Annotated in this window: 58 protein-coding genes, 2 tRNA genes, 1 rRNA gene, 2 pseudogenes and 1 riboswitch (1 of these 64 cut by a window edge); of the genes and pseudogenes, 25 read left to right on the top strand and 38 right to left on the bottom strand. The window is 62.4% G+C overall.

The annotated features are described in order from the left end of the window. Positions 1 to 1888 carry the 5' portion of a primosomal protein N' gene (locus H0485_RS14260; RefSeq protein WP_226936605.1) on the bottom strand. It extends 302 nt beyond the left edge of the window, so only the first 1888 of its 2190 coding nucleotides appear in the window; the start codon lies at positions 1886 to 1888; the stop codon falls past the left edge of the window. Positions 1889 to 2062: 174 nt separating this feature from the next. On the opposite strand from H0485_RS14260, the gene fsa reads away from it, so the two are divergent. The 4 genes from fsa to H0485_RS14240 all read left to right on the top strand — a co-directional run bounded on the left by fsa (position 2063) and on the right by H0485_RS14240 (position 5348). Then, positions 2063 to 2716 carry a fructose-6-phosphate aldolase gene (fsa, locus tag H0485_RS14255; RefSeq protein WP_226936604.1) on the top strand — a complete coding sequence of 218 codons (654 nt, stop codon included), beginning with the start codon at positions 2063 to 2065 and terminating at the stop codon, positions 2714 to 2716. Between the two features lie 172 nt (positions 2717 to 2888). Further along, the gene (locus tag H0485_RS14250; RefSeq protein WP_226936603.1) at positions 2889 to 3581 is read left to right on the top strand and encodes a DUF484 family protein; all 693 of its coding nucleotides are present in this window, start codon (positions 2889 to 2891) and stop codon (positions 3579 to 3581) included. Further along, positions 3582 to 4550, top strand: a complete 969-nt coding sequence (locus tag H0485_RS14245) for a tyrosine recombinase XerC (protein ID WP_226936602.1) — start codon at positions 3582 to 3584, stop codon at positions 4548 to 4550. 93 nt (positions 4551 to 4643) lie between these two features. Continuing rightward, positions 4644 to 5348: a CDP-alcohol phosphatidyltransferase family protein gene (locus H0485_RS14240; RefSeq protein ID WP_226936601.1), complete on the top strand. Its 705-nt coding sequence runs from the start codon at positions 4644 to 4646 to the stop codon at positions 5346 to 5348. 55 nt (positions 5349 to 5403) lie between these two features. Here H0485_RS14240 and H0485_RS14235 read toward each other — a convergent pair whose 3' ends face one another. After that, entirely contained in the window at positions 5404 to 6240 is an 837-nt protein-coding gene (locus H0485_RS14235) for an EamA family transporter (protein ID WP_226936599.1), read from the bottom strand. 102 nt (positions 6241 to 6342) lie between these two features. Further along, positions 6343 to 7275, bottom strand: coding sequence for a LysR family transcriptional regulator (locus tag H0485_RS14230; RefSeq protein ID WP_226936598.1), 933 nt, complete (start codon positions 7273 to 7275; stop codon positions 6343 to 6345). Between the two features lie 100 nt (positions 7276 to 7375). Here H0485_RS14230 and H0485_RS14225 point away from each other — a divergent pair, with 100 nt between their 5' ends. Then, the gene (locus tag H0485_RS14225; RefSeq protein WP_226936597.1) at positions 7376 to 7573 is read left to right on the top strand and encodes a hypothetical protein; all 198 of its coding nucleotides are present in this window, start codon (positions 7376 to 7378) and stop codon (positions 7571 to 7573) included. A 134-nt stretch (positions 7574 to 7707) separates the two neighbouring features. Here H0485_RS14225 and ileS read toward each other — a convergent pair whose 3' ends face one another. Next, complete coding sequence (gene ileS, locus H0485_RS14220; RefSeq protein WP_226936596.1) at positions 7708 to 10617, bottom strand: isoleucine--tRNA ligase; 2910 nt, start codon at positions 10615 to 10617, stop codon at positions 7708 to 7710. Between the two features lie 290 nt (positions 10618 to 10907). Here ileS and H0485_RS14215 point away from each other — a divergent pair, with 290 nt between their 5' ends. Next, positions 10908 to 11309, top strand: a complete 402-nt coding sequence (locus H0485_RS14215) for a DUF2237 family protein (RefSeq protein WP_226936595.1) — start codon at positions 10908 to 10910, stop codon at positions 11307 to 11309. Positions 11310 to 11383: 74 nt separating this feature from the next. Here the strand turns inward: H0485_RS14215 and trpB are convergent, their stop codons facing one another. Continuing rightward, complete coding sequence (gene trpB, locus H0485_RS14210) at positions 11384 to 12616, bottom strand: tryptophan synthase subunit beta (protein WP_226936594.1); 1233 nt, start codon at positions 12614 to 12616, stop codon at positions 11384 to 11386. Positions 12617 to 12754: 138 nt separating this feature from the next. On the opposite strand from trpB, the gene H0485_RS14205 reads away from it, so the two are divergent. From H0485_RS14205 to H0485_RS14185, 5 genes are all read left to right on the top strand, one after another. Further along, positions 12755 to 13372, top strand: coding sequence for a (d)CMP kinase (locus H0485_RS14205; protein ID WP_226936593.1), 618 nt, complete (start codon positions 12755 to 12757; stop codon positions 13370 to 13372). Positions 13373 to 13675: 303 nt separating this feature from the next. Beyond that, the gene (gene rpsA / locus H0485_RS14200; RefSeq protein ID WP_226936592.1) at positions 13676 to 15355 is read left to right on the top strand and encodes a 30S ribosomal protein S1; all 1680 of its coding nucleotides are present in this window, start codon (positions 13676 to 13678) and stop codon (positions 15353 to 15355) included. Between the two features lie 166 nt (positions 15356 to 15521). Further along, positions 15522 to 15803 carry an integration host factor subunit beta gene (ihfB, locus tag H0485_RS14195; protein ID WP_226936591.1) on the top strand — a complete coding sequence of 94 codons (282 nt, stop codon included), beginning with the start codon at positions 15522 to 15524 and terminating at the stop codon, positions 15801 to 15803. A gap of 156 nt (positions 15804 to 15959) precedes the next feature. Beyond that, complete coding sequence (locus tag H0485_RS14190) at positions 15960 to 16322, top strand: LapA family protein (RefSeq protein WP_226936590.1); 363 nt, start codon at positions 15960 to 15962, stop codon at positions 16320 to 16322. Then, positions 16319 to 16990 (top strand): phosphoribosylanthranilate isomerase, encoded by a 672-nt coding sequence (locus tag H0485_RS14185; RefSeq protein WP_226936589.1) that lies wholly within the window; start codon positions 16319 to 16321, stop codon positions 16988 to 16990. Before H0485_RS14190 ends, H0485_RS14185 begins: the two co-directional genes overlap by 4 nt. A gap of 77 nt (positions 16991 to 17067) precedes the next feature. Here the strand turns inward: H0485_RS14185 and H0485_RS14180 are convergent, their stop codons facing one another. The 5 genes from H0485_RS14180 to H0485_RS14160 all read right to left on the bottom strand — a co-directional run bounded on the left by H0485_RS14180 (position 17068) and on the right by H0485_RS14160 (position 19682). Beyond that, on the bottom strand, positions 17068 to 17628 hold the full coding sequence (locus H0485_RS14180) for a F0F1 ATP synthase subunit B (protein ID WP_226936588.1): 561 nt from the start codon (positions 17626 to 17628) through the stop codon (positions 17068 to 17070). 4 nt (positions 17629 to 17632) lie between these two features. Continuing rightward, positions 17633 to 18184, bottom strand: coding sequence for a F0F1 ATP synthase subunit B' (locus tag H0485_RS14175; protein WP_226936587.1), 552 nt, complete (start codon positions 18182 to 18184; stop codon positions 17633 to 17635). Positions 18185 to 18271: 87 nt separating this feature from the next. Continuing rightward, positions 18272 to 18508, bottom strand: coding sequence for a F0F1 ATP synthase subunit C (locus tag H0485_RS14170; protein WP_226936586.1), 237 nt, complete (start codon positions 18506 to 18508; stop codon positions 18272 to 18274). A 65-nt stretch (positions 18509 to 18573) separates the two neighbouring features. Next, positions 18574 to 19284, bottom strand: a complete 711-nt coding sequence (locus H0485_RS14165; protein WP_226936689.1) for a F0F1 ATP synthase subunit A — start codon at positions 19282 to 19284, stop codon at positions 18574 to 18576. Positions 19285 to 19325: 41 nt separating this feature from the next. Then, on the bottom strand, positions 19326 to 19682 hold the full coding sequence (locus tag H0485_RS14160) for an AtpZ/AtpI family protein (protein WP_226936585.1): 357 nt from the start codon (positions 19680 to 19682) through the stop codon (positions 19326 to 19328). 252 nt (positions 19683 to 19934) lie between these two features. On the opposite strand from H0485_RS14160, the gene H0485_RS14155 reads away from it, so the two are divergent. Beyond that, the gene (locus H0485_RS14155) at positions 19935 to 20309 is read left to right on the top strand and encodes an ArsR/SmtB family transcription factor (RefSeq protein ID WP_226936584.1); all 375 of its coding nucleotides are present in this window, start codon (positions 19935 to 19937) and stop codon (positions 20307 to 20309) included. A 124-nt stretch (positions 20310 to 20433) separates the two neighbouring features. Next, on the top strand, positions 20434 to 20601 hold the full coding sequence (locus tag H0485_RS14150) for a hypothetical protein (RefSeq protein WP_226936583.1): 168 nt from the start codon (positions 20434 to 20436) through the stop codon (positions 20599 to 20601). Here the strand turns inward: H0485_RS14150 and H0485_RS14145 are convergent. The 10 genes from H0485_RS14145 to H0485_RS14100 form a co-directional block, all read right to left on the bottom strand. After that, positions 20570 to 21373, bottom strand: a complete 804-nt coding sequence (locus H0485_RS14145; protein WP_226936582.1) for a division plane positioning ATPase MipZ — start codon at positions 21371 to 21373, stop codon at positions 20570 to 20572. The two genes, H0485_RS14150 and H0485_RS14145, sit on opposite strands and share 32 nt — an antisense overlap. A 210-nt stretch (positions 21374 to 21583) precedes the next feature. Continuing rightward, the gene (gene rpmE / locus H0485_RS14140) at positions 21584 to 21805 is read right to left on the bottom strand and encodes a 50S ribosomal protein L31 (RefSeq protein ID WP_226936580.1); all 222 of its coding nucleotides are present in this window, start codon (positions 21803 to 21805) and stop codon (positions 21584 to 21586) included. Positions 21806 to 21819: 14 nt separating this feature from the next. Continuing rightward, entirely contained in the window at positions 21820 to 22188 is a 369-nt protein-coding gene (gene rplS, locus H0485_RS14135) for a 50S ribosomal protein L19 (protein WP_226936578.1), read from the bottom strand. Positions 22189 to 22515: 327 nt separating this feature from the next. Next, on the bottom strand, positions 22516 to 23343 hold the full coding sequence (gene trmD / locus H0485_RS14130) for a tRNA (guanosine(37)-N1)-methyltransferase TrmD (RefSeq protein ID WP_226936577.1): 828 nt from the start codon (positions 23341 to 23343) through the stop codon (positions 22516 to 22518). Between the two features lie 60 nt (positions 23344 to 23403). After that, positions 23404 to 23790, bottom strand: a complete 387-nt coding sequence (locus H0485_RS14125) for a hypothetical protein (protein ID WP_226936576.1) — start codon at positions 23788 to 23790, stop codon at positions 23404 to 23406. Between the two features lie 134 nt (positions 23791 to 23924). Next, positions 23925 to 24437 carry a ribosome maturation factor RimM gene (gene rimM, locus H0485_RS14120; RefSeq protein WP_226936575.1) on the bottom strand — a complete coding sequence of 171 codons (513 nt, stop codon included), beginning with the start codon at positions 24435 to 24437 and terminating at the stop codon, positions 23925 to 23927. A 196-nt stretch (positions 24438 to 24633) separates the two neighbouring features. After that, entirely contained in the window at positions 24634 to 24996 is a 363-nt protein-coding gene (rpsP, locus tag H0485_RS14115) for a 30S ribosomal protein S16 (protein WP_226936574.1), read from the bottom strand. Positions 24997 to 25042: 46 nt separating this feature from the next. After that, positions 25043 to 25339 (bottom strand): chorismate mutase, encoded by a 297-nt coding sequence (locus H0485_RS14110; protein WP_226936573.1) that lies wholly within the window; start codon positions 25337 to 25339, stop codon positions 25043 to 25045. Next, positions 25336 to 26868 carry a signal recognition particle protein gene (gene ffh, locus H0485_RS14105; protein ID WP_226936572.1) on the bottom strand — a complete coding sequence of 511 codons (1533 nt, stop codon included), beginning with the start codon at positions 26866 to 26868 and terminating at the stop codon, positions 25336 to 25338. The genes H0485_RS14110 and ffh overlap by 4 nt, the downstream gene beginning before the upstream one ends. A gap of 243 nt (positions 26869 to 27111) precedes the next feature. Continuing rightward, positions 27112 to 28779 carry an alpha/beta hydrolase gene (locus tag H0485_RS14100; RefSeq protein WP_226936571.1) on the bottom strand — a complete coding sequence of 556 codons (1668 nt, stop codon included), beginning with the start codon at positions 28777 to 28779 and terminating at the stop codon, positions 27112 to 27114. 177 nt (positions 28780 to 28956) lie between these two features. Between H0485_RS14100 and H0485_RS14095 the strand changes: the two genes are divergently transcribed. Together H0485_RS14095 and H0485_RS14090 are read left to right on the top strand one after the other, a co-directional pair. After that, positions 28957 to 29841, top strand: a complete 885-nt coding sequence (locus H0485_RS14095; RefSeq protein WP_226936570.1) for a LysR family transcriptional regulator — start codon at positions 28957 to 28959, stop codon at positions 29839 to 29841. A gap of 143 nt (positions 29842 to 29984) precedes the next feature. Continuing rightward, positions 29985 to 30074, top strand: a tRNA-Ser gene (locus H0485_RS14090). A 65-nt stretch (positions 30075 to 30139) separates the two neighbouring features. Here the strand turns inward: H0485_RS14090 and H0485_RS14085 are convergent. The 3 genes and pseudogenes from H0485_RS14085 to H0485_RS14075 all read right to left on the bottom strand — a co-directional run. Then, positions 30140 to 31084: a recombinase family protein gene (locus tag H0485_RS14085; protein WP_255613688.1), complete on the bottom strand. Its 945-nt coding sequence runs from the start codon at positions 31082 to 31084 to the stop codon at positions 30140 to 30142. 99 nt (positions 31085 to 31183) lie between these two features. Then, on the bottom strand, positions 31184 to 31693 hold the full coding sequence (locus H0485_RS14080) for a recombinase family protein (protein WP_226936569.1): 510 nt from the start codon (positions 31691 to 31693) through the stop codon (positions 31184 to 31186). Between the two features lie 167 nt (positions 31694 to 31860). Beyond that, a pseudogene (locus tag H0485_RS14075) lies at positions 31861 to 32115 on the bottom strand (DNA-binding protein); the annotation flags it as partial. Positions 32116 to 32148: 33 nt separating this feature from the next. On the opposite strand from H0485_RS14075, the gene H0485_RS14070 reads away from it, so the two are divergent. Both H0485_RS14070 and H0485_RS22025 read left to right on the top strand, forming a co-directional pair. Continuing rightward, positions 32149 to 32640 (top strand): hypothetical protein, encoded by a 492-nt coding sequence (locus tag H0485_RS14070; RefSeq protein WP_226936568.1) that lies wholly within the window; start codon positions 32149 to 32151, stop codon positions 32638 to 32640. Continuing rightward, the gene (locus H0485_RS22025; RefSeq protein ID WP_435531506.1) at positions 32582 to 33358 is read left to right on the top strand and encodes a glycoside hydrolase family protein; all 777 of its coding nucleotides are present in this window, start codon (positions 32582 to 32584) and stop codon (positions 33356 to 33358) included. The genes H0485_RS14070 and H0485_RS22025 overlap by 59 nt, the downstream gene beginning before the upstream one ends. Here H0485_RS22025 and H0485_RS14060 read toward each other — a convergent pair. From H0485_RS14060 to H0485_RS14050, 3 genes are read right to left on the bottom strand one after another with little or no spacing between them, the layout of a single operon-like run. Continuing rightward, the gene (locus H0485_RS14060) at positions 33250 to 34200 is read right to left on the bottom strand and encodes a plasmid partitioning protein RepB C-terminal domain-containing protein (protein ID WP_226936565.1); all 951 of its coding nucleotides are present in this window, start codon (positions 34198 to 34200) and stop codon (positions 33250 to 33252) included. The genes H0485_RS22025 and H0485_RS14060 overlap by 109 nt on opposite strands. Beyond that, positions 34197 to 35090, bottom strand: coding sequence for a ParB/RepB/Spo0J family partition protein (locus tag H0485_RS14055; RefSeq protein ID WP_226936564.1), 894 nt, complete (start codon positions 35088 to 35090; stop codon positions 34197 to 34199). The genes H0485_RS14060 and H0485_RS14055 overlap by 4 nt, the downstream gene beginning before the upstream one ends. Then, positions 35084 to 36682: a recombinase family protein gene (locus H0485_RS14050; protein WP_226936563.1), complete on the bottom strand. Its 1599-nt coding sequence runs from the start codon at positions 36680 to 36682 to the stop codon at positions 35084 to 35086. The genes H0485_RS14055 and H0485_RS14050 overlap by 7 nt, the downstream gene beginning before the upstream one ends. Before the next feature lie 103 nt (positions 36683 to 36785). Here H0485_RS14050 and H0485_RS14045 point away from each other — a divergent pair, with 103 nt between their 5' ends. The 3 genes from H0485_RS14045 (at position 36786) to H0485_RS14035 (ending at position 37804) form a co-directional block, all read left to right on the top strand. Beyond that, on the top strand, positions 36786 to 37088 hold the full coding sequence (locus H0485_RS14045; protein WP_226936562.1) for a helix-turn-helix domain-containing protein: 303 nt from the start codon (positions 36786 to 36788) through the stop codon (positions 37086 to 37088). A gap of 112 nt (positions 37089 to 37200) precedes the next feature. Further along, on the top strand, positions 37201 to 37464 hold the full coding sequence (locus H0485_RS14040) for a ribbon-helix-helix domain-containing protein (protein ID WP_226936561.1): 264 nt from the start codon (positions 37201 to 37203) through the stop codon (positions 37462 to 37464). A 4-nt stretch (positions 37465 to 37468) separates the two neighbouring features. Beyond that, the gene (locus tag H0485_RS14035) at positions 37469 to 37804 is read left to right on the top strand and encodes a type II toxin-antitoxin system RelE/ParE family toxin (protein ID WP_226936560.1); all 336 of its coding nucleotides are present in this window, start codon (positions 37469 to 37471) and stop codon (positions 37802 to 37804) included. Between the two features lie 213 nt (positions 37805 to 38017). On the opposite strand, the gene H0485_RS14030 is transcribed toward H0485_RS14035, so the two are convergent. From H0485_RS14030 to H0485_RS14010, 5 genes are read right to left on the bottom strand one after another with little or no spacing between them, the layout of a single operon-like run. After that, the gene (locus H0485_RS14030) at positions 38018 to 39436 is read right to left on the bottom strand and encodes a tetratricopeptide repeat protein (protein WP_226936559.1); all 1419 of its coding nucleotides are present in this window, start codon (positions 39434 to 39436) and stop codon (positions 38018 to 38020) included. Next, positions 39433 to 40521 (bottom strand): family 8 glycosyl hydrolase, encoded by a 1089-nt coding sequence (locus tag H0485_RS14025; protein ID WP_226936558.1) that lies wholly within the window; start codon positions 40519 to 40521, stop codon positions 39433 to 39435. The genes H0485_RS14030 and H0485_RS14025 overlap by 4 nt, the downstream gene beginning before the upstream one ends. Next, complete coding sequence (locus tag H0485_RS14020; protein WP_226936557.1) at positions 40518 to 42932, bottom strand: cellulose biosynthesis cyclic di-GMP-binding regulatory protein BcsB; 2415 nt, start codon at positions 42930 to 42932, stop codon at positions 40518 to 40520. Before H0485_RS14020 ends, H0485_RS14025 begins: the two co-directional genes overlap by 4 nt. Next, positions 42929 to 45256 (bottom strand): UDP-forming cellulose synthase catalytic subunit, encoded by a 2328-nt coding sequence (gene bcsA / locus H0485_RS14015; protein WP_226936556.1) that lies wholly within the window; start codon positions 45254 to 45256, stop codon positions 42929 to 42931. Before bcsA ends, H0485_RS14020 begins: the two co-directional genes overlap by 4 nt. A gap of 51 nt (positions 45257 to 45307) precedes the next feature. After that, positions 45308 to 45979 carry a hypothetical protein gene (locus H0485_RS14010; protein ID WP_226936555.1) on the bottom strand — a complete coding sequence of 224 codons (672 nt, stop codon included), beginning with the start codon at positions 45977 to 45979 and terminating at the stop codon, positions 45308 to 45310. Between the two features lie 239 nt (positions 45980 to 46218). On the opposite strand from H0485_RS14010, the gene H0485_RS14005 reads away from it, so the two are divergent. Both H0485_RS14005 and H0485_RS14000 read left to right on the top strand, forming a co-directional pair. Beyond that, positions 46219 to 46449 (top strand): hypothetical protein, encoded by a 231-nt coding sequence (locus H0485_RS14005; protein WP_226936554.1) that lies wholly within the window; start codon positions 46219 to 46221, stop codon positions 46447 to 46449. Beyond that, the gene (locus H0485_RS14000) at positions 46446 to 47414 is read left to right on the top strand and encodes a GGDEF domain-containing protein (protein WP_226936553.1); all 969 of its coding nucleotides are present in this window, start codon (positions 46446 to 46448) and stop codon (positions 47412 to 47414) included. The genes H0485_RS14005 and H0485_RS14000 overlap by 4 nt, the downstream gene beginning before the upstream one ends. 8 nt (positions 47415 to 47422) lie before the next feature. Here the strand turns inward: H0485_RS14000 and H0485_RS13995 are convergent, their stop codons facing one another. The 3 genes from H0485_RS13995 to H0485_RS13985 all read right to left on the bottom strand — a co-directional run bounded on the left by H0485_RS13995 (position 47423) and on the right by H0485_RS13985 (position 50771). After that, entirely contained in the window at positions 47423 to 48475 is a 1053-nt protein-coding gene (locus H0485_RS13995; protein ID WP_226936552.1) for a hypothetical protein, read from the bottom strand. 10 nt (positions 48476 to 48485) lie between these two features. Then, positions 48486 to 49337 carry a hypothetical protein gene (locus H0485_RS13990; protein ID WP_226936551.1) on the bottom strand — a complete coding sequence of 284 codons (852 nt, stop codon included), beginning with the start codon at positions 49335 to 49337 and terminating at the stop codon, positions 48486 to 48488. A 306-nt stretch (positions 49338 to 49643) separates the two neighbouring features. Continuing rightward, complete coding sequence (locus H0485_RS13985; RefSeq protein ID WP_226936550.1) at positions 49644 to 50771, bottom strand: aromatic ring-hydroxylating dioxygenase subunit alpha; 1128 nt, start codon at positions 50769 to 50771, stop codon at positions 49644 to 49646. Between the two features lie 206 nt (positions 50772 to 50977). Beyond that, positions 50978 to 51186: riboswitch (cobalamin riboswitch) on the bottom strand. A 133-nt stretch (positions 51187 to 51319) separates the two neighbouring features. On the opposite strand from H0485_RS13985, the gene H0485_RS13980 reads away from it, so the two are divergent. From H0485_RS13980 to H0485_RS13970, 3 genes are all read left to right on the top strand, one after another. Further along, positions 51320 to 51958 (top strand): DUF6441 family protein, encoded by a 639-nt coding sequence (locus H0485_RS13980; protein WP_226936549.1) that lies wholly within the window; start codon positions 51320 to 51322, stop codon positions 51956 to 51958. A gap of 65 nt (positions 51959 to 52023) precedes the next feature. Next, complete coding sequence (locus H0485_RS13975) at positions 52024 to 52881, top strand: phage minor head protein (RefSeq protein WP_226936548.1); 858 nt, start codon at positions 52024 to 52026, stop codon at positions 52879 to 52881. A 20-nt stretch (positions 52882 to 52901) separates the two neighbouring features. Then, positions 52902 to 53417, top strand: a complete 516-nt coding sequence (locus H0485_RS13970; protein ID WP_226936547.1) for a hypothetical protein — start codon at positions 52902 to 52904, stop codon at positions 53415 to 53417. 412 nt (positions 53418 to 53829) lie between these two features. On the opposite strand, the gene H0485_RS13960 is transcribed toward H0485_RS13970, so the two are convergent. From H0485_RS13960 to rrf, 4 genes and pseudogenes are all read right to left on the bottom strand, one after another. Then, positions 53830 to 54258 (bottom strand): hypothetical protein, encoded by a 429-nt coding sequence (locus H0485_RS13960; protein ID WP_226936546.1) that lies wholly within the window; start codon positions 54256 to 54258, stop codon positions 53830 to 53832. A 24-nt stretch (positions 54259 to 54282) separates the two neighbouring features. Next, positions 54283 to 54459, bottom strand: a pseudogene (locus tag H0485_RS13955) (IS3 family transposase); the annotation flags it as partial. A 204-nt stretch (positions 54460 to 54663) separates the two neighbouring features. Next, positions 54664 to 54740, bottom strand: a tRNA-Met gene (locus H0485_RS13950). A 72-nt stretch (positions 54741 to 54812) separates the two neighbouring features. After that, a 5S ribosomal RNA gene (gene rrf, locus H0485_RS13945) occupies positions 54813 to 54927 on the bottom strand. Positions 54928 to 55096 lie beyond the last annotated feature (169 nt).

The following is a 55096-nucleotide window of genomic DNA, read 5'->3' as shown; positions in this document are numbered from 1 at the left end:
CGGCCTCGGCACGCGATCCCGCCTCGGCGCGCCAGAACCCCTCTTCCGCGCCGCCCAGAATGGCGCGGATCACCGGATGTTCGGGCTGAAAAGTCTGCAGCCAGGCCTCGCCTGGTTTTTCCGCCCGCCCCGCCCGGCCCGCCACCTGGCGCATCAGCTGGAAGGTGCGCTCGGCCGCGCGCAGGTCCGAGCCCTGGAGGCCGAGATCAGCATCGATCACCCCGACCAGGGTCAGCAGCGGGAAGTTATGGCCCTTAGCGACGATCTGGGTGCCGATGATGATATCCGCGCCTCCCTGCGCAATCTCGCCGATCTGCGCCTTCAGCGCCCTCGCCGAGCTGAAGAGGTCAGAAGACAGCACCGCCACCCGCGCCTCCGGGAAACGGGTTGCGACCTCTTCGGCCAGGCGCTCGACCCCCGGGCCGACGGCGGCCATCTTCCCCTCGACCTTGCAGGAGGGGCAGACCTCGGGCACCGGTTTCGAATTGCCGCATTGATGGCAGATCAGTCGCCCGAGGAAGCGGTGCTCGACCATCCGCGCATCACAGTTTTCGCATCCCACCTGGGCGCCGCAGGCGCGGCAGAGCGTGACCGGCGCATAGCCCCGGCGATTGATGAACAAAAGCGACTGCTCGCCCGCCTTCACCCTGCCCTCAACCCCACTGGCCAGCTCATCCGAGATCCAGCGGTCAGCGGGCAGTTTCGTCGCCCGCATATCAATCGCCCGCATCCCCGGCATTTCCGCCGCGCCATAGCGCGCGCCGAGATCCACCCGGGCATAGCGGCCCTGATCGGCATTGACCCAGGTTTCCAGCGAAGGCGTGGCCGAGGCCAGCACCACCGGGCAGCCAAGGATCGAAGCGCGCAGCACCGCCATATCGCGGGCATTATAAAGGACGCCCTCTTCCTGCTTATAGGACGTGTCATGTTCCTCATCGACGACGATCAGGCCAAGATCCTGAAACGGCAGGAAAAGTGCTGAACGCGCGCCGACCACCAGATCAACCTCGCCCGTCGCACACATTTTCCACAGCCGCCGCCTCTCGGTGCCCGTCACCCCCGAATGCCATTCGCCGGGCCGGGAGCCAAAACGGGCCTCGACCCGCGACAGGAAATCGGCGCTGAGTGCGATTTCGGGCAGCAGCACCAGGGCCTGACGACCGCGCCGCAGGGCCTCGGCCACCGCCTCGAGATAGACCTCGGTCTTGCCCGAGCCGGTCACCCCTTTGAGCAAAACGGGCCGGAATTTTTCTTCAGCCACCGCCGCGCGCAAAGCCGCGCCGCCCTCGATCTGATCGCCGGCAAGACGCGAGGGGCGGCTGGTATCAAGGCGCGGATAGGGCAGATCTTTTGGCGCCTCCTCCTCGGACAGCACACCCAGCCTGACGAGGCCCTTGATCACCGAGGCGGAAACCCCGGCCGCCTCGGCCAGCTCACCCGGGCGCAAGGGCGCGCCGCCATAAGAGCGCAAAGCCTCGATCACCTTTGCGCGGGCATCTGTCAGCTGATTGGGCACCGGCCCGCTCAGGCGCAGAACCCGCTGCAGCGCCGGCCCCTCGCTTAACCCCGGGGCGCGGGTGGCGAGGCGCAGCATCGAAGGCAGCCAGGTCATGGTGTAATCGGCCGCTCGGGTCAGGAACTGCCGCAGCTCGGCCCGCATCGGCGGCACATCATGGACCCGCAGGATGCTGCGCAGCTTTGCGCGGTCAAAATTCCCCTCGCCGGGGCCAAATACCACGCCCAGCACCTTGCGCGGCCCCAGCGGCACCTCGACGAAAGCGCCCGCCATGCAGCCGCCTGGCGGCGCGCGGTAATCGAGGAACGGCCCGAGCGGCTCGGTCGTCAGCACGGCAACGGTCGCTCCAGCTTCGAAGAAGCGTTCAGTCATTCAGCCGCCCTCCGTTCCCGGGACCATCTGCCGGGGCCATTTCTGGCTTTGCCGGGCTTCCGTTAGCGCAAACATAAATACGGTGCATGGGTTTCAACCCGCCCCGCTTTGCGGTAATAGCTGCCTCGACCCGCTCACTCCACCCCCTCTTCCGCCGCAAGGGAGCCTGAAGCCATGAAGTTTTTCGTTGATACCGCCGATGTGGATGCAATCCGCGAACTGAACGACCTGGGTATGGTTGATGGTGTGACCACCAACCCCTCGATCATTCTGAAATCCGGCCGCGACATTCTCGAGGTCACCAAAGAGATCTGCTCGATCGTCTCGGGCCCGGTCTCGGCTGAAGTCGTGGCCAAAGATGCCGCTGCGATGATCGCAGAAGGCCGCAAACTGGCTGAGATCGCTGAGAATATCGCCGTCAAAGTGCCGCTGACCTGGGATGGTCTGAAAGCCTGTAAAGTGCTTTCGGGTGAGGGCCGCATGGTCAATGTCACCCTGTGCTTCTCGGCCAACCAGGCGCTGCTGGCCGCCAAAGCCGGCGCGAGCTTCATCTCGCCCTTCATCGGCCGTCTTGATGACATCAACCTTGATGGCCTGGACCTGATCCAGGACATCCGCACCATCTATGACAATTACGGTTTCGACACCGAGATCCTGGCCGCTTCGGTCCGCACCGTGAACCATGCCAAGGATTGCGCGCTGATCGGCGCCGATGTGATGACCGCACCGCCTTCGGTCATCAAAGCCATGGCAAACCATATCCTGACCGACAAAGGTCTTGAGCAGTTCGACAAGGACTGGGCGAAAACCGGTCAGAAAATCCTCTGATCACAGCTACCGGGCCCCGGCCCGGCTGCTGAAAGCGTCCCCCCCTGGGCCCGGGCAGAACTGCCACGGACCAGGGGATGAATTGGCAAAGCGCGCGGAACTGCTTCCGCGCGCTTTCCTTTTTCGGATATACCTGCGGCAGGATCAGCAAGAACAATGCGAGCACCCGCCCATGATCGAACCAGACCTGCGTGATCGCATCCTTGCCGAGCCGGAAAGTCTGCTGGAGGATCCCGATGTCATGAATGCGCTTGTCGCTGCCAATGAACGGGCGATGGGCAGCAATATTGTCGATCTGCGCGGCATTGCCATGCAACGGCTCGAGACCCGGCTCGAGCGGCTGGAAGATACGCATCGCTCGGTCATTGCCGCGGCCTATGAAAATCTGGCGGGCACCAATCAGATCCATCGTGCGCTTTTGCAGATGCTTGACCCGATCAGCTTTGAGGATTTTCTCACCACCCTTGCCGGAACCGTCGCCACCACGCTGCGCGTCGATTCGACCCGGCTCGTGATCGAAAGCCGCCACAGCGGCGAGAGCGCGGCGCTGCGCCGCCTCGGCGATGTGCTTTACGTCGCCGAACCAGGCTTTACCGCCCGCTATGCCTCGGACCACCGCGAGGCGCCCTTGCGCGCGGTGACCCTGCGCCCGGTCACCGCCGCCGGGGAGCAGCTTTACGGCGCGCGCGCGCCGCAGATCCGCTCGGAGGCGCTTTTGCGCCTCGATTTCGGCCAGGGTCGCCTGCCCGGCATGCTGGTATTCGGGGCCGAGGATCCCTATCAGTTCCGCCCCAGCCAGGGCACCGACCTGCTGGCCTTCTTTGCCGGTGTGTTTGAGCGCAGCATGCGCCGCTGGCTGGCCTGAATGGCCAGTGACCTCGCGCTGACGCCGCAGATCCGCCAGGCGCTTTCCGACTGGCTGGCAGGGATGGCCGCGCTGAAAGCGGCGTCAAAACATACTATTGAAGCTTACCGCCATGATGTGCTGGGCTGGCTTTGCTTTCTGGCGCAGCATCAGGGCGGTGCCGGGGGAACGGCGGCGCTGATGCGCACCAGCCAGGCCGAGATGCGGGCCTGGATGGCGCATGAGCGCGACCGCGGCCTTTCGGCGCGCTCGCTGGCCCGCGCGCTTTCCTCGGTCAAAAGCTTTACCCGCTGGCTCGCCGACCGCGAAAACCATGCCGGCGCGGCCGGTGAGGCTTCGGTGATCCTCTCGGCCCGCAGCCCGAAATTCCGCCGCAGCCTGCCCCGGCCCCTGAGCGAGGAACAGGCCGCCGAGGTGATCAGTGATATCGCGAGTGAAGACCGTCCCGACTGGCAGCAGGCCCGTGATATGGCGGTCCTGACCCTGCTTTACGGCTGCGGGCTGCGGATCTCGGAAGCGCTGGCGCTGACCGGGGCCGATTCCCCTTTGCCCGAGGTGCTGCGCATCACCGGCAAGGGCGGGCGCACCCGGCTGGTGCCGGTCCTGCCCGCCGCGCGCGACGCGGTGGCGGCCTATGTCCTGCTCTGCCCCTGGCAGATCACCGCCGAAACCGCGCTGTTTCGTGGCGTACGCGGCGGGGCGCTGAACCCGCGCCTGATCCAGCAGGTGATGGAGCGGGCCCGGGCCAGGCTCGGCCTGCCCCCCGGCGCCACGCCCCATGCCCTGCGCCACAGCTTTGCCACCCATCTGCTGGCGGCGGGCGGCGATCTGCGCGCCATCCAGGAATTGCTCGGCCATGCCTCTCTTTCGACCACCGAAGCCTATACGGCAGTTGACGCGGCACGGCTGATGGAGGTTTATGCCGCAGCCCATCCAAGGGCAGGTGCCCGCTCAGTCCGAAACGGCTGATCCAGGGCCCCGACATCCTGAAGTCAGTCAAAATTTTCCCTGATACCCAATCGCAAGATTGCTTCTGCGCTGCGATTACGCCATGAGTTTGCAATGTCAGATCGTCTCAAGGCCCTCTCGGTCCATCTCTTCACCGCCACCGGCGCCGTTCTGTCGATGCTTGCCATGCTGGCCGCCGTCGATGCTGAATGGAGCCTGATGTTCCTTTGGCTGGTGGTTGCGCTGATCGTTGACGGCATCGATGGCCCCCTCGCCCGCAAATATGATGTCCAGAAAAACTGGCCAACCTATGATGGCGTGGTGATGGATATGATCATTGATTATCTCACCTATGTCTTCATTCCGGCCTTTGCGCTGTTCAAATCCGGCCTGCTCTCGGGCTGGACCGGCTGGCTGGCGATCATTGTGATCACCTATTTCTCGGTGGTCTATTTCGTCGACACCCGGATGAAGACCAAAGACAAGAGCTTTGCCGGTTTCCCGGCCTGCTGGAATATGGTGATTCTGGTGATCTTCGCCATCGAGCCGCCCCAGGCCGTCAGCCTTGCGATTGTGATCCTGCTGACCGTGGCGATGTTTACCAATCTGAAATTCATCCACCCCACCCGCACCAAACGCTGGCGCATGATCTCGCTGCCGGTCTCAGTGGCCTGGATCATCTTTGCCACCTGGGCGGCCTGGATGAACTTTGCCGAGGGCAGCTGGTCGCACTGGGGTCTGATCCTCACCTCGCTCTACCTGACGCTCGCCGGGATTGCGCAGCAGATCATTCCTGAACGCCCGCTTCATGCGCGCTGAGTGCTGAATTAGAACCGGGGGTGCCAGTGGCGCCCCTTTTTCTTTAGCCCCTGTCTCAGAGCCGGGTCAGCACCACCCCTGCCACGATCACCAGCGAGGCCAGAGCTTTTTCGCCGCTCATCCTCTCGCCAAAAGCCAGCCAGCCGATCAGCACTGCAAACAGGATCGAGGTCTCGCGCAGCGCCGCCACCAGGGCAATGGGGGCAAGGGTCATCGCCTTGATCGAAATGGCATAGGCAGCGTAGCTGGCGAGGCTGGCAATCACGCCGAGCCGCCAGGCATGAGCATCACGCGGCAAAACCGCCCGGCCGCGCCAGAGCAGCATGATCGTAGTGAAAAACACCCCATCGGCGATGAACACCCAGCCGACATAGGCAAAAGCGCTGCCGGAAATCCGGGCGCCGCTGCCATCAATCAAAGTATAGGCCGCGGTCGCCAGCGCCGAACCAAGCGCGAAAGGCAGAAGCCTGCGGCTCTCGCCACTGGCAAAGACGCCACGCGCCATCAGCAAAATCCCCGCCGCCAGCACTCCAATCGCCAGGTTCTGCTGGCCGGTGAGACTGTCGGCCAGGAAAAACACCCCGGTCAGCGCCACCAGCATCGGCGCCGCGCCCCGGGCAATCGGATAGACCCGGCTCAGATCGCCATGCTCATAGGCTGAGGTCAGGAAAAATTTATAGCCGAAATGGGTGATCCCGGCGGCAATCACCCAGGGGAAAGCGGCAGGATCAATCGGCGGCGTAACCGCGACCACAATGACCCCCATCCCCGCGCCGAGGATCGACAGAATGACCATACCGCCGATCTTGGAGGTGCCGAATTTGATCAGCGCATTCCAGAGGGCGTGCAGAAAAGCCGCGGCCAGAACCGCAAGGAAGACGCTGAAAGACAAAGCCGAAAACCACCCGAATTCTATCGCCCCGAATATGGCAGATCGGGAGAGGGCAGCGCCTGGCCGTCAGCGCCCCTTACCAGGACGAAATCGACCCCGGGTTCAGCCCTGCCCCTGCGGCGCCGGAGCAAGGCTGAGCGCCTCGCCCTCGCCCGCCGCCTCAGCACCACTGCGCGCCAATGGGCGGAAGGCCTCGCGCAGCACCTCGGCCATGCCGTTGATCGCAGGCGAGCCGCCGCGCGGGTTGCGCCGCAACAGCACCCGGGCGGAATCAATCTCGGGAAAGCCATCCTCGGCACTCAGCGGCCGGCAGCCTGCCGGAATGGTCGAGCGTGACAAAGGCGCGATGGCCATGCCATTCAGCACCGCATTGACCAGAGAGCTGGCCATATCGCTGCGCCAGGCCTCGCGCCAGCGAATGCCCTGATGCGTCAGCGAGGGCTGGGCGAAATCACGGCACCAGCCCGAATCGCGATAGAGCGCCACCGGCACCGGGCTGCGCAGATGCTGATTATGCAGGGTTGAGGTGACCCAGACCGCCGGATCGACCCCCAGAAGCTCACCCTCGAGGAAATAGCTGGTGTCATGGATCACCGCGAGATCGAGCCGGTCTTCTTCCAGCGCCTCCAGCTGGCGTTCGGCATGATCACAGATGACCGAGACCTGCAGCCCTTCATGGCGTTCGTCAAAAGCCGCCAGCGCGCGCGGCAGAATCGAGCTGGAATATTCGTCGGGAATGCCGACCCGGACTGGCCCGATCAGAGGTTTTTCGCGCAAAGCCAGCGCCGCCTCATCGAGCAGCGAGGTCACCCGCAGCGCATAGGGCAGCAGCTGTTCGCCCCGGGGCGTGAGCCGCACCCCCCGCGCCAGACGCTCAAACAAAGGCTGGCCAAGGTTTTCCTCCAGCCGCTTGATCAGCAGGCTGACCGCAGACTGGGTCCGGCCCAGTCGGGCGGCGGCAATGGTGACCGAGCCGGTTTCGGCCACCGCCAGGAAGCCGCGCATCAGGTCTGATTCAAGCGGGATACGGGCCATTGCTCTCATTTAAAAAATCAATGTCACACATGAGATCTACTCGTTTGAGTAATGTCAACGCAGGGGGCAAAAGCGGCTCCGTTGTCAATGGAGTCGTAAAATGTTTGCCCGTCTCAGATCCCTGTTCCAGCTTCGCCGCTCGACCGCGTTTCTGCTTGATCGCAAGGATGATCGTCTTCTCGAGGATATCGGCCTGACCCGGGCCGATCTGATGGATATGCGCGCCGGCCTGCCGCTGCTGAGCCATGCCGCGCCGAAGCCGGTCACCCGCCGTATCGTCCAGGCACAGTCACTCTGATATCTGGATCAGAACGCCGCTTTGCAACGCCGGAGGCTCTGCCGCCGGCGTTTTCATTTTCTGACCCCGGACACTAAAAAAGGCTGCTTTCCTGATGGAAAGCAGCCTTTTTCAGATATTTTTCAGATCCTGGCTCAGCCAAGAACCTCATTGCAGCGCGCGCAGGTCGCCGCATGTTTATGGCTGCCGACATCGGGCAGGATCTGCCAGCAACGCTGACATTTTTCACCCTCGGCCGGGGCGAAGACCACCGACAGGCCCGGCACTTCATTCAGGGCGAAAGCCCCTTGCGGTGCTGCATTCCCGCTGAGGCTGATGCCCGAGGTGATGCACAGATCAGCGAAAGCCACCGAATTCAGCGCGGCCAGCACCGCAGTATCCGCCACATAGACCTGCGGCTTCGCCTCGAGCGAGGCACCGATCACTTTAGCGGTACGCTGCAGTTCCAGCGCGCCGGTCACAACGCGGCGTGCCTCGCGGATCTGGCTCCATTTCGTGGCCAGATCCGGCTGCAGCCAACCGGCCGGGGTCTCGGGGAAATCCTCGAGATGGACCGAAGCCGCGTCATCCTTGTGCCGCGACAGCCAGACATCCTCCATGGTGAAGGGCAGGATCGGGGCCAGCCAGGTGGTCAGCCGGGCGAAGAGCAGATCCATCACCGTCCGCGCCGCCCGGCGCCGCAGGCTGTCGGGCGCGTCGCAATAGAGCGCGTCTTTGCGGATGTCGAAGTAATAGGCCGAGAGGTCGACAGTGCAGAACTGGAACAGAGACTGGAACACACCGGCAAAGTTGAAGGCGCGGTATTCGCGGCGCACTTCCACATCCAGCTCGGCCAGACGGTGCAGAACCCATTGTTCCAGCTCGGGCATTTCAGCCGCAGTCACGGCTTCAGCGGGGGTATATCCCGCCAGCGCGCCCAGCATATAGCGCAAAGTATTGCGCAGACGGCGGTAGCTGTCGGCCGTGCCCTTGATGATCTTCGGACCGATGCGCTGGTCCATCGTGTAATCCGACAAAGCCACCCACAGACGCAGGATATCCGCGCCATATTCCGAGATCACCTCCTGCGGGGCCACGGTATTGCCGATGGATTTGGACATTTTCATGCCCTTTTCATCCAGGGTGAAACCGTGGGTCACCACATTGCGATAGGGCGCACGGCCACGCGTCGCCGAAGCCTGCAGCAGCGAGGAATGGAACCAGCCGCGATGCTGATCGGTGCCTTCCAGATAGACATCCGCAATGCCGTCTTTGCTGCCATCGGCGCGGTCGCGCAGCACGAAGCTATGGGTCGAGCCGGAATCGAACCAGACATCGAGCACATCGAAGATCTGGGTATATTCGGCCGGATCCGCGATGCCTTCGAGAATTTTCTCTTTGAACCCCTCAACATACCAGACATCGGCGCCATCTTTCTCGAAAGCGGCGGTGATACGGGCATTCAGCGCGGGATTTTTCAGCAGGAAATCGGCATCGGTCGGCTTCGCGCCTTTTTTGACGAAGCAGGTCAGCGGCACGCCCCAGGCGCGCTGGCGCGACAACACCCAGTCAGGCCGGTTCTCGATCATCGAGCGCAGACGGTTCTGGCCCGAAACCGGGGTGAAGGCGACCAGCTCATTGATCGATTTCAGCGCCCGTTCCCGGATCGTGGTGCCATGTTCATTCATCTCATCCTGCAAAGTCACATCGATGGCGGCGAACCATTGCGGCGTGTTGCGGAAGATCACCGGCGCTTTCGAGCGCCAGGAATGCGGGTAAGAGTGTTTGACCTTCCCCTTGGCCAGCAGCGCGCCCGCATAGGCCAGCTGCTTGATATTGGACACGTTGGCCGGACCCTCTTTGCCGTTCTGGTCAAAGACAGCCTGGCCACCAAACAGCGGCAGATCGGCGCGATAGCTGCTGTCCTCGGTGACATTATAGGTCATCGGCAGCTTAAACTTCAGGCCGAGGACATAGTCATCCTCACCATGGCTGGGCGCGGTATGGACAAAGCCGGTCCCGGCATCATCGGTGACGTGATCGCCCGGCAGCATGGGAACATCGTAATCCCATTCGCCATTGCCGCCCTCAGCCCCGTGATAGGGGTGTTTCAGGATCACGCCCTCGAATTCCGCAGGATTCACTTCCCGAACACGGGTCCAGCCTTCGATCTTCGCGGCAGCCTTCACGCTTTCAGCCACAGCATCGCCGAGGATCAGCAGCTCATCCACGGCTGCGGTCGATTTCTCCTCAACCGCATCAACACGGTAGAGGCCATAGGCCAGCTCCGGGCCGTAAGCCACGGCACGGTTTTGCGGAATGGTCCAGGGCGTGGTGGTCCAGATGATGACCGAGGCGCCCTCAAGACCTGCAACCGGCTTAAACCGCACCCAGATCGTGTGGCTGGTATGGTCTTTATATTCGACCTCGGCCTCGGCGAGGGCGGTTTTCTCGACCGGCGACCACATGACCGGCTTCGAGCCCTGATAGAGCGAGCCGTTCATCAGCAGTTTCATGAAATCCTCGGCGATCACCGCCTCGGCATGGTAGTTCATGGTCAGATAGGGGTCTTCCCAATTGCCATAAACCCCGAGCCGCTTGAATTCCTCGCGCTGGATATCGATCCAGCCCTCAGCGAATTTGCGGCATTCCTGACGGAAGGCAACGGTATCGACATCATCCTTGTCGAGGCCTTTGGCGCGGTACTGCTCTTCGATTTTCCATTCGATCGGCAGGCCATGGCAATCCCAGCCCGGCACATAACGCGCATCATGGCCCATCATCTGATGGCTGCGGTTGATGATATCCTTGATGGTCTTGTTCAGCGCATGACCGATATGCAGATGGCCATTGGCATAGGGAGGGCCGTCATGCAGCACGAAAGAGGGGCGGCCCTGTTTCGCACGCAGCTGGTTATAAATGCCGAGTTTTTCCCAGCGCGCCAGCCATTCCGGCTCACGCTTCGGCAGATCGCCGCGCATCGGGAAATCGGTCTCGGGCAGGAAAACGGTGTCGCGGTAATCGACGCTGGATTCGGAATTCAGCTCAGGCGTATCGGCGCACATGGATGCGGTCCTCGGATCAGTCATTCTGGGAAGGGGGCGGGCCCGGAAAGGGCCACGCGGCGCGGCTCAAGCGAAATCACCCGGCGGGCTGAAAATTCAGCGCGCCGGGCCGGTAATTCGCCCTGTGAGCCGGGCTATGATCGCAAGGCGATACGGCATTACGGCCTTATAGGCCGGGGCGCGCCGCCGGTCCAGAGGCGGATCAGCCGGAAAGCCGCCTGCTGAGCGCTTGACCGCAGCCCTGCCAGCCCCGAGGGTTAGCCGGTGGAAAGCGGCACAGGGGGCAGCAGATGAAATATCCTTCGGTCAATGTGCTGGGCGGCCCGCTGGAAAGCTGCTCGGCCCGCCCGCTCACCGGCTTTTTCCGCGATGGCTGCTGCAATTCCGGCCCGGGTGATCAGGGGCTGCATACGGTCTGCGCCGAGATGACGGCCGAATTTCTGGCCCTGTCGAAATATCTCGGCAATGACCTCTCAACCCCGCGCCCCGAATTCGGCTTTGCCGGGCTGAAGCCCGGCGATCAGTGGTGCCTCTGCGCGACCCGTTTTCTTCAGGCCCATGAAGAGGGGGCGGCGCCCCGGCTGCGTCTTGCCGCCACCCATCTGGCGACGCTGCAGGTGCTGCCGCTGGCAGTGCTGCGGCTTTATGCAAACGATGATCCCGGCCCCGGCCCGGCAGATCCGCAGCCCTGAACCATAGACCTGAGCCATAAAAAAGCCCGCCGGAAACCGGCGGGCTTTTTACAATCCACAGATCAGGTACCGGCTCAGCCTTTGATCTCAAAGCCCAGATGGCGCGCCACGGTGAAGATATCCTTATCGCCCCGGCCCGAGAGATTGGCGACAATGATGTGATCCTTCGGCAGGGTCGGCGCCAGTTTCATCACATGGGCGATCGCATGGCTGGTCTCGAGCGCCGGAATGATGCCTTCGGTCTGACACAGGAGCTGGAAGGCCTCCAGCGCCTCGACATCGGTCACGCTGACATATTGCGCCCGGCCCACATCATGCAGCCAGGCATGCTCCGGCCCGATCCCGGGATAATCGAGCCCTGCCGAAATCGAGAAGCCCTCAAGGATCTGCCCGTCCTGGTCCTGCAGCAGATAGGTGCGGTTGCCATGCAGCACGCCCGGGCGACCGCCGGTCAGCGAGGCACAATGCTCCATCCGCTCGTCAACGCCTTTGCCCCCGGCCTCGACGCCAATGATACTCACCGAAGGATCATCAAGGAAGGGATGGAACAGGCCCATGGCATTGGAGCCGCCGCCAATGGCCGCGATCACGGTATCGGGCAGACGACCCTTACCCTCCTGCTCTTCCAGCTGCCAGCGGGTTTCCTCGCCGATGATCGACTGGAAATCGCGTACCATGGCCGGATAGGGATGCGGACCGGCAACGGTGCCGATGCAGTAGAAAGTATCGCGCACATTGGTCACCCAGTCGCGCAGAGCATCATTCATTGCATCTTTCAGCGTGCCACGGCCCGAGGTGACCGGCACAACCTCGGCCCCCAGCAGGCGCATGCGGAACACGTTCGGCGCCTGGCGCTCGACATCATGCGCGCCCATATAGACCACGCATTTCAGACCAAAGCGGGCGCAGACCGTGGCCGTCGCCACGCCATGCTGACCAGCGCCGGTCTCGGCGATGATGCGCTTTTTGCCCATGCGGCGCGCCAGCAGAATCTGGCCCAGCACGTTGTTGATCTTATGCGAGCCGGTATGGTTCAGCTCTTCGCGCTTCAGATAAATCTTCGCCCCACCGAGATGCTCGGTCAGGCGCGGCGCGAAATACAGCGGGCTGGGGCGGCCCACATAATATTTCCACAGATGCTCCATCTCGGCTTTGAAGTCCGGATCGGTTTTGGCCTTTTCATATTCGGCCTCAAGCTCGAGGATCAGCGGCATCAGGGTCTCGGAGACGAAACGCCCGCCGTGAATACCAAAGCGACCGCGCTCATCCGGCCCGGTCATAAAGCTGTTGATCCCGTCTTCGGCCATTTCAATCCCCTGTTCTGCTGGGACTGAGGTTTAGCCCTTGTCACGGCGGGGGGAAAGAGGGGGCGCTGCCCCCGGGGCCGCATTGCGGCCCTCCCCCGGGATATTTATAGACAGATGAAAGCCGGTCAGGAGTGCGTGATGATCTTTACTGTGGCAATCGACGGGCCGGCAGCGGCCGGCAAAGGCACGATCAGCCGCGCCGTCGCCGCCGAATTCGGCTTTGCCCATCTGGATACCGGCGCGCTCTACCGGGCGGTCGGGGTGAAGGGCGGCGATCCGATTGAGGCCGCGCTCAGCCTGACGGCCGGGGATCTGAACCGCCCCGATCTGCGCAGCCTCGAGGCGGGCCAGGCCGCCAGCCGGGTTGCGGTGATCCCGGAAGTGCGGGCCGCTTTGCTAGAATTTCAGCGCAGCTTTGCCCGGCGCGAGGGCGGCGCGGTGCTCGATGGCCGCGATATCGGCACGGTGATCTGCCCCGGCGCCGAGGTGAAGCTCTTCATCACCGCCAGTGCCGCGGTGCGGGCACGGCGGCGCTGGCTGGAACTCGGCGGTGAGGCGGCGCCAAAACCCTTTGAGGCCGTGCTGGCCGAGGTAATCGAGCGCGATGAGCGCGATATGAACCGCACCGATGCGCCACTGAAACCGGCAAAGGATGCAGTGCTGATCGACACTTCGGCACTGTCGATCGGGGAGGCGATTGCCGCCGCCCTCGCCCCGGTCGCGGCCGCGCTGAGCGCGCGCGCGACGCAGGCCTGAACAGCCGGGCCGGGCCCCCGGCTGCTCCAATCCGGGGCGAGCGCCCCGGCACCATCGGCTCAATCTGGCCGAAGGACCGGATTTCACGGTTTTTCTGCCGTTTCAGCTCCCTGCCGGGCTCGATTCAGGGGTGCTTTTCCTTGCCCCCAGGGCCTGATCCGGCTATAGGACCGCATCCCGGGAGAGAGTCTCGTGCCCTGCGGCTCCGCCAGGAGCCGCTGTCGCGCGCTTTTCCGAGGGCCAGTTAAAGACCGGCGGAGCCAACCGCATGGCCAGCAAACACTCGTAAAGGATCAAACTCGCATGTGCGCAGCAAACGCAATGGAAGAATTTGAAGCCCTCTTGAAAGAGAGCTTTGAGATCGACACCCCGGAAGAGGGTTCGGTTGTTAAAGGCAAGGTCATCGCTATTGAAGCGGGCCAGGCCATCATCGACGTCGGCTACAAGATGGAAGGCCGCGTTGATCTGAAAGAATTCGCTAACCCCGGCGAAGCTCCCTCGATCGCAGTTGGCGACACCGTTGAGGTTTACCTCGACCGCGTCGAAAACGCCCGTGGCGAAGCTGTCATCTCGCGCGAGAAAGCTCGCCGCGAAGAAGCCTGGGATCGCCTCGAAAAAGCCTATGCTGACGAGATCCGCGTCGAAGGCGCGATCTTCGGTCGCGTCAAAGGCGGCTTCACTGTTGACCTGGGTGGCGCTGTTGCCTTCCTTCCGGGTTCGCAGGTTGACGTGCGCCCGGTGCGCGACGCTGGCCCGCTCATGGGTATGAAACAGCCGTTCCAGATCCTGAAAATGGATCGTCGTCGCGGCAATATCGTGGTGTCGCGTCGTGCGATCCTCGAAGAATCCCGTGCCGAACAGCGCGCAGAAGTCATCGGCAATCTGCACGAAGGTCAGGTTGTGGACGGCGTGGTCAAGAACATCACCGAATATGGTGCCTTCGTTGACCTCGGCGGCGTTGACGGCCTGCTGCACGTCACCGACATGGCATGGCGCCGTGTGAACCACCCGTCGGAGATCCTGTCGATCGGCGAGACCATCAAGGTCCAGGTCATCAAGATCAACAAAGAAACCCACCGCATCTCGCTGGGCATGAAGCAGCTCCAGTCGGATCCGTGGGATGCCGTCGAAAAAGCCTATCCGATCTCGTCGGTCCACAAAGGCCGCGTGACCAATATCACCGATTACGGCGCCTTCGTGGAGCTGGAAGCCGGTGTGGAAGGCCTGGTTCACGTCTCGGAAATGTCCTGGACCAAGAAGAACGTGCACCCCGGCAAGATCGTTTCGACCTCGCAGGAAGTCGAAGTCATGGTGCTCGAGATCGACAGCGCCAAGCGTCGCGTTTCGCTCGGCCTCAAGCAGACCATGCGCAATCCGTGGGAAGTCTTCGCTGAGACCCACCCGGTTGGCTCGACCATCGAAGGCGAAGTCAAGAACATCACCGAATTCGGTCTGTTCATCGGCCTCGACAACGACATCGACGGCATGGTTCACCTCTCCGACCTGTCCTGGGACAAGCGCGGCGAAGAAGCCATCCAGGAATACCGCAAGGGCGACATCGTCCAGGCCGCTGTTTCGGAAGTTGATATCGACAAAGAGCGTATCTCGCTCTCGATCAAGGCTCTCGGCGCTGACACCTTCTCGGAAGTTATCGACGGCGTTAAGCGCGGTTCGATCATCACCGTTGAAGTGACCGCGATCGAAGAAGGTGGCGTCGAAGTCGAATATAACGGCATGAAGTCCTTCATCCGTCGTTCGGACCTCGCCCGTGACCGCGCTGACCAGCGCCCCGAGCGTTTCTCGGTTGGCGATAAGGTCGACGTCCGCGTCACCAATGTCGACGCCAAGACCCGCAAACTGGGCCTGTCGATCAAAGCACGCGAGATCGCTGAAGAGCAGGAAGCCGTCCAGCAGTACGGTTCGTCCGATTCGGGCGCATCGCTGGGCGATATTCTCAGCGCAGCTCTCAAGGGCGGCAACTGAGCCTCAGGCTTACTCTGATCCTGCGAAAGGCCCCGCACATGCGGGGCCTTTTGTTTTACAATCTCGCCAGGTGCTTGTTTTCATTTGCCTGCCCGATTTTTTTTGGCTTTAAATAGGGCATAGAAAATCAGGACAGAGAGCTCTGTCGCTCAGGGGGAGACCACGGATGATCCGCTCGGAACTGATCCAGAAGATCGCAGATGAGAACCCACATCTGACACAACGCCACGTTGAGCGGATTGTTAATACCGTTTTCGAAGAGATTATCGAGGCCCTCGCCAAAGGCGACCGGGTCGAGCTGCGCGGCTTTGGCGCTTTCTCGGTCAAAGAGCGCGATGCCCGCGTCGGGCGCAATCCGCGCACCGGCGAAGCGGTGCAGGTCGATGACAAGCGCGTGCCGTTCTTCAAGACCGGCAAGCTGCTGCGCGACCGGCTGAACGGCAAGTAATTCCTTGCTCTGCAGCAGGCTCCCGGGCTGGGTCCGGGAACTGGCTGCGGTTTCTGCGGCTTGATCATCGCTCCGATGCGGCGGATAATTCCCCCATTGGCTTTGACCCCTGCCCTGCTTTCAGCCGCGGGGCCTGCGATACAGGACCGCATTCATATGCTGCGATATCTGCGCTTTATTTTCATCGGCCTGACCGGGCTCTTGCTGCTTTCACTGGCGCTTGCCAATCGCGGCCCGGTCACGCTGAGCCTGCTGCCCGGTGATATCGGCAGTCTGATCGGCCTCGGCACAGGCTGGACCATGCCGCTGTTCATCGTGATCCTCGGCGCTTTCGCGCTCGGGATTGCAGTGGGCTTCATCTGGGAATGGCTGCGTGAGATGCGGCTGCGCTCGGCCGCGAAGCACCAGGGCAAGACCGTGGCCCGGCTTGAGCGTGAGCTGGCGGTGCTGAAAGACAGCCATTCCGTGCCGCCCCAGGACGAGGTCCTCGCCATTCTCGCCGAGGAAAACCGCCGGTGACAGCCAATATCCGTGTGAAAATCTGCGGGCTGAGAACGCCGGCAGAGGTTGAGGCCGTGGCCGCTGCAGGCGCAGCCTATGCCGGCTTTGTGTTCTTTCCGAAGTCACCGCGTCACCTCTCGATCGCAGAGGCGCGCAATGCCGCGCTCAGCGCCCCGGTGGGCCTGTGCAAAGTGGCGCTGACCGTCGATGCCGATGATGCCGCGCTGGAGGCCATCCTCGCCGATGTGCCGATTGATATGCTGCAGCTGCATGGCCATGAAAGCCCCGAGCGCGTGGCCGAAGTGCGCCAGCGCTTTGGCCTGCCGGTGATGAAGGCGGTGGGCGTGGCCGATGAAAGCGATCTTGCGCCGCTGATGGATTATGCCCTGGCGGCCGATCAGCTGCTGATCGATGCCAAACCGCCCCGGGGCGCGGATCTGCCCGGCGGCAATGGTCTGGCCTTTGACTGGCGCCTCGTGGCGCAGCGGCGCTGGCTGAAACCCTGGATGCTGGCCGGAGGCCTGAGCCCGGAGAATGTGGCCGAGGCCATCCGCCTGACCAATGCACGGCAGGTCGATGTGTCTTCCGGCGTGGAAAGCGCCCCCGGGATCAAGGATGCACATAAAATCGCAGCCTTCACCCGCGCCGCGCTGCGGCGTGACCAGGGCGTGCCGATCCTGCGCTGACCCGCCCCGCCTCGACTACAGAAATGAAAAAGGCCCCGGAAATTGCTTTCCGGGGCCTTTCTGTGTGAAATCTGCGATCAGTGCAGCTTGTCGCCAACCTGTTCGATCGCGGCATCGATCGAAGCCGCTGCCCATTCCGGGGTGCTCTGCTTCGACAGCACATCGCCGGCCGCTGCCACAGCAACCGCCACCGCCTGCTCACGCACCTGACGCACCGCCGAGGCTTCTGCCGAAGCAATCTGCTCTTCAGCCGCTTTCAGGCGACGCTCAATCGAAACCTTCAGCTCGGCTTTAGCCTTGTCAGCGGCCGCATTGGCCTCTTCCTTGGCCGAAGCAACGATCCGGTTCGACTGCTCGATCACTTCCTTTTGCTTGCGCTCATAGGAAGCCAGGATGGTCTTGGCTTCCTCGCGAAGCGCGCGCGCTTCCTCGAGTTCAGCCTTGATCGCGGCAGAGCGTTTGTCGAGCAGGCCGCCAATCATCCCCGGCACGCCTGCATAAAGCAGAATGCCGATGAAGATCAGGAAAGCGACCAGCACGACGAAATCGGTATTGCCCAGCGAGAAGAACGGGCCCGAAGCCGCCATGGCCGGGGTTGCAACTGCGAGAGCTGCGGCAGAGATGAGAAGCTTTTTCATCGTCTTAGCCTTTCAGTCTTGCGGAAACAGCCGCCGTCACGCTGCGCGCATCAGCCGAACCACCCAGAGCTGCGACCAGCTCTTTTGCAGTGTCTTTAGCGACGGTCTGCACCGCCTCTTCTGCACCGGCGCGGATCTCAGCGATTTTCGCCTCGGATTCTGCGGTACGGGCAGAAATTTCGCTGTCGGCCCTTGCAGTCGCTTCGTCGAGCTCCTTGCGGATCTCAGCCTGAGCGGCGGCAACGATCTTGGCGGCCTCGGTGCGGGCCGTAGCCAGCGCCTCGTTATAAGCTTTTTCGGCCTCAAGTGCCTTGAGCTTAAGCTCTTCAGCAGCGGCGAGGTCATTGGTGATCGTACCCTTGCGCTCGGCCAGAACCGCGCCAATGCGCGGCAGAGCGATGCGCGAGAGGATCAGGAACAGCACGATCAGCGCAACAGCCAGCCAGAATACCTGATTAGGCATCCAGTCGGTGCAGAGCTGCGGCATGCCCTTGGCGCCGCCCGCGTCATAAAGGCACTCGGCGTGCCAGTTTACGCCATTGGTTTCGGTTGCCATGATGCTCTCCGTCGATCTCTTCTGAACAGGAAGGGCGCCAGCCGTTGCCGACCCGCGCCGCTTCCCCTTAATCCGTCAGAAGAAGGATCAGACTGCGAACATCAGCAGCAGAGCGATCAGGAACGAGAAGATCCCGAGAGCTTCGGCGAATGCGATGCCGACGAAGAGGTTAGCGGTCTGGCCGGGGGCTGCCGACGGATTGCGCAGAGCGCCTTCCAGGAACTTGCCGACGATGTTACCGACGCCGAGGCCAGCACCGGCAAGGCCGAAAGCTGCGAGGCCAGCACCGATGTATTTGCCGAGCAGAGCGAGTTCGCCTTCCATGTCGTAGACTCCTATAGGTTGGAAATGGCTGAATGAGGGATCTTAACCTGGCTGAGACCGGGGCCTCAGTGGTGGGCGTCGCCCACCGCGTCCTTGAGGTAGACGCAGGTCAGAATGGTGAACACATAGGCCTGAACAAAGGCCACGAGCACTTCGAGCGCATAGATGCCAACGGCACCAGCAATCGCGAGCGGCGAGATGATCGCCATTGACGCGAAGCCTGCGAAAACTTTGAGAACGGCGTGACCAGCCAGCAGGTTGCCTGCAAGACGGATCGAATGCGAAACCGGACGCATGATATAGGAGATGATCTCAATCACGGCGAGGATCGGGCGCAGAGCCAGCGGCGCCGAAGTGACCCAGAACATGCCGAAGAAACCAAGACCTTTGCGCGAGATGCCGATCAGCGTCACACCGAGGAAGACCAGAACGGCCAGCGAGGCGGTCACGGCCACATGCGAGGTGGTGGTGAAGCTCATCGGCAGCAGGCCCAGAAGGTTGGACAGCAGCACGAAGAGGAAGAGCGTCATCACATAGGGGAAGTATTTCACCCCGTCATGACCGGCCACTTCCTCAACCATATTATGGATGAAGCCGTAGAACACTTCTGCAATCGACTGCAGACGCGACGGGATGATACCGCGCTGACGGGTCGCCAGCACAAAAAGCGCGAAGATTGCGACCAGAGCGATGCCCATCCAGAGCGTCACATTGGTCGGCGTATACCAGTAGACCGGGCCGTCGCCGAACAGCGGCTTGACGACAAACTGGTCCATCGGATGGATTGCAAAACCGCTTCCGCCTTCTGCCGCCACGATCAGTTCCCTTCGTCCCCTGCGGCCTTGGCCGCCAAATCATCTTTGGTGGCCTGAGCCACACGTTTTTCCGAAACCTCTTTTGCCGTGCCCATCAATACCCGCACACCGGCGACAAATCCGAGCAGGCAGAAGATCACCAGAAAAATGGGCAGCGTGCCGAACAGTTTATCCAGCGCGTATCCGATCCCCGTCCCGACCACGATGCCGGTTGCGAGTTCGATCACCATTCTCCAGGCAAGCTCGCCATGCGAGAGGCCTTTCGCGACAGAGGTGCTGTCTTGCTTCGGCTTTCCCTTCAGTTCTGTCAGCCGCTGTTCCAGCGCCCGCAGCCTTTCGGGATCGGGTTCCGAAGCCATTTCGCACCCCCTTTACGTTCCCTCGCCTTCTAGTGGGACACCCCCGAGGAGTCAACCTTGCGTGAAGGGCAGATTATTGCGCTATCCCATTGAAAACACATGCATATGGCAGAGGAGCAGATGTTTTTAGCCCAATCGCAATGTCGCAGGCAGGCTGCCACTGTGCCGCAGGCCATATTCAACGAAAAGGTTGAGTATCCCCCTGCCCCGCCGGCAATTGACGCTTTCTCCGCCAGGGCCGATAGTTGCGCCATGATATCCCCCGCCGCTCAGCCCGCCCTTGATGCGATTTTCGCCGCGCTCGCCGATCCGACGCGCCGGGCCATTCTCGCCATGCTGCTCGAGGATGATATGGCGGTGACCGATGTGGCCGAACCCTTCGCGATGAGCCTCGCAGCGATCTCAAAGCATCTCGGCGTTCTGGCCGAGGCCGGGCTGATCTCGCGTGAGCGCCGCGGCAGGGTGATCTGGTGCAAGCTCGAGCCTGACGCTTTGCGCGGTGCCTCGGTCTGGATGCAGGCTTTCGGCCAGTTCGAACCGGTGGATCTCGAGGCTTTTGAGCGCTTTCTCGAAAGCGAGCTGGCCGATCCGCTGCCGGGGGATGCCACCCCAGACCGCGGGATTTAAGCGAGAGAAAGCGCTCTGTCGCGGCTCCTCCCCGGAATGGCCCCGCTTTGAGCCAGGCCGCGCCTTAAACCTGCCGCGCTTGCCCTGCAACTTCACCTCAGGAGCAGTATGAAGGACAGGCAGAATGAAGAAGGCCGTCGATTTCCTGCGCAGACTGCGGTCGAAGCGCCAGGAAAAGCCCGTAACCGACGCCGCATTTGAGGCAAGACTGCAGCAAATGAACCGGGTGCGCCACGTTTCCGTGGCGCGGGCCGTGCTGTTCAGAACGCGATCTGGACACCCGGAAGCCTGAGCGCGGTCATCAGATCACGCAGCTCCTGACGGGCGGCAATATTCGACAGGTTCAGCTGATCCACCCCGGTATCTTTCAGATCCAGCAGCGTCAGGCCGCGCGGGAACAGCTCGCGGAAGATGACCCGCTCGGAAAAACCGGGCACGACCCGGAAACCGATGCGGCGCGACAGATCCTCAAGCGCCGCACCAACCTTTTTCTTGTTATGCATCGCCTGGGCGCCAAGGCGGTTGCGCAGCACGATCCAGTCGATCGGCTTCAGCCCGGCCTGAGCCCGCAGCTGGCGCGCGCCCCAGACCATCTCGGCATAGATCGAGGGGCCGACAACTTTGCCGGTCTCGGAATCGATCCGCGCCAGCAGGTCGAAATCAACGAAAGAATCGTTCAGCGGCGTGATCAGCGTATCGGCCAGCGAATGCGCCACCTGGCTCAGCCTGGTATGGCTGCCGGGGCAGTCGATGATGATATAATCCATCTCGCTGTCGAGCGCGGCCACAGCGGCGGTCAGGCGCTGATCGAAAGGATTCTCGCCCTGCCCCCCGGCCACGGCCTCGGGCAGTTCGCGATAGTCCGGCGAGGGCAGATCCAGGCCCGCGCGAGCCAGATAGGCGCGCCGGTTCTCGACATAGCGACCAAAACTGCGCTGACGAAGATCGAGATCAAGTGCCCCGACGCGATGCCCCATCCGCACCAGGGCGGTGGCAACATGCATTGAGGTGGTCGACTTCCCCGAGCCGCCCTTCTCGTTTCCGACAACAATTATATGCGCCATGCTGACCGCATCTCCGCTGGTTCAGCCTTGGTCTATAGGCAAGGACGCGCCGTGAGGGGAAGCCCTTTTCGCAAATCAGCCGCCGACCGGGTCTTCCATACATCGCTCTGGCGCCGGAATGACCCGGACCGGGGCCGGGTGGCGGGCTGAGCGCGCAAAAGAAAAGGCCCCGGAAAACCGGGGCCTCTCTCAGAAGGATCTGACCGGGGCTCAGAAGCCGAGGCCAGCGTATTTGTTTTTGAACTTCGACACGCGGCCGCCGGTGTCCATCAGTTTGGCGGTCTGGCCGGTCCAGGCCGGGTGCGCCAGCGGGTCGATATCCAGCGACATGGTGTCGCCTTCTTTGCCCCAGGTGGTGCGGGTCTGGTAGGTCGAGCCGTCGGTCATCTTCACGGTGATGAAGTGATAGTCGGGGTGAATGCCCTCTTGCATCTCTACGGCTCCTCTTACTTAGCTTTGTAGTTGCTGTCTTCGGCGATACGGGCGGATTTGCCGCGACGCGCGCGCAGATAGTAGAGCTTGGCGCGACGGACTTTACCACGACGAACCACTTCGATCGAATCGATATTGGTCGAGTAAAGCGGGAAGACGCGCTCGACGCCCTCACCGAAGGAAATCTTACGGACGGTGAACGAAGCCGCGAGGGTCGCGCCGCCACGACGGCCGATCACGACGCCTTCGTAGGACTGCACGCGCGAGCGGGTGCCTTCGGTCACTTTATAGCCTACGCGAACGGTGTCGCCGGCTTTGAAATCGGGGATCTTTTTATCGAGTGCGGCAATTTGTTCCGCCTCGATCTGTGCGATCAGGTTCATCGCTGTTCTCCATTTGCCTGTGGTATTGCCACAGAGGTGATCTTCGCCGAGAGCTCCTGGTCTTCGCCCGGGTCCCTGCCCTGTTTACACAGGCGGCCCGCCGGAGGATCGGCTCAGTATGACTTTAGCCGGTCTCTGTCTGCCCACGCCGAAGAAGACGCTTTGATCTGCCAGAGGAATCGGGCCCGAGAACTTACGCACCGGACCCGCTGCCTGTAGCTGCTTGCGCGCAGCGGGTCAAGCATGGCCGGTGAAGCCCCCCGCCCTGCCCGGTTTTTCGGACAGGTCAGCAGCGCCGCTTTCACCTGTCACTGAATATCCCGGAGGTCAGGGGGCGGCGTCCCCTGCTTCCTTCCGCTGCTTTGCCGCGATCAGATCCGGCCGGCGGGCGGCGGTGATCTCTTCCGACTGCTGACGCCGCCATTTCGCAATCGCCGCATGATTGCCCGATGCCAGCACCGGCGGGATCTCACGTCCCTCCCAGAGCGCCGGACGGGTATATTGCGGATGTTCCAGCATGCCGTCGGAGAAGCTTTCCTCCACCGCGGATTCGGCATTGCCCAGCACGCCGGGCAGCAGGCGCACCGTCGCATCCAGCAAAGCCTGGGCCGCCAGCTCGCCGCCGGTCATCACGAAATCACCAAGGCTGACCTCCTCGATCTGCCAGTGATCGAGCACCCGCTGGTCAACCCCCTCAAACCGGCCGCAGAGCAGGGTCACGCCCTCGCCCCCGGCAAAGCGGCGCGCCATGGCCTGATCAAGCGGCCTGCCGCGCGGCGACAGATAGATCAGCGGCCGGACCGAGCGGTCCTCCTCCGGCGTGGCGCCGGTGGCGCGCAGCGCCCGGTCCACCACATCGGCGCGCAGCACCATGCCCGCCCCGCCACCGGAAGGCGTGTCATCGACATTGCGGTGCCTGCCTTCGCCAAAATTGCGCAGATCGAAGGTTTCAAGCCGCCAGAGGCCAAAATCCAGCCCCTTGCCGGTCAGCGACAATCCGAGAATGCCGGGGAAAGCCTCGGGAAAAAGCGTGATGACCTTCGCCTCAAAGGCGCCACGCACATGGCGCGGCTCTTCCATCAGATCGCGGGGCTTGAGGCTCGCACGGATCGACAGGCGGCCATGGCTGCGGGAGGTTTCGGGTTCATCGCTCATATCCGCGCTTTAGCGCCCTTCGCCCCGCCGCGAAAGCCCCCTCCCCGCCTCCGTCATGTCTCAGCCCCGGCTGAGGCGCGGCCAGCGGGTCAGCTGCGGCGCATAGCGCAGCACCGGCAGGGCCAGCAGGCTGATCAGCAGCGCGCCAAAGGGGCTGAAGCCGGCAGCCGCCCCCAGAACCGCGCCGATCCCACGCCCGATGGTGCAGAGCAGCACCAACAGCAGCAGCTGGCTGCACAGCAGCATCAGCCCCGGCACCAGAGCCTCGCGGCTCAGCCAGTCTGCTGGCAGCTCAGGCCAGGCGCCGGGATGGCGCAGGATCTGCCAGAGCATGAATGTGACAAGAAGCAGGGGCAGCAAGGTGAGGCCAAAGCCACCGATACCGGCAAGCAGCGCCCCGGCATAAAGCAATGCCGCCGAAAGGCGAATGATCCTGAGCTGTAACATATCGCGCTTCCCCCTCTGACATCTGCTCCCCGGTCTTAATGAGTAGGGCAGAGATGTCAGAAACAAGGCAGGAAAACGTCAGCGCCGGGATATCTCAGCGCGTGAACCCATCCGGGATGAAACAACCCAGGGCTTCAGGCGCTTTCTTCGGGCAGATCCGCGATCAGCAGGCCACGCGCAATATCAACGGTAGGGACATTGGCCAGGGTGAAGGCGAGCAGCAGCGGCTGCGCTTTACCCTCAAGGCGGATCTCAAGCAGATCACCCGCGCCATGGTTGAACACCGCCAGCACCTTGCCGATTGTCACGCCACCGGGATCGCGCACTTCAAGACCGATCAGGTCATTATGGTAAAACTCATCATCGGGCAGCGCCGGCAGACGGTCACGGTCAGCAAAAAGTTCGACCCCGCGCAGCGCCTCGGCCTCTTCTCTGCTGCTCACGCCTGACAGGCGCGCGCCGAGGCCGGCAGCAACCGGACGGGTCAGCGTCACCTTAAAGCTGCGGCTGCCATCTTTGGTATAAAGCGGGCCATAGGCTGCAATATCTGTCGGTTCCGCGCAGAAACTTTTCAGCCGCACCTCGCCGCGCACGCCAAAGGCGCCCGCAACCGAGCCAACACAGATTCGCTCATCATTCGTGCTCATTCTGCGGCCTCCTGGCGGCAATCGGGGCCCTAACACAGGGCAGATCCGGCTTCGGGCGAACGCGCGCGCTCCACCTGCATTCCGGCCCAGAAGGATCCGGCGCAAAGCCCGAGGGTTATCACCCGCCTGAAAAGGCCCAGGCCGGGAAGAGCGGTGGCCCCCAGAGGGACCACCAGCAGTTTCAGAAGAGTAAAAATTACTCTTCAGCCGCTTCAGCCGGAGCAGCTTCGCGGGCGGCTTTCTTGGCAGCGCGGGCAGCCATTGCTTTGCCCGGAACAGCCGATTTCGGGTTGTTGCGCTCGACCTTGGCTTTCAGGCCAGCAGCTTCGAGGAAGCGTGCAACGCGGTCGGTCGGCTGTGCGCCGTGACCCAGCCAGTACTGAACGCGCTCAGCATTCAGGATCACGCGGTTTTCAGCGTCTTTGGCCAGCAGCGGGTTATAGGTGCCCAGCTTCTCGATGAAGCGGCCGTCGCGCGGCATGCGCGAATCGGAAGCAACGATCGAGTAATGCGGGCGCTTTTTCGAACCACCACGGGCGAGACGGATTTTCATGGACATAGGGTATCTCCTTCAGATGTCGTTAAATGCGAGCGACGCGGCCCGCTTATTTTTGCAGTTTCTCGTGATGCCTGATGACTTCTGAGATGATGAAGTTCAGGAATTTCTTCGCAAACGCCGGATCCAGCTTTGCCTCTTCGGCCAGCTTTTCCAGACGTTCGATCTGACGCGCCTCACGGGCGGGGTCGGATGGCGGCAGGTCGTGTTCGGCCTTCAGCCGCCCAACGCCCTGGGTATGTTTAAAGCGCTCGGCCAGAGTAAAGACGAGGATCGCATCCAGACGGTCGATCGACTCGCGATGCTCTTTCAGCAATTCAGCGGCGCGGGTAACCGGATCGCTCATTTCTTCCTCATCATGCCGGAAAGGCCAGCCGGAAGGGTCATGCCGCGCGGCATCCCCGGCAGCGAAGCGCCGCCCAGCCCCGGAAGACCGCCCATGCCGCCCGCGCCCTGCTGCACGCCCTTGGCCAGTTCGGCCAGCTGCTCGGGCGACATTTTCGACGGATCAGGCATGCCGGCTGCCATGCCGCCTTTGCCCATGAACTGGCGGATCATGTTCTTCATCATGCCACCCTTGCCCATTTTTTTCATCATATCGGCCATCTGCTTGTGCTGTTTCAGCAGACGGTTCAGCTCCTGAACCTCAAGGCCTGCGCCCTGGGCGATACGTTTCTTGCGGCTGGCCTGCAGCAGATCGGGATTGGCGCGTTCTTTTTTGGTCATCGAGTTGATCAGCGCGATCTGACGTCTGAGCATCTTATCATCAAGACCCGCCTCGGCAGCGGCAGCCTGATGTTTGGCCATGCCCGGCAGCATGCCCATAAGGCCCTGCATCCCGCCCATTTTCAGCATCTGATCGAGCTGCATCTTCAGGTCGTTCATATTGAACAGACCTTTCGAGAAGCGCCGGGCCATACGCTCGGCCTGTTCGGCCTCGAAGGTTTCCTGGGCCTTCTCCACAAGGGCAACGATATCGCCCATGCCAAGGATCCGGCCAGCGACGCGCTCGGCGTCAAAGACCTCAATCGCATCCATCTTTTCGCCAAGACCGACAAAGCGGATTGGCTTGCCGGTGACGGCCCGCATCGACAGCGCCGCGCCGCCACGGCCATCGCCGTCCATCCGGGTCAGCACCACGCCCGAAATGCCCACCTGGGCCTCGAATTCGGTGGCGACATTGACCGCGTCCTGGCCGGTCAGACCGTCGACGACCAGCAGCGTCTCGCGCGGGGCAGCGATATCGCGCACCGCCTGGATCTCATCCATCAGCACTTCGTCGATATGCAGACGGCCTGCCGTATCGAGGAAGAGCACATCATAGCCGCCGAGCGAGGCCTGGGTCTTAGCGCGTTTCGCGATCTGAACCGCGCTCTCGCCCTTGACGATCGGCAGGCTGTCGACGCCGATCTGGGTGCCCAGAATGGCCAGCTGTTCCATCGCCGCCGGGCGCTGCGTGTCGAGCGAGGCCAGCAGCACGCGCTTGCCGTTCTTTTCTTTCAGCCGCTTGGCCAGTTTGGCGGTGGTGGTGGTTTTACCCGAGCCCTGCAGACCGACCATCAGGATGGTTGCGGGCGAATTGTCGATCTTCAGCGCATCCGCCGGGCCATCGCCCTGCAGCACCCGGATCAGCTCGTCATGAACGATCTTGACGACCATCTGGCCGGGGGTGATCGATTTGGTCACCGCCGAGCCGGTCGCCTTTTCCTGCACCCGTTTGATGAAATCACGCGCCACCGGCAGCGAGACATCGGCCTCGAGCAGGGCCACACGCACTTCGCGCAGCGCGGTGATAACGTCAGCCTCGCTCAGCGCACCCTGTTTCGTCAGACGGTCAAAGACTCCGCCAAGGCGTTCTGAAAGGCTTTCAAACATGGGCCATCTCCCTGGCAGTTCTCTCTGCCCCTCTATGGGGCGGCGGATCGGGGCGGACATAGCGGTAACGCACCCGTGGGCGCAAACGCGCTGACGGATGGCGATCCCGGACGACGTCCATGGGACCGGAAGCTCCATGCCTCCGGGGAATTCTGCGCGGCGATACGCGCCCTCGCCCCCGGAGTCAAGAAAAAGACGAAAAAAGCCCCGGACTCTGCGGATCCGGGCCACTCGCAGCGCCGGTTACAGCCCCTGAGCTTCGAGCACAGCCTCAATCCGGCCCAGCAGCTCCGGGCTGGCCGCCGTGCCCAGCACCGCATCCCAGGCCTTCAGATAATCCCGCGCCGCATAGACATGGCCATAGCCCGGCGGGGTGCTGGTCGCGGTCATCATATCAAAGCCCAGCTGCAGGAAGGTGATGCCAGGCCACCAGCGCAGGCTCTGACTGACATCGGGCCCCCGCTCCCCCTCGAGCCAGTCCGGCGCACGCCAGAAGATCGAGGTATTGAACCAGGCAATCGGATCAGAGGGATAGGCAAGAAACACCATCCGCATCACCCCCCATTCGGCATAATCCCGGCCCTGCTGCACCTCCTGGGTCATCACCCTTATCGCCGAGCCGTCGCGGTAGCGCGGTGCCCAGGCCGGGCTGTCCTCGCGCCGGGCATGGCGCAGCTGCTGCCAGCCGCGCATGGCAAAGGGCGGGCCGACCCAGAGTGCGCCCGCCGGCGGATCCGAGAGCAGATCCGGCCAGGAGATCGGCAATTCGCCATTGCGCGCGCCCAGCGACAGGCCGAACAGATACAGCTCTGGCCGGGTTTCCTCGGGCATTTTGCGCCAGTGGCCATAGATTTCGCGGAAAACTGCATCGGCGGTTTCGGCGCCGTATTCGGGCTGCAGGAACAAAGACATCCAGCTTGGCAGCCAGGAATATTGCACCGCCACCGCCGCAACATCGCCATCGCTCAGGTAGTCGAGCGGCTGCATCCCCGCCGGATCCATCCAGCCGGTGCCAGTGGGAAAGGCCAGAACCAGACGCCTGCGCTCAAAGGCTCCCACCCGCAGCGCCTCGCGCAGCGCCAGTGCGGCACGGTCATCGGCGGTCCCGGCATTGGAGAGGCCGATATAAATCCGCAAAGGCTCAAGCGCCGCGCGCCCGGTGACGGCGCTGATGGCCGCCGCATCGGGCTGATCCAGCACCCAGGCGCGCCCGGTGGCCCCCAGCCCCTCCCATGAGGCCAGCGAAGCGGCCGAACCGGTTTTCAGCGGATCCGCCGGCGGGGCCTGTTCGGTTGGCATCATCTGATCCAGCGCCGCATAGCTGCGATCCAGCGCCGCCAGGATGCGCCCGACCACCATATCATTGCCAATGGCCCAGAAGCACATCAGCGCCAGAACGATGCCCGCAACCCGGGCCATACGCCCTGGCACCCAGGGCTCAAGCTGGGCCGCGATCCAGCGCCAGAGGCGGCGAAACAGCCGCCCGATCAGCAAAAACAGCGCCGAGACCGCAAGGCCAACGCCGAGGATGGTGAAAGGCCGTGCACTTTCCACCGGCGCTATATTCATGCCGCGATGGATATCATTCTGCCATCCGGTCACCTGCGTCAGCGCAAGGCCGATCACCACGACCGAGATCAGCAGCGCAATCTGCAGATAAAGCCGCTGGCGTGCCGCCGGGGCAGGCGGGCGCCCGGCCAGCATCCAGCCCCAGAGCACGATCAGCGCATAGCCAAACAGATAGCCGAATGCGAAGCAAAGTCCCGCCAGTGCGCCCTGCATCAGCCCGGCGCGCGGGATCAGCGAGGGGGTCAGCGAAGCGGCGAAGGCCAGGGCTCCGAGGGTCAGACCAAGGGCCGAGGGACGGCCGATCAGCGGCAGATCCTGCGAGGGTCGAAAAAGGCGGATCACCTGTACCTCCTGGAACGGGGATTATGCCGCCAGACTTCCGGCCCTGCGGTGCCGGGTCAAGCCTTGCGGCGCAAAAGACATATCTGGCGACGGCTCTCGCATATGCGAAGGCCCTTGCCTTCTGCGCGAAAACGCTCTTTCTCTGTGCGTAACTGCACAAACAGACCGGAGCCTGCAATGGAAAACTGGGACGAGATCCGGACCGCCTATCAGGTTGCCCGCCTCGGCACTGTCTCCGGCGCGGCCGAAGTGCTGGGCGTGCATCATGCTACGGTGATCCGCCATATCGATGCGCTGGAAAAACGGCTGGCCACCCGGCTGTTCCAGCGCCATGCCCGGGGCTATACGCCGACCGAGGCCGGGCGCGATCTGCTGACCGTGGCCCAGACCACCGAAGAACAGTTCGCCCAGCTCTCCTCACGCATCAAGGGCCATGGCGAGACGGTTCAGGGCGAATTTATCATCACATCAGTGGGTGGAGTCACAGGGCTGCTGGTGCCGGTTCTGGCCGAATTCCAGCACCGGCACCAGGCGGTGCAGCTGCGGCTGATGACCGATATGCGCATCTTCCGCCTCGATTACGGCGAGGCGCATGTGGCGATCCGCGCCGGAGCTGCGCCGGAAGAGCCCGATAATGTGGTCCAGCCCCTGATCCGCATCCGCTATGGCCTCTATGCGCATCGCAGCTATGTAGAGGCGCATGGCAGCCCCGCCTCGGAACAGGAATTTGCCGGGCACCGCTTTATCGCCGCCGAGACCGAGGGCAGCCGCGCGCCCTTCTTTCGCTGGCTGCGCGACAAGGTCGCGCCGGATCAGATCGTCTTCCGCTCGACCGAACCCGCCGCCTGGAATGAGGCTTTGCGCCAGGGCATCGGCATCGGCTTCCTGCCCGCCTGGGAGGCCGCCGCCAATAGCGATCTCGTCGAAATCCTCGCCCCGCGCCCGGAATGGGATTCGCCGCTCTGGATCGTCACCCATGTCGATCTGCACCGCACCCGCAAGGTTCAGGCCTTTGTTTCACTGCTGAAAGAATCGGTCAGAACCTGGCCGCAATGCGCCTGACCCCGGCCCTGTATCCTTCGGAGGGCACCCGCCAGGCCTTTGAATCCGCGTGAAATCAGGGAAATTCGCTTTTTCCGGCAAAGTCGGATGTTTAGCTGAAAATGCGCTTGTTTCCCGCTGCTTTGCCCCATATACGCATCGGCGGAGCTGTGGCCGAGTGGTCGAAGGCACACCCCTGCTAAGGGTGCAGGCCCGGAAGGGTCTCGAGGGTTCGAATCCCTTCGGCTCCGCCACTTCAGTCCGCCTCTGGGCACGCCAATCGTCGCCGATTGCCGCACTTGGCCAGAAATAAGCGTTCTCAACAATTCTGTCTTCGATCCCATGATGCGAATCGCGTCGTCAGCGATCTCGACGCGCTGTGCGAGCGCGCGCAGAAATCCCGCCGATAGCCGCCCTCACGGCCACGGATACGCTCGCGGGCGATCGTGGCGAACTTTTCGATCATCGCGGGGCTGATGGCGCTGTGGCCGGGGCTATCGAGCAACGCCTGTGCGCGATCCGCGTCGGCCCGCGCCTGATCGCGGATCACCTTGAGACCGACGATGCGCTCCTTCAGCGCGGGGTCGTCCAGATCGGCGACGCCTCCCTCGACGGCATCGTAAAGCCGCTTGAGGCGCAATTCCGATTCTGTGGCGCGGCGCTCCAACTCGGCGATGTGCTGTCGCTGGCGCTCCGCCTGATCCTCTCGGCGACCGAGGACGGTGCCCGGCATCACCTCCAGCCGGTCGGGATCGAGCAAGCGGTCTTCGATATGGTGGACCACCATATCGTCGAGCTTATCCATCGGGATCGCACGGCCCTTGCACCCGGTCTCTCCCTGACGAGCCCGGATCGAACAGGCGTAGTAGCGATAGCGGCCACTCTTGCCGGTGCGGATGGTCATAGCTCCCCCGCAATTGCCACAATAGCAGATGCCAGTCAGCAGCGTCGGCCCGATGACGACGCGGGCGGGCAGCTCGGTCTTGGGATTGCGTGCCTGTAGAAGCTTCTGCACCGCATCGAAGGTGTCGCGCTCAATGATGGCTGGCACTTCGACGGTGACGACCTCATCCTCGGGTTTCACCACTCCCTTGTTGGAGCGGCGATTGAAGCGATGCTCGCCGATATAGGTCCGGCGGGTCAGGACGCGATGGACCTGTCCGATACCCCAGCGCCCTCCATCGCGGGTGAAGATGCCCTTTCCGTTGAGATATTTGACGATGGCCTTCACGCCCATCTGGCCGGTCTCGCCTTCACCTTCCAGCGCCAGGCGATAGATCAGCCGGATCGTGTCGGCGTGGGGCGGATCGATCTCCAGCCTCTTCTTGGTCTTGGCCCCACGCTGTTCGGCGGCGGCGATCCGCTAGCCGATCGGCGGCAGCGAGCCGTTCCAGAAGCCCTGCCGGGCATTCTCCTTCAAGGCGCGCGTGACGTGCTTGCCGTTTTCCTTCGACTGGTACTCGTCGAACAGCGACATGATCCGGCGCATCATGTCGTGGATCGGGTCGTCCCCCAGCTCCTGCGTAATGGAAATGAGCCGGACATCGTTCTTGGCGAGCTTGCGATAGTAATATTCCATGTCGAAGGCGTCGCGGAAGAAGCGCGAGAAGCTGTGAACCAGCACCACGTCGAAAGGCGTGGGCTTCGACGTGCCCGACTCGACCATCCGCGGGAACTCCGGGCGGCGGTCGTTGGTCGCCGTGTTGCCCGGCTCGACGAAGATTTCGACAAGCTGATAGCCTCGCGCGGCGCAATAAGCCTCGCCCTGCTTCCTCTGGTCGGGGATCGACACGTCATGCCCGGCCTGACGGGCAGTCGAGACACGCAGATAAAGAGCGGCCCGCAGGGCGACGTTGGGGGATTGCGCGTTCATTTGCGGGTTCCTTTCTTGCGAGGCTCGATCAGGGGCAGGACCAGCTCCAGGCGGTCGTGAATGACCTTGGGGACCAGCTTGAGGCCCTGGCCCTTCTCCATGCGGACAAGGCCGAAGCTCTCCATCTTCTTGAGAGTGCGTGAGACATTGGGGGTGGCACGTCCGGTGAGGCGCAGACGCTGCTTCACCACACTCACCAAGACGAAGAAGGCTGCGGCGATTGCTTCCTCGGACATGCCCTTGATGCGCATGTCCTGGAAGGCGGGATACTGGTCGAGGGGGTGGAGCGGCGCGCGCTGGATATTCCCGGCCAGGCTATCGTCCTCGGCCAGACTGCTGCAACCGGCTTCGCGCACGATGCACGGCACCGGCGCGGTCTTGGTGAGGCGCCATGCCTTCACCACCAGTTCCAGCGACCGGTAACCGATTTACCCAAGCCGCTTCTTGATCGGGTGATGGAAGGGCGACATACGCCGCGCCTCGTACCCGTTCAGATTCCAAATGCCAAAGCCCGCGCATTCCCGGTGCTGCGCTATTCGGCAATTCTGCTCCAATCGATGCCCACCGCGGCGCGGCGCATCAGGTTGAGCCAACCGACAACATCCGCAGAGATGCGCGAGATCTTCAAGCCGAAGGGATTTCGGGCGATGGCGGCCGCTTTAGGGCGTGAGCTGGCGGTGTTCGGGCGTGATCAGGAAATCCTGGATGCCTTGGCTCCGCTTGGCCCATCGCTCGCTGGAACGATCGACCTAAATCCAGTCGCTGATAGCTGGGCGATGGGATTGCTCTACGACACGCTCGTGCGATCTCTCGCCCGACAGCGTCCGCTCATCCCACGCTACAGGCGTTCGGGCCATTCGCTCGTCGTTGAAACACCGCGCGATAACGATGATCCTGATCGAACGCAGCGTCAGCAACAAACCCTATCCCGGCTGCGCGATGCCTAGGGCACCAGTCTGTTTGGCACAGTACCCAAGCTCGGCTTCCCATTTCAGAAGAGTGTCCAGCTCAAGCTGGAACAGGTCGATGGGAAGTGGTGGTGTGGTTTCGAGCCTTACACGTTCGTTCAGTCGCCCCGACAAGACACTTCCCAAACGGACGGTGAGGAGGGACTGGTCGCAGAAGAAACTCCCGCTGAAATGGGTATGCGAGCCGAGCGCCGGGGTGATCCTGCCGGTGACTGGCGCCGCGAGTGATGGGCCCCGCGCTATAATAGAAATTGGGCCCGCATTATTGGGTCGATACGCCTTCGGCATCGGCCATACCGCTGCCGCCGGGTCGCCCGATCCGGCGCGGATGCCGCGCGGCATGCCCGGCGATGTCGATGCAGGGATCCGCGAGGCCTTCCGCACCGACCTCGCCTCCTACGGGGCTGAAGTTTTGCGCACCGTGAAAGTGCCGCTGGAACCGCCCAAATTCGATGCGCTGGTCAGCTTTCACTACAACACCGCCGCCATCTCCACCGCCGCGCTTGATCCGGCCCACAGTCCGGCGTTTCCCGCGGTCCCCGCGCGTGTCGGGTCCGGGTCCCCATCGGCAGCAAGTTTCTGTGTCCGCTATTCTTCCGCCTCAGTTGGCCCTTCCAAAGACGGCTCCGGCCGGGACAGGCCCGCCACGATTCGACCTAACTCGCCGAGGATGTCTCCGTGGTTCTTTTCGAGATAGCGATTGATCCGTTCATTCATGAGCAGGCGTTCGACGTAGCGGCCCGCTACCACAAGGCGTAAATGATCGGGGCCAAGTGTCCCTTCGATCAGCTTGATGTTTCTCTGCAGGCTGGCCATCTCGGCCTTCATCCGCTCCGCCTGTTCGCGCGTGATGCCGGACGTTTCTTTTCTCATTGCCGGATCGACAAGGTCTTCGGCGTCGGTGGCGGCGAGAATGGCCTCGGTATAGGCCACAGTGTAATTATTCGCTGCGATCATCAGTTCTGCCGCCTGAATCTGCCTCAATGGCTTCATCTTGCGCAGGGACCGGAAACTGTTGACAGGGCAGTGCTTGTCCTTCAGGAGTTCAGCAGCCTCGGGGCAGATGCCGTTCAACAATGTCCGTTTTCGCCGGATCAGCGCCACATCCACATTCAGAGCAGCAGCAATACGGGCCTCGGGCACGCCACGCTCAATGGCCCGCAAGATCATCTTGTGTTCCTGAATTGTCGCGAGACGGCTGATGCGCTTGTTGTAGGTGAAAGACTCGTCGTCGGTGGCGACGAGGCAGGTGTCGGTTTCCTCGCCCATCCCCTTCAGGACATGCAGACGGACATGACCATCGAGCAGGATGAACGTGCCATCCTGACCAGAAGCGCGCGCGACCACGAGCGGTTCGATCAAGCCGGCCTCGCGGATCGATGCGGCGATCTGCGCATACTTCTGGCCCTTGGGAACGGTGGTCGGCAGTTGCTTCACCGGCAGGATGGCGGCGATCGGGATCTGACGCAGGATCGGCTCGAATCCTGGTCCCCGAAATGGTGCATCATGCGGCGGCGGCGTTTTGCCCATATGTGTCATGCCCGAGGTTCCCTGAGACCGTCGACCACCATGCTCGGCAGGGAAGCCAAGCCCTCGGCACGGAGCAGGGTGAGGAAATTCTCATCCTTGAGCAGAGACTGGAACGCTGCGTCGAGGAACAGCAGGTGGCCGCGCGTCGACTGCGCCCTGCGGATCATGTCCTGCTGGCGTTCTGCCTCGATACGATAGGCCCGGACCAACGCCGCCGATGTCATCCGCACCCCAGTTCGTTTTGCGCGTGTGGCACCTTTTTTCTTGCCGTGCCGGTGGCGCAGCTCCACCAGCCGCCGTGCTTCCAGCAGCTTCTTGCCGCGCAATTCACCCGAGGCATAGGCTGCCTCCAGCGCCTTCTGCACATCTTTCTCTTCCGCCCTGGTGATATACAGTGCAACACTTAGGGGCATCTGACCGGTCTCGACCGCGATCAGCAGTCGTTCCTCGCCGTTGGCGATCAATACACCGATTTCGTGAACGTACGACCATGACAATCCGGTTTTCTCGGCGATGTCATGGTCCGAATATCCCCGCTCGCGCAGGATGGCGATGTCCTGCAACAACTCGAGCGGTCGCTGCTGACGACGGGCGATATTCTCGATCACGCTACGCAGGAGCCGTTCGACCTCGTTCGCGCCCACGACGATGGCCGGGATGTGGGTTTCGCCAAGGGCGACATAGGCCTCCATCCGCCCCTGACCGCAGACGAGCCGATAGGCATCTCCCGACGCCGTGTCATCCCGCGCGACGGTGATCGGCTTCTTCAGCCCCACCTTGCCGATACTGTCCACCAGTGCACGAAAGGTCTTTTCAGATCGTTCGCGTGGATTTTCGACGATGATGGCCGCAATTGGGATAATTTGCACCTCGGCATGGGGTTCGATCTCGCTCACCATGGTGTCACCTCGGACACGGAAACGCGCCGGGCCATGTCGAAGAAGAAGTCCAACGTTTCAAAACGGAAGGCGTCCAGCATCAGGCCATTCTCCTCTGCAAGCCCCAGAGGTTTGCTCCGCATCTCGAATTGGGGCAGCAGGTAGTAATCTAGCGCGTCGGTATTTGTGCGATTCATCCTGATGGCGATGGTGATGTCTGGCGCGAGGCCGGTGTCGAAGCGAATCTTCCAGCGCAAGCCGCCTGAGGACGTTTCGCGACAGCGGGCGACGACGACGGATGCCGTGAATTCGCCGTTGATGGTCAGCAGGTCCGTCGCAGGGTTCCTGATCACGGTACCACCAAGCCGGATGATTTCGTGGATCACGCGCTCAATTTCATCGCCGTGAAATTGCCGCAACAGGCGGTTGGCTTCGATATAGCGATAGTCGCGATCCGGGGTGAACCCGACGAGGGAATAGGCCCTGAGCAGGCTGCCGAAGCGATGGGCATAGGCGCCGCTGGACGGCATCCCATCTGCTTCGTCGATCACCAGCCCGGAAATGTATCCATGACGCAGGAGCAACCGGGTCAGGCGCTCCAGCATCTCCTCATCCGAGAAGCGACGGTTGCGCGCCGCGATGATGGCCTGAGCCTTCTGAAACTGTTTCGGCTCGACGATGGCCTCGAAAGCCCCTTCCGACCGGATCCACATCTCCGGGCCGTTGGCGACCCGCTTGCGCTTCAGTTTGAATGAGCGCCGGTTGTAGACGTTGTTGCCAATGTATTTCTCATTGGTCAGGATCTGATGGACGGTCGCGCGGGTCCAGGCCCGCCCGAGATCGGTGAGGATGCCGCGTTCATTCAGGTCTGCCGCAAGTTCGCTTTCCGACAGGCCCTTCTTCAGAAACTGGCTGTAGATCCAGCGCACCGTCCGGACCTCCTCGTCTGGTCCGGGAACCAGGACGACGCGATCCGTCTGAAGGCTCTTGTGCTCACCGCGCTTCAGTTCGGTTTTTACTTCGCCCCGTTCATCGAGCAGGGCGCGACGCAACCCGAAGCCCGCCGGGCCGCCCTGACGATAGCCGAGCTCAATCAGACGGCATTGGCCGGCGAAGACTTTCACTGAAAGCTCACGGCTATATTCGCCCGCCATCGCGCGCTTGACGCTTTTCACAATGGTGGAGGTCGGAGAGCCATCATTCTCGAATTGCTCGGCACAGTAGGCGACCTGCATCCCCGCCTTCCGGCAGCGATACTCATAATAGGCAGATTCGTCGGCGTCCTGAAAACGTCCCCAGCGAGTGACGTCATAGACCAGAATCATGCTGAACCCGGCCACGCCGGATTCGACATCGGCAATCATCTGCTGCAATGCCATCCTGCCGCCGATGATCAGGCCGCTTTTCGCGTCATCCGAATAGGTTTTGACAACCCTGATGCCGCGGCGTTCGGCGTATTCGCGGATAGTCTGCGCCTGGTTCTGGGTTGAATACTGCTGATGCTCGGTCGACATCCGGACGTATTCCGCAGCCAGCAGCTGCTCGGACGGCTCGCTTTCTCCTTCGGATAGTATCGATTTTCCCCGAGCCACGCCCGCCTCCCAAGAAATCATGTGGGCTGCTTCGAGCTGATGGCCCTCCACCGCAGGCTGGGCGCAAATACGAACTGCCGCTTTTCATGTCCTTCCCAGAGTATTATCGAAGGAGGATGCGGAGATGCGGATCAAGACGGGCACATTTGTGCCGAAAACGGGCATAAATGTGCACCTTGAAGCCAATGTCGCCGGCTACCGGGCAGCCATTGCCTCGGCGCTTCGGGACGAACTCGGCCTGACGCATCGGGCAGTCAAGACGGCTATGCGGTGGACGGGTGCCAGCGAGCGGGCAGTGAAGTACTGGATCGCGGGCGAGCGTGGGCCCAGCGGCGAGCATCTGATCGCGCTGGCCAGGCACTCGGATATCGTGTTCCACATGGTCCTGCTGCTGGCCGATCGGCACGACGGCGCGGATGCCGAGTAAGGTCAGGCCGCCACAGAGGCGGCGGAATGGCCAAATTGGTCCGCCGCCGTCAGACTTGATGTGTAGTGTTTTTTGATTATATTGAATACGCATCAAACATGAGAAGACTTCCATGTCCCGCACCACGACCACAACGACCATGACCATCCGTCTGAGCGGTGCGCTCAGCGATTTCGTTGCGGCCAATGTCGGCGAGAACGGCTCCTACGAGAACATAAGCGAATACGTGCGCGACCTGATCCGGCGCGACAAGGAGCGGGCCGAGCAGGAGGCTTTCGACCGGCTGAAGGCAGAACTGACCCGCGCCTTCGCCGCGCCCGAGGCCAGCTACAAGCCGCTGACGGCTGCGGAAGTCATCGCCCGCAACCGGGCCTGACCAGATGGCGATCCGGGTTCAGGAGGCGGCATCACTCCGCCTTGATGACATCTACCGCTATACGCGTGACCGATGGGGCGAAGTTCAGGCTGATCGCTACATCACCGGCATGTTCGAAGCATTCGAACGGATCGTGGCCCATGGCGTCGCCTCAAAGCCTATCCCGGCAGAGCTCGGCGTCGAAGGGTTCTTCTTCCGGTACGAACACCACTTCATCTATTGGCGCCGACTGTCCGACGGCGATATCGGTATCGTCGCGATCCTGCATGAGCGCATGCATCAGATCGACAGGTTCAAGGACGATTTTCGCGACTGCATTGGCAGCCGCTCCCCCCTGTGATGCTTGCATGAGCCGTTGGCGGTTTCCGTTGATGGAGAAGGTTGGATATCAGGCCCACCCTCTCCGCCATTACACCGTTTTATAAAAATCATCTCCCCGTCAGCCTTGCTGCTGATGGGGAGAGTTCGTTGTCCGCTGCCCCGAATATAGCATAAAAAAACCGGCGTCGGACGCCGGTTTTTTTATGTGGCTGAGGGCTGAGGGCTGAGCTGTTCAGCCGCCGCTGGTGGCCTGCAATCCGCGGCGGGTCTCGCTGGTCGAAAGTTCACGGTTCAGCTTCTGGAACTGGCGCCGCGCCTCATCGCGGTTGCCGCCGTTCAGATAGGCATAGGCGCGCAGCAGCGCGAGATCGCGGCGGATGCCGCCGGTCAGCTCTTCCAGCGCGTTGAAATAGCTGATCGCCGCCCGGTAGTCGCGCCGTTTATAGGCATTGACCCCGCGCTGATCGAGGATCTGGCGCTCGATATCAATACGCTGCTTGCGGGTGAAATCGGTGCTGACAGCGAGGCGCGATGCCTCTTCGGACATGCCCATTTTCAGATAGGCCAGCGCGATGCCATAGGCAGCATCCCGGCGCTGATCACCGCTGAGCCTGCCGCCAAGCGCCGCGCGGAAGGCATTGACCGCTTCCATCGGCTGATCGCTGTTATAGGCGCACCAGCCGCGCTGATAGAGCACCCCGGTCTGGCGCGAGCCACTGGAGAGCGCAAGGCAGCGCGCCCAGTCACCGGCTGCAAAGGCGGCCTGGACCGAAGAGGAGGAGACCGCCGCCCCCGAGCCGCCCGCCGCTACAGCAGCAGGGGCAGCGGCAGCTTTCGGCTCTGCAGCCTTCTCCTTTGGCGCAGCAGTCGCGGCAGCCCTGGCATCAGGTTTCACAGCTGCAGCGGGAATGTCGATTTTACCACGCCCGGCCAGCAGCTGTTTACGCAGCCGCTCCAGCTCGGGCTGCATGGCGGGCAGACGTGCCTCAACCGCAGCGATCAAAGCGAGGATTTCGGCCTCATCGGCGACGCTGTCGGCTTTCTCCAGCGTCGCCACCAGCTCGGCGGGATCGACACAGGCCGAGGCGACGGCGCGATAGGTGCCAAGCGCATCGGCCTTGCGCCCTGCCCCGGCCTGCGCCTCGGCGATGCGCCAGGCATTGTTGATCCGGTCACAGCGCAGCAACCCCGGCACTTCACCCACAATGCCGAGCATCCGCTGCAGATTGCCCGAGGCCATAGCCGCATCGAGCCGCGCCTGCCCTTCTGAGGTCTCGAGCAGCGCCAGCATAGCAGCCGGCGGCTGCCAGGTCGGATAGCTTACCTTTGCCGCCGCGATCGCCTTGCGGGCCTCTTCATGGCGGCCGGCCGCGATCAGCCGGTAGACCTCATCAATCTCCGAGGAGGGCTCGGTCACGCTCAGCCGGGTCAGATCGGCCGGGGGCCGCCAGCCCGGATATTTCAGCTGCAGCCGGCGCAGCTCAGCCGCGATCGCCGGCTGATCGCCCTGCTGCACATAAAAATTCAGCGCCAGAAACTCATCCGCCGCCGGTTCTGCCGCAGCGCCCTGCGCCCCCGGCTGGCTTTGCTGGGCGAAGGAGGCTCCGGCCATGCTGCAGAGCAGGGCGCAAATCAGCAGGGATCGGATCATATCGGCACACATTTCGGATAAGTGGTGACCTGAATAACCAGCGCCATCAGATGCAGCGTGGCCGGGTAATAGGGCTGATCGGTGTTAAACACCGGCATCAGCGATCCAACCTCATCCGCCACCGCACAGGCGGCAAGTGCGGCAACCGCGGCGTAACCGGCATGGCTGCTGCGCTCAAATACGCTGCCGCCCGCCGGGTTGAACACGGTAGGGGTGCCGCCGTTCTGTCCTGCGGCTTTCATCAGCGCCGCATAGCGCTGCACCGAAGGATTTTGCGGCTGTCCCGACCAGAGCGCGAAAAGCGGCACCCGCACGGCCTCATAACCCGAAACTCCCGAAAAGGGCGCTGGTGCCTCCATCAGGCCTGTTACGGTCAGCAAAACCCAGTCGGGCACCGGACCACGATCGGCCAGCTCTGCCACCAGCGCCTCGCCGCTATCGGCAAGCCGGTGCAGTTCGGGCATCTGGCAGGCCCTGGCGAGGTCGCGCAGTGCAAGGCCCATTGTATAGGAGGGGTTGATCACAATCCCCTCGCTGCGACGAAAACCGGCAATCCCCGGCAAAAGCACCGGCCGCCCGGAACCATCGGGATGCGGCGCGGTGCAATAGCGCAGCAGCGCCCTGCAGATCGCGCCCGCCCGCTCGAGCCGCGGCTCTGCCTCGCCAAGGCCAGCGGCACGCACCAGGCCCCAGGCATAGAACAGATCGCCATCACTGGCATTATTGCGGTCGGTGACATGGGGCGAGGCCTCAGGCCGCCAGCGCCAGGACAACAGCCCCTCTTCCTGACGAGCCAGACTGGCCTCGGTCCAGCGGATGATCAGATCTGCGGCAGCCGCATCGCCAAAGGCAGCGGCCAGCGCCAGCCCATAGCCCTGGCCCTCAGAATGGCTGGAATTGCCCTGAAAGCCGTCAATCACCCGCCCCTCTGGCGACAGGCAGAGCGCCTTCCAGGCCGCCCAGCTGGCCTGAAGCGGATGATCGGAGGTCAGGGCCAGGGCGCTTGCCGAGGATGCTCCGGCAGTCGCAGACGCCCCGATCAGCGGGGCGGAAAGCGAGGCTGCAATGAAAGAGCGGCGGTTCATTTTTCCTCCGGCCGGCGGCGGCTGAGCAGAATATACAGCAAGGCAGGCAGGCCGGACAGCAGTGCAAGGCCCAGCAAGGACAAAGTGAACAACAGCGGCGACCAGGAGGCAAAATTGCCAAGGGCCGTGCGCCAGCCCCTGAAGTCGGGTTCTTCCAGCAGCCGGGGCGGCCGGATCGGCGACCAGATCTGCCAGCTGCCATCCGCCTGCAATAAAGCAGCCTCGCCCTGGGCCAGGGCGTCAGCGCGCAGCGTATTGAGCGCCTTACCCACCTCAGCCGCGCTGGCCGAAGGGCCGAGCAGCAGCCACAGATCGCCCGGCTGCTGATAATCCGGACGCAGCAGCAAGGCCTCGCCTGAACGGCCCTCCATCCAATGCGTCAGGCTTTGCTGCGATCCGACAAAAGCGCTGTCGCGCAGCGCCCGCGCCTCGCGCAGGATCCAGGCCCGCGGCGACAGGCTGTTCCAGATACCGGTGATGAAGCCCTCATCACTGCCCGGCGACGGATCGCTCTGCGCCTCTTCCTCGTTCAGGATAAAGCGTGCCCGTTCGGCGCGACCAGCCGCCGGAACCGGTTTTGCCATTGCTGCCGGATCCGCCAGGGCGGCGGGGGCCGGGAACAGCACGCCCTGGATCTGCGCAAGGCTGATCCCCGCCTCTTCCAGCGGCACGCTGGCGAAATCAGCAATGCTCACCACCTGCAGCCGGGCCAGTTCTGAGGCTTCCAGCGTCGGGTCCAGCGCAAGGGCGATCGTCATCGCCTTTTCCGCCGCTCCTGCGGGATCCTGGCTGTCGGGCAAAGCGCTGACCGCCGCCGGGTCAAGGCGCATCAGCACCGCCGCAAGCCCGGGCAGAACCATCGAGGGCGAAGGCGGCACGGTCAGGCGGCTGCTGCTCAGCACCACCAGCATATCAGCGCGGCGGATCTGACAGGCGGCTTCGGGCGGATTGCCCGGCACCATCATCTCAAAGGACAGATAATTGCGCCCCGGATGCAGGAGATTGGCGTTAAACCCGACCTGCAGCACCGGCTTGATCTCGCCACCCTCCTGATCGAGCGGCAGCAGACGCACGGTCTGGTCATTCACCTTGACCAGCAAAATCGCCCCCTGGGGCAGGCCTCTGGCGAAGCCATATTCCAGATCCAGCCGCGCCTTCTGATTGGCCATCAGCAGCCAGTCGGCCGGCAGGCTGAAAGGAATATCGCGGCGGAAGTAATGGGTATTGCCGATTATATCAGCGCTGCCCAGCATGGCGAGCCTGGTAGCAATGCCAGGACGCAGCGCCGGAGGCCGGGTATCGGGGCTTTCAGGAAAAGCGCCGAGGATCGCGCTCAGATCGGGCAGGCTGCCGTTCTGATGCTCGACCTGCAGCACAATGCCGCCCTCGGCACCACGCCGGATCGTTGCCTGGTTCTGATCTGAGGCAATCAGCGCCACAGAAGCAAGGCGCGGCAGGCCGAGACTGTAATAAGAGCGCTGTTCCACCCGGCTGCCCGGGCCAAGCGCATGCACCAGATTTTCGGCCAGCTGGCGCAGCATCACCGGATCGGCGCCGGGACCGGTCAGCAGTTCAATGCTCTGCCCGCGCGCAGCCTGGCTTTGCGCGGCAAGGGCAAAGCCCGCCGCATCCGCGGTCAGTGCCGTGCCTGGAAGGCGCAGGCCACTCTGCGCCAGGTTGATCTCGGTCCAGACCCCGAAACTGGCTTCCGGGCCACAGAAAATCCGGTGCGGCTGGACCAGATCCAGCAGGATATGGTTCCGGCCAGGCTGCAGCGCCCTGGTCGGCAGGCTGTAGCCGGTAAAATTGCCCAGCGCATTCAGCTCCAGCCGGAGGGGTTCTGCACCGTTGATCGTGACCTGCATTGAGGCCTGTTCCGAGAGCACATTGACCGAGGAATGCAGGGTCAGCTCCAGCGCCTCGGGCAGCGGTGCCCCGGGCGGCAGATCGATCAGCAATTCGGTCGAGGCGGTTTCACCGCTCAGCCGCAGAATGCCCGGCGCGACCAGGCTTGCGCCCATTTTCACCCCCTCGGGCAGCGGCAGGGCCGGACGCGGCGCCAGCAGCCAGCTGTCCGCATCACCATTCCCCCCGGCCAGGGCGCGGTCGCGCTCGACGAGAAGGCTGGCCGGGTCGGGCTCAGAGGGCAGCGTGGTTTCGCCTTCGCCCCCGGCCCCCGGCACCGAAGCCTCCTCGCCAGCCGGTGCCAGCCGGATCAGCAGCGCTTCGCCCTCGCCTGCGGCAGGGGCGGCAGGCGTTTGCGCCAGCGGCACAGCTGCAGCCCCCTGCGGCAAAGCAATCAGCGGTGCGTCGCTTTCCTGGGCCCCGGACAGGCCCGCACTCAGAGCCAGCACATTGCAGGCGGTCAGCGCAAGAAGCAGCGGGCGGGTGTTCAGCAGGCGCAGCCTCATTGCCCCTTCTCCACACCAATAAAGGCCTCAGGGGTCAGCCGCATCGCGGCATTGCGGTATTCCTCGGTATCGAAATCCGCACCGAAAGCCACCAGATGCGCCGGTTTTGGCGCCTGTTTCTCATAGAGCGAGGCCTTCCTGCGGCGCGCCGGTTCGCGGATGAAATCGCCAATGGTTTTCGGCAGCGAGGTCAGGGTCAGCCAGAACACATAGAGCAGCCCCATGGTCAGCCCTTTGCCGCGCCGGCTTTCCTGGCGGATTTTCAGCCAGTTCTCCGACGAACCGAACAGCATATGCGCCACAGCCTCGCGCACGATCATCGGCTGATCGGGCACGAATTGCAGGCCCAGAGCCGTGCCTTTGCCACTGTCGTTAAACACCGCCCGCACCACCGCGCGCACGTCGCGCTCGAGATGCGGCGCATGGGCAAAGCGGGGGCGGAAGATCAGCTCATCGCCTTTGGCGGCCAATCTTGCCCCCTGGGGCAGGCTGCCCAGACGCATCCGCAAGCCGCTGGTCGAGACGTCAAACACCTCAACCGGGACCATGGTCTCGCCCATACCCTCCCAGCGGGCGGAGCCGGTCTCATGCACCTCAACCCGGGGCGAGGCCCGGCGCTGCTGCTTTTCAGAGACGGCGCGCAGCGACAGCGAGACCAGCAGGAAGTTGATGACCGCCCAGGTGCCGACCACCGAGAGCACGCTGTGATCGCCGGGATAGGCGATCCAGCGGAAGATCAGTGCCAGCACCCCGGCCAGCATCAGACCAAACAAAGCCAGCAGCGGCCCGGCGATCGGCGAGATATAATCCTCGACCAGGGTCTCATCCTTGGCGGTCACGTTAAACTTGGCGCCGCGCGGCTTCAGAATGGTGCGGATGATCGCGCCGCTCAGATAGGGGGCCTGGGCGATCTCATAGATTTCCGAGATCAGCGGCCAGCGATAGCGCGAGAAGACCGCACTCTGCACCAAGAGGCTGATCGCCATATAGCTGAGCGTATAGGCCATGGCCTCGCGGAAGGTGGTAACGAAAATCTCGATACCGAAGAACAGATAGGCCAGGGGCGCCAGCAGATAGGTCATGCGCACCAGCGGGAACAGCCAGAAGGCCATCGAATTGATATAGCACAGCCGCTGCAGCGGGCGCAGACCTTTGCGGAACAAAGGGTTTTTCAGCATGAACATCTGCATCATGCCCGAGGCCCAGCGGCCGCGCTGCTGGATGAAGGAGGCAAAGGTCTCGGGCTGCAGCCCGGCGATCATCGCGCGGTCGAGATAGAGCGAACGCCAGCCCTTGGAATGGATCTCCAGCGCGGTTTCGGCGTCTTCGGTAATGGTCTCACCGGCAAAGCCGCCCACCGAATCCAGCGCCTTACGGCGCAAAACCGCAGCCGATCCACAGAAGAAGGCCCCGCCCCAGCGGTCAAGGCCGGGGTGGATACGGCCGTAGAACATCTCATTCTCGGGCGGGCAGACCAGATCCAGATTGCGCTCGATCGGGTCTTTATTGATGAAGAAATGCGGGGTCTGGACAAGGAACAGCTTCGGATCCTCGACGAAATAGCCGACGGTGCGGGCCAGAAAATCGCGGCTCGGCACGTGGTCGGCGTCAAACACCACCACCAGATCGCCATCGAGCTTTGCCAGGGCTGCCGACATATTGCCGGCCTTGGCATGTTCGTTTTTCGCCCTTGTGGAATAGATCACCCCCAGCTCGGCGCAAAGCGCCTGCAGCTCGGCGCGCCGGGCCCGGGATTTCGCCGCCAGTTCCGCATCGGCGGAATTGCAGCGCTGATCGGTGCCGCCGTCATCGCAAAGCACCACGGTGCGCAGCCGCGCCGGATAGATCATATTCTTCGCCGCCGAGAGCGTGATCGCCAGCATCTCGGTCGGCTCATTATAGGAGGGCACCAGAATATCGACACTGGGCAGATCTTCCGGCGCGACCCGCGGCGGCAAGGCGCGCTCGACCGGATCGGCATTGATGAAGGCATTCAGGAAGAAGACCAGGATCGAATAGGTCTCAACCAGCAGCAGGACCAGCGCCAGAACGAAAGAGATATTCAGCGCCGGATCCGGCAGCGTGGCGGTGATCCGCCAGATCCAGTAGCGCAGCACGATCACGCTCGACACGCTCATCAGCGCAATGCGGCAGATGATATTATTCGCGAAGGGCTTGAGCAGCACAACGAGCAGTACCGCTGCCAGCCCCAGCATCCCCTGAGCCGCATTGGAGACCGGCACCGAAGCCAGCACCATGACGGGCGCCACAGCCAGCAACCACAGAAGCAACAACAGGCTGTTGCGAAGAGTCCGGGACGTCATATCTGCCTTCCAGAGGGCTGCGGGAAAGATCTGGCCTCAGCCAACACGATGTCAGTCCAGCCCGGGTGCCGCCAGAGGCGACAACAGCCGGGTTCCATGGGGAACGGGAGCCGCGGCGCGGGCGCTGAAACCGATGCTCTCCGGCGCGATCGGCGCCAGAGCCTCGGCACTGCTGCCGCGCAGGCAATTGCGCAGCATGATATCAAGCACCAGCGCCTCACCCGGCAGATCACGCGCAGCAGAGGTCAGCCGGCGCACGGCAAAGACACAGGTGATATCGCTGCCAAAGTTTTTCTCGGCCCAGTGATAGACCCCGAACTCATCCTCGGCCGTCAGCAGATCACCGGAAGTGATCCCCTCAAACGGTGCAGGAGCCCCGCCGACCCGGGTCATAAACTCCTCAAAGCGGAACCGGGCTGCAGCAAGATTCCCGGCGCGACTGCGCAGAACCATCTGATTATCGCCGGGAATCTCAAGCGCATTGCGCAGGCCGATGCGCTGCTCAGATCCGCCGAGCAGTCCACGCTGCATCACAAAGGTCACGGCACCGGGATTAACCCAGGCCTGCTGATTGGGGACCGCCACATAGGGAGTCTGCTCTTCGACTTCCTTCTGGTTCACCACCAGATTAACCGGGTCAAATCCGCATCCGGCCAGAAGGCTGCAGGCAAAAATACCTGCCGCCATCAGGGCAGCGCGGGGCGTTACTGCTCGTCTCGTCATGCTTCCTGGCCGGATCAGACATTATAATTATGAAGGCCACCCTGAGGTGCACTGCCAGCAGTTGAGTTGATTTTGATGAAGAAATCAATGATCAAGGATATTTCTGCCTCCCGGCGTGGCACAGCCACATCAACCCCGGGGCGCATTCCCCCGGCGCAATCAGCGCCCTGTCCAGCACCACAGCGGGTTGTGATCGCACCCGCTTTCACGGATGATGCGCCAGCAACGGAGGCTCTGTCATGGAAGCAGATAAAGTCATTGCCGAAGAGCTGGCCCGCAGATTGCCAGACTGGGCGATGCTGCCCGAAAGCCTCTATCCGGTGCTCGAACAGCATTGTGATCTGCTGAAAGGGCTGGTGGCCTCGCTGCAGGTGGCCGGACGCGAGCCGGCGATGATCCGCTCTCTTGTAAGCTCGCTGCTGGAGAGCTACGGCAATGATCTGATTGCGGCCCTGGAGGCGACCAGTTGACTCTCGATCCTGTGTTTCGCCTCGAGGACGAGGCCGGGCGGATGGCCGCTCTGCGTCGCTATGAGATTCTTGATACCGAACCCGAGCAGGAATTCGACGATATCGTCAGCCTGGTCAAATCGATCTTCCACACCCGCTATGCCTCAATCACCCTGATTGATATCGACCGGCAATGGAATAAGGCGACCGCCGGGGCCGAACGCCGCGAATATCCCCGCCGCCAGACCTTCTGTGATCACACGATCCGCGGCAGTGGCCCCATGGCCATCAGCAATGCGCTGCATGACAGTCGATTTCAGCATCTTGACGCGGTGACCGGCGATGCCAGCATCCGCTCTTACCTCGGCGTGCCGCTGACCAGCCCTGACGGCTATAATATCGGCGCGATCTGCGTTTTTGACACCGAGATGCGCGAATTCTCGGAGGCCGAAAAGGCAGTGCTGCAGAATTTCTCAAAAGTGGTGATATCGCAGCTCGAGCTGCGGCTGATTGCCCGCCAGGACAGCCTGACCGGCAGCCTGACCCGCCGCGCTTTCCTTGAGCGGCTTGACCGCGAGATTGCCACAGGGGCGACGGCCACCCTGCTGATGCTCGATGTCGACCATTTCAAGGCCGTCAATGACACCTATGGCCATTCGACCGGCGATGAGGTGCTGAAAGCGGTGGCGACAACGGCGCGGCGAAACCTGCGGCGCGGCGATTCGTTTGGCCGCCTTGGCGGCGAGGAATTCGGCATCCTGCTCTCGGGAACCGATGGCGCGGATGCGCTGCATCTGGCCGAGCGGCTGCGCAGCGATCTGGCCGGGCGCCGTCATGCGATGATCGATAATGGTGTGGTCACGCTCAGCCTTGGCGTGGCGGAGCATCGCCCGGGCGAGACCCGCGATGAATGGCTGCTGCGTGCCGATCAGGCGCTTTATGCGGCCAAAAGCAGCGGCCGCAACCGCTCGGTCCTGGCTCGCTGAACCAGGGCTCAGCGCAGCAGATCACCAAAACGCAGATCCAGGCTCAGCTGGTCGTAATTGGCGATCTGCGCGGTCGAACGGCTGGAGCTCGCGCCAATCCGCAGGCTGACGCCCGGCTTCAGACTGACCATCAGCCCGAGGCCACGGAGCTGATCGCGGCGCGGTCTGCCCAGAAAAGCACCGCCCTCGGCCACCTGCTGCCAGAGGTCAAACCGCCAGTCCCGGCCGAGAGCCTGCCAGGCAAAGCCCGCCTCAATCCGGCGGCGCAGCAGGGTTTCATCCTCGCGCCCCTCGCCAAGGGTCAGCGCCAGATCGAGCACCCCGGCCCGGCTGATACGCTCAGCCGACAGCCGCAGCCGGTCCTGCGGCCCGCCCGAGGCCGAGGCGCGGTCAAAGCGCAAACCCAGTTCCTGCAAACCGCCCGCCGCGGCGAAAATTTTCGACAGGCCCAGCGACAGCCGATGCGCATTGCCGGTATCGAGCTGGCGCCAGGACCGCGAGCCAAGAGCACAGAGGTCGAGAAAGGTCCAGTTCTCCAAATGATTACGTGAGCAAAGGTTAAGCGCGAGATCTGCCCGGCCAATCTCATGCCGGGGCGACCAGGCCAGCTCGCTGGACAGTGCCAGCTCAAAAACCCGCCCCTCGCCCCAGGCGAGCCGGGTCATCGCCGCCAGCGAGCCGCCCAGAACGAGGCCCGCTTTCGCCCGAAAAGCCGGATCTGCCTCCAGGACATAGCCGCCCAGATCCAGCCGGTCCTGCAGCACGCCGCCGTTGATATTGCCATCCCAGCCCAGCACCGGGGCAAAACTGAGACGTCGCGCCGTCACCTGCAGCTGGCCCGGCGTTACGCCATAGCCCTGGGCCAGCAGATCACGGCGCAGAAAGGCCACAGCCGCCGGGCTCAGATTGCCCGCCTCCAGCCCGGCGCCAAAAGCCCGGATCCGCATCCGGTCGGAACTGCTGAGAAAAGCATTGACGGTCAGATCCGGCAGATCCTGCGGCCCGGCCAGCAAGGGCGTGGCGCTGGCCAGCCCTGCTGCCAGCAGCAGACTGCGCAGCACCCCCCTCAGCTTAGGGCACCGCATTCGGATCACGGCCAAAGAAGATACCATCCACACTAACAGGGTGATCGGTGCCATCCCCGGTGATAATCCCCGAGCCGGTATAGATACCCGATGTGGTCATGTCATGCTGGCCATTCGCATATTCCGGCGAACCGCCGATATTGCCGCGCAGCACGCCGTCGATACTGCCCTCGAGCGGTGAATTCGGATCGCGGATCTGAATGGTCACATCGCCGCCCCAGGCGCCGCTGCGGATGTTGAAGGGCAAATCATTCCCCTCGAGGGTGATCTCGACCTCAGATGATCCCGCCACCTCGGTGCGCAGATTAACCGAAGCGGTCTCGTTGTCAAAATCGATGACCAGATTTTCCAGTCCCTGGGCGTGATAGCCCGAGAGCAGCGGCCCGTTATCGATTGTGACCCATGCATAGTTCACGCCGCGGAAGTGATACTGCCCCTTTGCAGCGATCGGCGCACCGTTGCGCTCATTCACAAAGGTGGTCTGGTCGGCGGTCAGCCGCAGCAGGCGGTTGGTTTTTCCGCTGCCCTCGTCCACGGCACCGATCACCTCAATGGTCATCTTGCCGTCATAGGGCGTGCCCTGCAGGTCGATCAGGCTCAGATAGCCGGCCGGGCCAGAGCCAGTGGTATCGAAAGCGGTAAGCGCATCTTTGTCCGCCCCGCTGACTGCAATGCGCGAGCGCACGCGGTTGCGGCCATTGTGATCGGTCCGGTAGGTCTCAAATTCCGGAGTGTCGATCTCTTTACCCGGCGGCAGCGGTGCTTTGCCCCCTCCCCCGCCGCCACAGGCCTGTAGCGCGAAAGTCAGCAGGATGAGAAACGGCAGATGCGGTTTCATTTCAGCTCCGGAGGCATGAGGGTCTGATCCCGGGGCGCGCGCGCACGTACCCTGCTGCGGCCCGGATGATTACCCCCGTGATTGCATGAAGTGCCGCTCCAGGCAATCACATGTGGCGCGGGGCAGGATGCCGGATTGCCGCATCGCCCGGACCCTGACCGCCCGGCGATACCAGCGGCAGCGCTTCTGCCCGGTCTCTCAGACCTCATCACAAGCCCCATGGAAATCCGGGACTATGGCCGAGCCGGAATGTCCCGGATCGGCCTGTTTACGTGATCAGCTCTCAGAGCCGGTCAGCGGCGCCGCTCAGGGCCGCGAGACCTCATCGAGATACCAGGAGATATAGCGCAACTCATTATACTCCATCGGCGCGATCGGGCCGGGCTCGAAATAATGCGAGCGCACGCCGCGCGCGGTATGCTCGATGATTTTCTTGTCTTCCTCGGTGGTCACTTTCCACAGCCAGGTCAGCTTTGCCGGATCATAATCCACAGTCTCGACCGCATCTTTATGCACCAGCCAGATCAGCTCCATCTCGCAGCTGTCATGGCTTTTGGGGATAAAGCGGTAAATCATGCCATGATCGGGATAGCAGACCAGGAAAGTGGTGCCGCCCAGATGGATCGAGGTCACGCCGCCATCGTAATCGGTAAACCGCCCCATCAGCGGGGCCAGCGGCGAGCCATCCTCGGAACCGGTCGAGGCGCCTTCATAAAGCGCATAGCGGAAGACATCGATCGCTTCCTGGCCCATGGCTGAATTCTGCCAGTGATTGCCCGACAGCACCGAGAGGCCAAGGGCACAGCTGCGCGCCTCCATCGCGGCATTCATATCCGCAATCACCTCGGGCGGCTGCTCAAGGGCATGGGTCTGCGAATATTCCGGATGGGCCGGACCGCAATGATAGCATTCGACATAATTCTCGACCGCAAGCTTCCAGTTTGCCGCAATCGGATAGGTTTCACGATGTGCCACCCGCGCCTCGCCCCAGCCATACTGGCCGCAGCTTGCGCGCAGCGATTGCTCAACCTGGGAGAAATCCAGAGGCTCGCTGGCAAAAGAGATGAAAACCAGGCCCTCGGCCAGTCTGACATGCACCTTTTTCAGGGCATGGGCGGCACGGTCGAAATCCTTCGGCATCAGCCTGGCAGCGCGCAGAGCCCCGTCCAGCGTATAGGTCCAGGCGTGATAGGGGCATACGAACATTTTCGCATTGCCCTTTTCTTTCGTGCAGACCTCGGCGCCACGATGGCGGCATGAGTTCAGCAGAGCATGGATCTGGCCCTGCATATCGCGCGTCAGAATGATCTGCTCATCGCCGAGGCGGAACAGTTCAAAATCGCCCGGATTGGGAATGACGCTTTCATGGGCAAGGCAATGCCAGTGGCGGCGGAAAACCCGCTCCATATCATAGGCAAAAACGGCGGGATCCATATAGAAATCCCGCGCGAGGCCCTGGCCTGGGCGATGACCGGCAATCAGTCGTGAGATGACATCCAGGCCCGGCGCCGGAGTCGTAAAGTTCTTTTCGTTCAGCGCACCCAATCTGGCCTCCCTGCTGGACTTCTGGCGCCATGGGTCCCTGAGCTGCAGATCAGGCAGATTGCCTGTTCCTGCGCCCCGGTCGCCCACCGCGACCACGCTCGAAACTGCTCTGGGCTGGTGTCCGGACTTCAGAGCCAGCCCGGATAGGGGCACGGACTGACCTCTGCCCAGCCCTATCCGGGCGGGCGGCGATCAGATCCGCAAGGCTCTGCTACCGTTGCGGGGGCAGCGCCGGCATCGGACCGGCTTCCCAATTCTCTGCCCCATCCTGGAATGAGGCAGCACCCTGAACCAGGGCCATAAGATCAGGGATCAGGCCGAAAACTGTCCCACAAGCGGCAGATCATGTCGAAACCGGGCAATCCGCACTTTCCTTTGCCCAGGGAGTGCAGCCGGACTGGTGGCTATGAACCCTCGATCTGCGCCCGCGTGACCGGATGAAACTGAAGCTCACCATCGATCCTGACATTGTCGCGATGATGCAGGCGGAAATCGCTGCGGGTGAAAAGGCCGTCACCACAGCCATGCGCGAGGCGGGCGCGGGACTCAAATCCGCCTGGCGGGGCCAGATCACCGGCGCGGGGCTGAGCACCCGGCTTGGCAACTCGATCCGGCTGGCAACCTATCCCAAGGGTGGCGAAAGCCTGAACGCCGCGGCGCTTGTCTGGTCCAACGCCCCAGTGATCGTCGGCGCGCATGACGCTGGGCCACTGATCCGGTCACGAAACGGGTTCTGGCTGGCGATCCTCACCTCGGCCGCAGGCAAGTCCACCCGCCGCCGCCGCATCACCCCCGGCGAATGGGAACGCCGCACGGGGCTGCGGTTGCGCTTCATCTACCGGCGCCGGGGTCCGAGCCTGCTGGTGGCCGAGGGGCGGCTGAACAGCAAGGGGCGCGCAGTTGCGTCACGCGCAAAGACCGACCGCGGCCTGACCACCGTGCCGATCTTCCTCCTCGTGCCGCAGGTCAAGCGGCGCAAGCGGCTGGACCTCACACGGGACGCGGAAAGCGCCATCGACGGCGTGCCGGGGCGGATAATGGCGGGCTGGGTGAGTAAGCAGGCGGCAGCGCTCTGACGGTTACGAATACCTTAACGAAAGCCTGACAGGCAGAAGCTCAACGCCTCCATAGGGACCGTTTCATGTTCGTTGACCAGAAATTGTATCAAAAGGCATTTCAGGCATACCTGCGCAAGGGAGCGCCCATCGAATGGTCCATCAAGCAGGAACGCCCCACGACGCACTATATCTGGCGAACCCGCGACGACGAGAATGTGCGCCCCAGCCATGCTGCGAACAACGGACAGGTGTTTACGTGGGATGATCCACCCTCCTCAGGCCATCCTGGCGAAGACTACGGCTGTCGTTGCACGGCCGAGCCGTACGATCCAGAGACATCCGAAAACCTCATGATTTCACTGCAAGGCGTTTCCGACAGCTCGACCATTTGGGGCAGCCGCGACTTTGTCAGGCATTACTATCAGGGAGGCGGTCGCGCTGTAATGGTGCGTGAGACTGGCAATCTTGGGCGGTTGGTCGCAAGATACATGGAGATCGCAGAGGATCGGATCAAAAGGCAAATCGCCGAAAAGGCGAGAGAGGTGCGGAACGGGGCACTTTCAGGCGACTTCGTTCGGACCTACGACATGACAGGACTCGTTTTCAGCGTGGGCGACACAACCATTGGCGGTTCGTTCATGGGGCACGCAACAGAACGTAACAGTAATATTGACGTCTTCGGCGAACTCGACTTCTACCTCAGGGACGAATTTGCAGACCCGCTCGACATTGGCGTGGAGGCAATCGATATCCCCGAAACGATCTTCGGGAATCTGCTTCGACCCCTCGAAGATCACGGGCGCAATCGTCTGGGTCAGCCCTCCAGCGGTCCCCAGAGGCCTGGCATCCATACCGGCGAGCCATATGCGATAACGGATACATGGTCGGGGCGCTTTGCGGGACGGGTCCGCACCGATCCCCGATACAGCGCATTTCGATAGCAGAACGGTAGGCAGCTCGCTTGAAGGGTAACGGAGACAGCCAGCTGGCAGGAACGGCAAAGGCAGCGATTGCATTCGCTTTGATTGTCCTTTTGCTTCCAGCCGCATGGCTGTTCAATGCTTACGACAGGAAGTACCGAGTTTGTGAACCGTTGGGAAACGGGATGTACCTCGGCTACGAGGCAATCTTCGATCTAAGCAGGCCCTCTTTCAAGCCCATCGCCGTGCCGAAGTTCCCGGATGGAACTCCGCTGATCCGCGACGAAACATGGGCAATCTTTGTGACAGCAACAACCATATATGGCTTGGCCATGGCTCCGTCGCCTGACGAGGACTATCGCTTCGCATGGCGATCAGACATTGGCCTCATACGACAGCAGGACCATCAAGCAGCGTATGAAGCCCTGATCGCTGAGGCTGGTCCTGCAAACTTGGATATCGAAATAGATAGTGTAGGCACTGGCTGGCTCCTCAACGAATTGCTTAAGCAGCAGCCTGCAAGTGAGCGCTGCCCAACGCCGCTTCTCACCTGGTGATGAATGCCGACCACCCGCGAACCATCCTCGGCTGCGCTGCACGCGCGGCTGCAGCCGCTGGCCGCCCTCAGCCGCTTGCGAATGGTGCTTTCATCCGGCACCTCGCCCGACTTCGAGTTCTGAACGAACCAGTCCTGCACCAACGTGAGCCATCGTCGTGGGCACGGAGCGCATCCGGGTGCGCGGCCCGGGCCCGCGCGCCACATGGAAGACCATCGACATCCTCGCCTGCCCGGTCACCTTCTCCCCCCACCCGCAGCAGATCGAGGCGGCCCGGCGGGGTTATGACGACTGGTGGCAAGCGCTGGGCTGGGTGGGGACGGGCTAATCGCGGGGGGATACTGCGGGAGGTCGAGGTCACGGCGGCGATGCCGAAGGCGCAGCCTTGGGCATTGAGAGGTAACCAATAGTGTCACGGTTGCCCTTGCCAGGCGGCGCGCGCAGCGCGCATCACACGACGGAACATCAGCCCCATGAGCATGTCGCGCGCCTCCTTGTCCTGCATGAAGGCGTTTCGCATCTGATTATCGCGCTGGAAAACATGGATCGCGCGGCGCATGAATTCTGCGTTGAAGCGATCATTGACCACTTCCGGAGCGTTGTTACGCAAAATCTCGACCCAGGCCTCGTCATCCAGAATGGCTTCGTTGGCTGCCTCGAAGCGGATATAGTCCTCTTCGGTGAAATTCGTGCCACGGCGCGCATTGAATGCATCGATAATTTCAGAAAGCGCCCTTTGTTCTTCCTCGGTATAGGCATTGGCCCCGAACCGGTAGATTGGCGACAGGCTGGCGGTGTCGTCGCGTAGAAGGCGGCCATCCGAAACGCCCTGATCCTGCAAGCGATATGAATAGCCCCGAGTTTCTTAGACACCTTCGCGTCTCATCATCTGCTTCCGCTCGAACTCGGCAGGCGACAGCATTCCGTTCCTCACATGCTTGCGCTTCGGATTGTAGAACATCTCGATGTAATCGAACACGTCCTGCCTTGCGTCTTCGCGGGTCCGGTAGGTCCTGCGCCTGATCCGCTCGCGCTTGAGCAGGTTAGCCCCGCTCCGTGATCTGAGCGACCGCATCGCGCTTGAAGTCGTCGCTGAAAGTGGCTGTGCCCATCATGGCCTCCTTGCCTCAAAAGTAGCAAAGAAGGCGTCCACGAAACATGGGGCTATTCAGGTTCAGATGGGTCGATACATGAATGCGATAAGCGCCCCGAAGGACGCTGCGCATATCTTTGATAGTATTGTTTTTGGTTGCGGGGACAGGATTTGAACCTGTGACCTTCAGGTTATGAGCCTGACGAGCTACCGGGCTGCTCCACCCCGCGTCCGTTCCCCGTTGGGTTTTTATCGGGGGTGTATTTTTGTATCGTATGAGTGAGAGATCTGTCTCTGATCAGGTTTGGCGGTGACCTACTCTCCCACGTCTTAAGACGCAGTACCATTGGCGTGTTGGCCCTTAACGGCCGAGTTCGGGATGGGATCGGGTGTTTAGCCAGCGCTATGACCACCAAACCGGAACAGAGACAGGCTGCTTTTTTGCAGCTAACATCGAATATTGTTCAAGTTTTCGCACGACTTATGGTGCTTGATATATGACTTGCTGATCGGTTTGGCGTATTGCCTTGCTTTTACCGGATCAAATCAAGCCAATCGGGCAATTAGTACCAGTCAGCTGAATGCA

The sequence above is a fragment of the Pseudogemmobacter faecipullorum genome, assembly GCF_020539525.1.
GTDB lineage: Bacteria > Pseudomonadota > Alphaproteobacteria > Rhodobacterales > Rhodobacteraceae > Pseudogemmobacter > Pseudogemmobacter faecipullorum.
The sequence above is the reverse complement of the archived record's forward strand: the minus strand, read 5'-3'. Positions and strand labels throughout refer to the sequence as shown.

Coding starts and splice junctions, on each gene's coding strand:
- fsa (WP_226936604.1), top strand. CDS start 2,063: ATGAAGTTTTTCGTTGATACCGCCGATGTGGATGCAATCCGCGAACTG.
- H0485_RS14250 (WP_226936603.1), top strand. CDS start 2,889: ATGATCGAACCAGACCTGCGTGATCGCATCCTTGCCGAGCCGGAAAGT.
- H0485_RS14245 (WP_226936602.1), top strand. CDS start 3,582: ATGGCCAGTGACCTCGCGCTGACGCCGCAGATCCGCCAGGCGCTTTCC.
- H0485_RS14240 (WP_226936601.1), top strand. CDS start 4,644: ATGTCAGATCGTCTCAAGGCCCTCTCGGTCCATCTCTTCACCGCCACC.
- H0485_RS14230 (WP_226936598.1), bottom strand. CDS start 7,275: ATGGCCCGTATCCCGCTTGAATCAGACCTGATGCGCGGCTTCCTGGCG.
- H0485_RS14225 (WP_226936597.1), top strand. CDS start 7,376: ATGTTTGCCCGTCTCAGATCCCTGTTCCAGCTTCGCCGCTCGACCGCG.
- ileS (WP_226936596.1), bottom strand. CDS start 10,617: ATGTGCGCCGATACGCCTGAGCTGAATTCCGAATCCAGCGTCGATTAC.
- H0485_RS14215 (WP_226936595.1), top strand. CDS start 10,908: ATGAAATATCCTTCGGTCAATGTGCTGGGCGGCCCGCTGGAAAGCTGC.
- trpB (WP_226936594.1), bottom strand. CDS start 12,616: ATGGCCGAAGACGGGATCAACAGCTTTATGACCGGGCCGGATGAGCGC.
- H0485_RS14205 (WP_226936593.1), top strand. CDS start 12,755: ATGATCTTTACTGTGGCAATCGACGGGCCGGCAGCGGCCGGCAAAGGC.
- rpsA (WP_226936592.1), top strand. CDS start 13,676: ATGTGCGCAGCAAACGCAATGGAAGAATTTGAAGCCCTCTTGAAAGAG.
- ihfB (WP_226936591.1), top strand. CDS start 15,522: ATGATCCGCTCGGAACTGATCCAGAAGATCGCAGATGAGAACCCACAT.
- H0485_RS14190 (WP_226936590.1), top strand. CDS start 15,960: ATGCTGCGATATCTGCGCTTTATTTTCATCGGCCTGACCGGGCTCTTG.
- H0485_RS14180 (WP_226936588.1), bottom strand. CDS start 17,628: ATGAAAAAGCTTCTCATCTCTGCCGCAGCTCTCGCAGTTGCAACCCCG.
- H0485_RS14175 (WP_226936587.1), bottom strand. CDS start 18,184: ATGGCAACCGAAACCAATGGCGTAAACTGGCACGCCGAGTGCCTTTAT.
- H0485_RS14170 (WP_226936586.1), bottom strand. CDS start 18,508: ATGGAAGGCGAACTCGCTCTGCTCGGCAAATACATCGGTGCTGGCCTC.
- H0485_RS14165 (WP_226936689.1), bottom strand. CDS start 19,284: ATGGACCAGTTTGTCGTCAAGCCGCTGTTCGGCGACGGCCCGGTCTAC.
- H0485_RS14160 (WP_226936585.1), bottom strand. CDS start 19,682: ATGGCTTCGGAACCCGATCCCGAAAGGCTGCGGGCGCTGGAACAGCGG.
- H0485_RS14155 (WP_226936584.1), top strand. CDS start 19,935: ATGATATCCCCCGCCGCTCAGCCCGCCCTTGATGCGATTTTCGCCGCG.
- H0485_RS14150 (WP_226936583.1), top strand. CDS start 20,434: ATGAAGAAGGCCGTCGATTTCCTGCGCAGACTGCGGTCGAAGCGCCAG.
- H0485_RS14145 (WP_226936582.1), bottom strand. CDS start 21,373: ATGGCGCATATAATTGTTGTCGGAAACGAGAAGGGCGGCTCGGGGAAG.
- rpmE (WP_226936580.1), bottom strand. CDS start 21,805: ATGCAAGAGGGCATTCACCCCGACTATCACTTCATCACCGTGAAGATG.
- rplS (WP_226936578.1), bottom strand. CDS start 22,188: ATGAACCTGATCGCACAGATCGAGGCGGAACAAATTGCCGCACTCGAT.
- trmD (WP_226936577.1), bottom strand. CDS start 23,343: ATGAGCGATGAACCCGAAACCTCCCGCAGCCATGGCCGCCTGTCGATC.
- H0485_RS14125 (WP_226936576.1), bottom strand. CDS start 23,790: ATGTTACAGCTCAGGATCATTCGCCTTTCGGCGGCATTGCTTTATGCC.
- rimM (WP_226936575.1), bottom strand. CDS start 24,437: ATGAGCACGAATGATGAGCGAATCTGTGTTGGCTCGGTTGCGGGCGCC.
- rpsP (WP_226936574.1), bottom strand. CDS start 24,996: ATGTCCATGAAAATCCGTCTCGCCCGTGGTGGTTCGAAAAAGCGCCCG.
- H0485_RS14110 (WP_226936573.1), bottom strand. CDS start 25,339: ATGAGCGATCCGGTTACCCGCGCCGCTGAATTGCTGAAAGAGCATCGC.
- ffh (WP_226936572.1), bottom strand. CDS start 26,868: ATGTTTGAAAGCCTTTCAGAACGCCTTGGCGGAGTCTTTGACCGTCTG.
- H0485_RS14095 (WP_226936570.1), top strand. CDS start 28,957: ATGGAAAACTGGGACGAGATCCGGACCGCCTATCAGGTTGCCCGCCTC.
- H0485_RS14080 (WP_226936569.1), bottom strand. CDS start 31,693: ATGAACGCGCAATCCCCCAACGTCGCCCTGCGGGCCGCTCTTTATCTG.
- H0485_RS14070 (WP_226936568.1), top strand. CDS start 32,149: ATGGAAGGGCGACATACGCCGCGCCTCGTACCCGTTCAGATTCCAAAT.
- H0485_RS22025 (WP_435531506.1), top strand. CDS start 32,582: ATGATCCTGATCGAACGCAGCGTCAGCAACAAACCCTATCCCGGCTGC.
- H0485_RS14060 (WP_226936565.1), bottom strand. CDS start 34,200: ATGACACATATGGGCAAAACGCCGCCGCCGCATGATGCACCATTTCGG.
- H0485_RS14055 (WP_226936564.1), bottom strand. CDS start 35,090: ATGGTGAGCGAGATCGAACCCCATGCCGAGGTGCAAATTATCCCAATT.
- H0485_RS14050 (WP_226936563.1), bottom strand. CDS start 36,682: ATGATTTCTTGGGAGGCGGGCGTGGCTCGGGGAAAATCGATACTATCC.
- H0485_RS14045 (WP_226936562.1), top strand. CDS start 36,786: ATGCGGATCAAGACGGGCACATTTGTGCCGAAAACGGGCATAAATGTG.
- H0485_RS14040 (WP_226936561.1), top strand. CDS start 37,201: ATGTCCCGCACCACGACCACAACGACCATGACCATCCGTCTGAGCGGT.
- H0485_RS14035 (WP_226936560.1), top strand. CDS start 37,469: ATGGCGATCCGGGTTCAGGAGGCGGCATCACTCCGCCTTGATGACATC.
- H0485_RS14030 (WP_226936559.1), bottom strand. CDS start 39,436: ATGATCCGATCCCTGCTGATTTGCGCCCTGCTCTGCAGCATGGCCGGA.
- H0485_RS14025 (WP_226936558.1), bottom strand. CDS start 40,521: ATGAACCGCCGCTCTTTCATTGCAGCCTCGCTTTCCGCCCCGCTGATC.
- H0485_RS14020 (WP_226936557.1), bottom strand. CDS start 42,932: ATGAGGCTGCGCCTGCTGAACACCCGCCCGCTGCTTCTTGCGCTGACC.
- bcsA (WP_226936556.1), bottom strand. CDS start 45,256: ATGACGTCCCGGACTCTTCGCAACAGCCTGTTGTTGCTTCTGTGGTTG.
- H0485_RS14010 (WP_226936555.1), bottom strand. CDS start 45,979: ATGACGAGACGAGCAGTAACGCCCCGCGCTGCCCTGATGGCGGCAGGT.
- H0485_RS14005 (WP_226936554.1), top strand. CDS start 46,219: ATGGAAGCAGATAAAGTCATTGCCGAAGAGCTGGCCCGCAGATTGCCA.
- H0485_RS13990 (WP_226936551.1), bottom strand. CDS start 49,337: ATGAAACCGCATCTGCCGTTTCTCATCCTGCTGACTTTCGCGCTACAG.
- H0485_RS13985 (WP_226936550.1), bottom strand. CDS start 50,771: ATGGATCCCGCCGTTTTTGCCTATGATATGGAGCGGGTTTTCCGCCGC.
- H0485_RS13980 (WP_226936549.1), top strand. CDS start 51,320: ATGAAACTGAAGCTCACCATCGATCCTGACATTGTCGCGATGATGCAG.
- H0485_RS13975 (WP_226936548.1), top strand. CDS start 52,024: ATGTTCGTTGACCAGAAATTGTATCAAAAGGCATTTCAGGCATACCTG.